Genomic DNA, 57,671 nt, shown 5'->3' with positions numbered 1-57,671 from the left:
AAGTGAAATTTGTCTTTTTGTAGGATTCACTTCTGTTACGAATGCGGAAACCGAATCACCAATTTTGAAATGTTGTGCTGCAGGTGTACGATTTTGTAATCCTGTTTCTCTGTTGGGAACCAGTCCGGAAAAATGTTCATTCAATTTTACGAATACTCCGAAAGGTTTTACACTTTCCACAGTTCCTGTGACTAAGTCCCCTTCTTTGAATGGAACATTTTGTGCCCAAGGATCTTTTAGAAAATCCTTAACCGTAAAGCTGTGCTTTTCTTCTTCCCAATCTAATTTTAGGACCTTGGCTCTAAGCACTTGTCCTGGATGGAATTCTTTAGAGAGATCCGCTCCCTTTTTGAAAGTCGCCTCGGAAGCTGGAACTAGTGCGGTCAGTCCATCCGCTTCTACGATCAATCCGAAATTATGAACGGATTTGACCTTGCAGGTGACGAACATTCCAGGCTTCAATTCCCCTTTCAGAACTGAAATTTTAGCCTCTCTTTCTTTGTCTGCGATCTTCTTTTGGGAAACGATGATCTTTCCCTTATTTCCCACTTCTGAGATCAAAAAACGAACCCTTTTGCCTACTCCATTATTCTGTTTTTTCAGTTCTGGGTCCAATTGAGAGAATGGACAGAAACCCGTGAGTTCGCCTAACTTGACTTCTACGCCCGCTTCATTCTCTCCGATGATATGACCTAATACAGGAATTTCGGCATTATGAGCCACGGATACCATATCTTTGGAAATAGTGTCTCCGTTCAGACAAGTGGTGAAGTATTGATCTCCAGAAGATTCCTGTAAAAAATATGCCTCGATGGTCTCTCCCTGTTTTGGAGCTTCCGTAAATTCATCGGCAGCGATAATACCGGAGAGCCCTGCTCCCTGGATCTTTATAAAAACATAATCCGATTTGGAACTGGTGACTAACGCAGAAACTTTTGCTCCAGGCTCTAAGGCCGCTTTTTTTCTGAAACTTTCGTCCAGTAATTTTTGAAACAGTTCTTTTTGATTTTCGTTCATCGTCTCTGCCCCTTGGTTTTCTTTTTTTCGGGAGAAGAGATCTCGGTTTTCACTCTCTCCGTCACGACCGTTCTTAATGTATTTAGTTTATCCCAATTTTGGAGAGGGTCTTCTCTAAAAATCAAAAGATGAGCCGGTTTTCCTACTCGGATCTTCCCCTCATGAGCCGCCCCCAAATATTGGCAGGTGGTTTCCGTTGCCGCTCTTAAGGCTTCTTTGGGTCCCAAAAGTTCGGATAAAATTCTCAGTTCCTTCCAGCCGGAAATTCCAGGGAACTGTAATTGGTGACCCGCACCCGAACCGAGTAAGATCCTTAGGGACAGATTTTTGCGGGCCCTCAAGAAAGCAAGATAGGATTCGTATTCTTTCTCCGCTTCTTCTCTGTCGGATTCGGATAGTCCGGACATAGTAGAGAGCGCTTCTTTAGACAGCGCTCTTTCCTTAAATATTGGACTCCATTGGATCCATTTTTCCCATTCTTCTGCAAAGGAAGAAGTTCCTATTCCTTTTCTAGTAAAATAGATCCCGAAAAGTGGAGCCCAAGTTTGTTTCACCAAATTATGAGCCACGGGACGAATAGAAGAAGTTTCCGGAATAGGATGATAGAGTACCTTCGTTTCGGAAGACAAAGCCTCCCAGTTTGCAAATTCTTCTCCGAAAGTGGAGACTGATAATTCTAATCCGTTTTTCTCGGACTCACTTCTCATTCGATAGAGAAGTTTTCCATCTATTTCGAAAGTTTCCCCTTCGTTATGCCTTAAGAATAAATGAATCTTTCCTTTTTTTCCGGAGAGAGAAGACATCGCCTCTTCAGGTGATTTTAGAATTTTGTATCCTGAAACTTTAGATGTAGTAAGTTCTTTGGACTCGGCAAGTAGAACAGGAGGAAGAACTGAGATACGAGGATACTGAAAATTTTTCTTTCGGATCTCGGAGAGTTCCAGAGCCCAAGGAGGATCTGCGATACTTTGTATATGAGTGAATCCATGTAGCAGAAATTGTTTCAGATCGGATTCCAATTCGGAACGATCCTTCCACCCACCTAGAGAATTTGCCCCTAAGGTTACATGTGAATCACAGAATCCTGGCAAAATGAACAGAGGTTCCTTGGAAGAAGGTGAAGAAGATATTTTTTCCACCAAACCGTCTTTTACCTGGATCTGGACCGGGCCGGAATATTCCAAAGTTTCCGGTTGAACCAGGTAAACTCCGCTCCATGACCAGGAATCGGCGTGAATGTTCCCGGAAAAAAGAAGGCTCCCTAAAATGTAAGGGAAGAATTTTGGCAAAATTCGGGCCGAATTAGAACGGACCTTTTTTAAAGCTATTAGAATGAGTCTCTTGACAAACAAATCGAGTTCCGAAAAGTTCAAGGTTAATGGGTCAGGAAATCCGGGATATATCAGACAATATCCGGCTTACGGTGGAGGACGGAAGAATCCTCTCTCTAAAGACCCATCGAATCACCAGATCGGTCGAGGAACATATCCAACAGGCGATCGAGCTCATCTTGGATAAAGTCACTTATCCCACCCTTGTTCCAACGATTTACACTATCGTAAAAGAATTATCGATCAATGCCTGCAAGGCAAATCAAAAAAGGATCTTCTTCGAGGAAAAAGGCTACGATATAGAAAATCCGATCCAATACAAAAGAGGAGTCTCCGAATATAGGGAATTATTCTCCGAAAGTATGGCGGAAGAATACGGAAACAAATCCAAAAAGAAGGGATATTTCTGTCTGATCACCTTCGACTATTCCATGGACGGAATTCGGGTCGAAGTTACAAACAATACACCGGTCACAATAGAAGAAGAAAAATCTCTCCGCGAAAAATTAGAAAAAGGAATGCAGTACGGAGACATCGCTCAATTCTATTTGGATAACGCTGACAATACGGAAGGAGCCGGATTGGGACTCGCACTTATTTTAATCATGCTGAAAGGAGAAGGAATCGATCCTTCCTATTTCAGGATTATCATCCGCAAAGACGTAACTATTGCCAGATTAGAAGTTCCTCTTTCGTCTAATTTTAAATCCGTCAGAGACCAGGATTTTTCCCGCGCTTGATGTTACCAATCTCAGCCTGTATCATCACATTAAACGAAGAAGATAATATCGAAAGATGTCTATCTTCTCTTGATTTCGTAAACGAGATCATAGTATTGGATTCAGGTTCCAAGGACAGAACGGAAACTATCGCAAAACAAAAGGGAGCCAAAGTGGTTCTCCGAAAATTCGACGATTATGTTTCCCAGAAAAACCATGTAATTTCTTTAGCAGTGAGCCCTTGGATATTAACCTTGGATGCAGACGAAGAACTTTCTCCAGGCCTAAAGGAAGAAATTAAAAACTTATTCAAGAATGGAGAACCGGAAGAAGACGGTTTCCTGATCCCAAGACTTACTATGTATATGGGAAAATGGATCCGACACGGGGGCTGGTATCCGAATTATAGAGCCAGACTATTCTTAAGATCCAAAGGAAAATTCGTAGGCGGAAAGGTCCACGAAGCAGTGGAATTATCAGGAAAGAGGAAGAAATTAAAACATCCAGTATTCCATTATTCCTACGAAAACCTATTCGATCATGTAACATTTATCAATCGATATTCCGAACTTGCCGCAGCTGAAAAATTCGGAAAAGGAAAGAGATCAGGTTTGGTCTTAGCTCTTTTAGAAGCAGGATACAAATCCTTTTGGATGTATTTTGTAAGACTAGGATTTTTGGACGGCAGAAGAGGACTGATCCTTGCCATTATGGGATTCTATTATAATTTTCTAAAATACACCAAAGTGTTTGAAATGTCTTTGGCGGAAAAACAAAAGACTGATAACTGAAATCGGGAATTTACACTCTATAAGTGATGATTCCGTCTTAAAACGCGACAGCGATCGTAGCGGAAATCCCGCGAAGCGGATTGGAGCGTAGAGCGCGGTCCGTAGGAGTCGCCCGTAAATTAATCTCTGCGTTCTTTATTGTGATTGATACGGTTCATGATATAGAGCATGGAGTATCCGCCCAAAAGTACCGCGATCAAATTTACATTTGCAACCTGGTAAATTCCGATCTTTGGTGAGATCAACCAGTACACCACTTCTCGGATCAGGTCTTGGAAAATAGAAAGAATGATCAGAGATCCCAGAATAGCGACTAAAAACGCCACCCAGTAACCACCTAAAAGATCCTTTCTTTTATAATAATAAAAATACCAGGCTAAACCGCCACTAATAGACAGAACAAACAGTATATCCGTGAATGTCGTCCACCAACCCGAAGAAGAAGCTAAAACTAAAAAGGGTTGAGTGCCGAGTAAAGGGAGAAAATCGTTGAGCGAGGCCAGGATTCCCATCTGCATTACAGGTTTTCCGGGTTTTCGCATAAAGTCGAGAATTTTAGTAAAAAAGAAGCAGAACCCATTGAAAATCTTTCGAGACAGCTCAAAATACTTCGGAATCGTTGGCCAGCCTTTATCTCATACCTTGTCGCCCCTATTACATAGCTCTTGGTATGAGGACCTAAGTCTGGACTGCGGATATTTGGTTTTTCCTGTGGAAACTTTGGAAAAAAAGGAACTTCTTTCTTTGTCCAAGTTCGGGATCAAAGGTTTGTCAGTCACCATCCCTCATAAAGAAAATGCGTTCCTTCTCGCAGACAAAACAGACGAAACCTCCCAAGCAGTGAGAGCAAGTAACACTTTAGTTTTTGAGAACGGATCGATTAGCGCGCATAATACGGACGGAATCGGTGCTGTCCGCTCTATCCAAGAATCTTTTCCGGAAAGTTTAAAAGGAAAAGTTCTATTGATCGGAAGCGGCGGAAGTGCTCGAGGAATTTCTTTCACATTATTGAAAGAAGCTGGAGTACAAGATCTTACCATCGCCGCAAGAAATCCCAAAACTTCGGAAGAATTAATCGGATTACTTTCCAATGTTTCTTCTGCGAAGATCCGATCCGTCGACCTAAACGAAGTACAAAAGAGTTTTTCAGAATATTCGCTCATCATTCATACGACCCCTCTCGGAATGAAAGGGAAAGATCCGGGACCTGCAATCCCAGAGTCCTATTTTGTCGAAGGACAGGTAGTATTCGATATAGTTTACAATCCATTGGAAACTCCTTTGGTTTTAGGAGCTAAGAAGAAGGGTGCGAATATTGTGCCGGGAACAGAGATGTTACTCTACCAAGCAGTCGAACAATTCAGATTATTTACAGGCGTAAACTTAAGCCCCGACCTGATAGAAAAAGGAAGATCTCGGCTATTAAAAGCGCTTGGATACGTCTGAGAAAATATTAGAAAATTATAAATGTCTATTCCAGATTTTTTAGAATTCGGATCCAAATTAACCAATTTAGAAAAGACCAGGAATTTTAACGTATTTGGAAATTATTCTCTTGATCCGTTCCGTAATCTGATCGATTCCCATGGATGGAGAGATCGAAAAAAAGAAAGGTTTAGGATCTCAGTAGTCGGGACAAATGGAAAAGGTTCCGTTTCCCATTTTTTAGCGGGAAGTTTTTCGAATCTAGGATACAAGACAGGTCTTTATACTTCTCCTCATCTACTCGATCCGAAAGAAAGGATCAGACTCGGCCCGAATTTCGATCCGGTAAAAGAAGAAGATCTAAAAGAGATCTCTAATATACTATTTGCGGAAAGTAACTCGGAAGAGCTTTCCTTTCTCTCCTGGTTTGAATGGTTTACCCTAGGATCTTTCGTTTTATTCGAAAAGAAGGATATTGCAGTCCAAGTATACGAGGCAGGATTAGGAGGAAGACTGGACGCGACCAAATTGGCAGAAGCGGACATAGTAGTTCTCTGCGCGATTGGAGAAGATCATAAGGCTGTCTTAGGAAATACAAAAGAAGCCATTTTGAAAGAAAAATTGGGAATCGTATCCGAAAGAACTAAAATTGTATTCGCATTAGAACCGGAGGCTTCTCTCTTAAAGATACTAAAAAAATTTTGTTCCGAAAAAGAACTAGAACTACATCTTTTTCCCTCTCTTCTCGAAGGAAAATCCTATCTAGATCATAATCAAGAATATGTGAAGTTTATCGTACGGAACTTACAGGAATATATTTCTAAAAAACTGCCTTCTTTGGAAAAAGTTGAACAAACAAACTCTAAACCTCTTGCCCTTCCACCTGGCAGATTAGAGACCGTATCCGATTCTCCTTTGATCGTATTCGATCCGGCTCATAATCCGGATGCAATTCGAGTTACACTTGCATCTTTACCTTCTGCATTTCCAGGCAAAAGATTCTCCATCATAGCAGGATTTTTACCCGACAAAGAGGGAGAATCCATGGCGGAAAAACTTTTGGAATATACAAAAACTCAAAAATCGAATTTGTATTTTTTAGATTCTAAAGAATTTAAACTTCCGGAAGGATACGGATCTTATTCTATCCCTCCGGAAAAACTTTCAGAAATTCTAAAAACATCAGATGCTACGGAAGGGTTCCTGGTCTTAGGAAGTTTTAGATTATATTCTTATATCAAAACAGATATTTAAATATTTTGGCCAATACGCCAGAGAACTCCGGAAGGATCGATCAGAACAAAATCGATCATCCTCCAAGGTCTTTCTTCAGGTTCGGTCAATTTTACCTGAAACTTTTCTTCTATATTTTTGCTTTTCAGGTTTTTATACCAAGCACGCACATCTTCCACCAAAAGATGCATCATTAAGTTTTCGGCCAACTCTTGGTTATAAAAATCCTGGAGAAGAAAACTCGAATTGTCTACACAGAAGTAAGCAACCCCATCCGAGTCGGATCTTTTAGTAAATCCGATCTCTTCATAAAACTGTTTGGAAATTTCAAAATTTTTTGCGGGTAGAAATGTTTTAATTTCCACCACCTTTAGAGAAGTTTGATTCATACGTTACCTGCCTTTCCCCAAAACAGGAAGTCGATTTTATAAAGTCCCCAGTTCCCAGCTCAGATTTTCTCTGGCCCGTTTTTCTTTTTTTTCTCTATATTCTTTAGTTTTAAAGATAAAATCCATCGACAAAAAATGTTCCAACACTTTTTTCCTACCCGGTTTATATAGTTCATCCGGATATATATTATATTCTTCTCTAATCTGCTCAGAATATTCCTGATAATATTTCTGCTCGGCACCCAAGATAGAAAGATCACAATCTGTAAAAAGATCTGCCGTATCATCTTGAATGGACTCGTGAGTTTTGGTCGCTAAGATCAAATTTTTACATAAACTGATTCTATCTTTCGAATATCCGAAAAGTTCGAGTCTTGTTTGGGAAATATCCGCGCTTTGTTCTTCGTTATCCTTCTCTTTCACGTCGTAAATTAAATCGTGATAAAAGAGAGCGAGCAAGACGGTATCCCAATCCGAAATGCGATTTTGAAATTCCTTCAATCGATTCAGAAAATAATACAAATGAGTTAAGGTATGATATTTTCTGTGAGGCTCGGAATATCTGCTGCGAATTTCTTCCCAAGATTTCCGGACAAGTTCTTCCGAAACTCCGGCGCTTTTTAAAATAAGGAAGAATTCATTTTGTAGAATTTCGGATTCGTTCATAAACTTCTGCCAATATCAAAATTTCATATTAAATTTTGCATAAGACTCGGTTTCATACTGCCCTTCCAAACCTCTAACAAAAGTAGGCATAGTTTTGACCGGAGCCACTCCTACTTCCAAGGTTTCAGAATCCAATCCTAGAGCGTAGAATGTAGCTGATAATATCAGCATCGTCCCGATCCCATATAACATGAGTCCACCTTGGATCCCTTGGTGTTTTCCGAATCTTCCGGAAATAGATCTGAAATAGTCGGATTTACTCTTAGCGTCGTTATAGATACTTTCCTGATAAAGATAAGAAAGCGCAAATGTCTGAAAATTAGGAGAAGATTGCTGCAATGCCTCCAGAGCCGTAAAATTTGTGATTTGAACCATCGGCCTTGCGTTTTCCAAAGCCTGATCTGCCCTTAGATTGAAATAATAATAACCTGCATAGAAGAACAAACTTCCGTAAAGGGAATAAATCGCGAAATCGTCATAGGTATGATCTAAGAATAAATATTTTTTATTCTTATAATATGAAACGGACTCTCCTTCTTTCAGCTTAGCTTTAACTTCGGATACTTCTCCTTTTTTAATCTCCACTCCTTTGAATTGGTCTACATGATCGCCTAAAACGAATCTTAATCTATTCCATCCTATTTTAACGGGAACTTTTACGAGCGGAGTAATTCCTAAATATTCGGAGCCTAAATAGACCTTGGCCCCTTGAGGGTCGGAATCTACGGAGAGAAAACCTTCTTTTTTATCTTTTTCTAATATAATATCAAGGTCCTTAGGAGATTCTCTCAGATCCACTTGGCCTATCCAGTCGGAATATCCGTTTTTAGTGATACGAATATCGTGAATCCCAGAAAGAATATCATTTCTTTTTAAAGGAGTTTTACCTATATAATTCCCGTCCAAAAACACCAAAGAATCGTATTGATTTCCGGTTTTGACGAAAAGTGCTTTTGTATGTTTCCCCAAAAGTATTTTCCGGATCTCCTCTATAACGGGGGTTAATTCCTGATAAGAACGCCTAACGCTTGTTTTATGAAAGAATTCTTTTTTAGATCCATCTTTAGAAGACCTCATTCGGATACTAATTCGGATTTCTTCTCCCTTCTTCTCAAATTCTCCGTAGGTGGAATAAAAACAGTCGTATTTTCTGGAGATTGGAATAATGAATCCTTCGTCGGGAGCAGTCTCTGTTTCGTAAGGTTGGACCTTTAAAGCCAAATATCTAGGGTCTTTGGATACGTTTAAGGAAAGTTCTCCCTTCTTTAGTTTTTCAAGTCCTGCATAATCCCATTCTCCCTCTCTTAAATTCGGTTTAACCTCCGACGGATTTGGACCAAAAGAATGTTGGATAGACTTAGGGATTAAAGATTCATCGTAGATCTGAACTAAAGATTTTAAACCAGAATATAAAACGGAAGCATAACCTGAAGAATAGAAATCCAAAGAGGAATCGCCGGATAAATTCCTAAGAGGGAAAATACATAGTTTTCTTTCCTTCTCAAATTGGATTTTCTCGGGAGAAGAATATTCAGGAAAACGATAATATTCGTCTATAGCATATGTTGGAGTTCCGACGAACAAAGGAGCCAAACAAATTAGCAAAACAAAGGCGGATACCTTTCGGAAGAATAATAAGTTCAAGAACGTTTTCCTCCCACTGTCATTACTAAACCTAAAATTCCCAAGGTGGGGAAAATTAAAGACCAAGGAGCACTCTGTGCGTAATCTTTGGAAAACGCAATTTGTTCTCCCAAACCTGGGCCAAATACTTCTCCTCCGGCAGAAATTCCTAAAAATCCGAATATTGCAAGTGTCATCACCACAGCGGGAAGACCTGTAAACAAAAGTACTCTCAATATTTGAAATGCCTGAGGAAGAAGATGCGCCCTAAAAATATAGGACCTACTCGCTCCAAAACAAGAAGCAGATAACGCATATCCGCTTGTACTAACCTCGTCTATTTTAGCTCGAACAGTTTCGTAGGCCTGAGCCCAATCACCAAGAATGATTGCCAAAAACAAAGGAACAGGTCCCGCTCCGAATACCTGGACCACTAATAATGCTAAAAGTAGAGAAGGAAGAGAAATAAATACGGAAGACAAAGGGGAGAAAACATTCTTTTTGAAGAATGGGCTAGTATAAGAGACTAAACCGACCAAGGAAGCCACAATCAAAGTAAGGACTCTTGCAGGAAAAGCGAATAAGAAGGTCGCCAAACTTCCGTATGCAAACATAGAAAAGACGTCTCTTCCTAATCTATCTTTACCGAACGGAAAATCCAAAGAAGGAGAAAGAAAAGATTCCTTCAAATTCAAGTCCGTAGGAGCAGATTTGAATAATATCCCGAATATTACTAAAATTAAATATAGAGAAATTGTGCTATAACGAAGCAGGTTTATTGTTTTCAAGCAGCACCCGCCTCCCAACCCAATAACCTGTCCCGAACTTTTTCCGAGAACCTAGTCAGAATATAAAACACCATTCCACTATAAAACAAAAGTGCAGAAAGTAACGCAGAATCCATGGTTCTTATCGCGTGATACATAGACTTTCCTATTCCGGGAAAGAAGAAGATCTCCTCCACAACAATAGCACCGGAAAGTAAAGAACTCAGATCTAATAAGATTAATATAAGAAGAACAGGAGAAACTTTCAGAAGAATGTGCCGGAACAATATTCGATTTTCCGAATATCCTCTCGCCTTTAAAACATTTGTGTAAGCCGATTGTTTTTCCGTTCCGGCAAGTTGGTGGGCGAAAATAAAAAGTCTGGCAAATATTCTGGAACCAAGCGCAATTCCAGGCAAAATCACATAAGAAGTATTCCCTGGCTCATAGCCTCCTGGAGGAAGCCAACCAAGTATCAGAAAAAAAAAGACTAACAGAAAAACGGAAACTACGAATACAGGAGTGGATAAGATCAATTGACTGATAAATCCGAAAACTTCTCCTATAAATCTCAAACGAGGAAGAAAAGATACCAAGGCTAAAAAAACGGAAAAGAATGTGCCTGTTATAACCGCAAACCCGGCCAAATGCAGAGTTGGCCAAAATCTGGAAAGAATATGGGAAAGAACAGGATCCCCGGATTCAGTTTCTCCAAGATCAAAACTGATCATACCTTTCCAGAATTTCAGATATTCTTTCGCAAAACCAGTATTAGTCGATTTTTCTTGGGAATCCTGGACCTGGATTCCGGAATCCGCTTCTAAAAATTCCTTATTCAAAGATCTGAGCTGGGAGAAAAATACTGCAATTGCGGAAAGGAAAACCGCAAAAATCAAAAAGCGTTTCGCTTCTTCTAACAAACTCTCACCCTCTCAAGCGGAGAAAGCTTTCCGGATCTCTTCGAAATTTTTGGAAAGGATCAGTTTTTCGCGATCCTCTTTTACATTGAGGGTTTTTGCGATCTGAGCCAGGGTCTTAATATGTTCTTGGAATTTGGATTTGGGAACGATTAGAAGAATAAAAATATGAACGGGGAGATGGTCGATTGCATCAAAATCGATGCCCTTTCGAGAAAGGCCCATCACACATTTGAGCTCATCCACCAGATTGACCGAACAATGCGGGATTGCTACCCCGCTTCCGATGCCTGTGGACATGGATTTTTCTCTCGCCATAAGAGATTCGTACACAAGTTCCCTATCGTCCCTAGCAATAAGCGTCGAGTCGACGGCCTTTTGGAGAAGTTGGTTAATCACTTCTTCCTTAGAGGAACCTTCTATTTCAAAAATTACAGTCTCTGGCTTAAGTAAAGCGAGGAGCTGGTTCATGCTTCTCTGTCCTATCTCCTAGGAAAATACGAATCAGGAGGGATTCAATGAAAAAAAACGATGAGACCCACAGGAATGTAGGAACGAAGACCGGGGGAAGGAAAAAAATTGCCAACCCAAGAGGCGCCAAACTCAAAAAAGAAAGAGGCAAAAGTGAGCCCGTATTTCTTCCAGGTAAATTTAGAAGCAAAATGAAGGAGAAAGTTCCCAACCAAACAGGACCAGAAACAGTTTCCCAACCTGGAATTTTGGCTAGATGGATCCAAACGGAGAGAAGGAGAGAAAATCCCAAAGGTAATAAAAGAGCCACACTACTCCTTAACAATAAAGGTACTACTAAAAGTATCCCGAATCCACCGCAAGCTTCCAATGCAGAATATCTAAAATCAGGTAAGGTAATATCTGCGAAAAAACCTGGAGTATATATATCAGGATAAGAAGATCCTCTGAACACAAAAGAAGGTTCTGATGCCCAGCTATCTATTCCAGGTAAAAAGTAGAATATTAGAAAAAGTAAAAATTGCAGTAGGGCCAAAGGGAATCGTATCTTTAATCTCTGTTCCAAAACCCACCAAAGGCCAAGTCCTAAGCCTATAGCAAGAACTGCATGCAAAGCATATCTAGAATCTCTAGGCAGAAGAAGAGCAAAACTCAAAGCATGATTTACCCAATACAATGGGTAGGACTTCCCTCCCGTAAGAAGAAAGTAAGCAACCGCTCCGAATAAAAGTCCGAAGCCTACGGGAACCAGCGGATAATAGGATCCACCGGAGCCTAAAACCAAAAGACCGACCGCCAAACATGTAAAAAGAATATCAGGCAAAAGAAGGTCCTTTCTTCTGAAAAAACCGTTTTGGGTGGAGAGAACATAACTAAAAGCCATGATTCGCCTCCTTCCAAGTTCGAATTCTAGTCCTTAAAGAAATGGTAGAAGGACAAAGAAACGTGCAGATCCCGCATTCCATACAAAGAGAAGAATTAAAATTACCAAAACTGGAAACCAAGGCCATTGGATTTGCCTGCGTAGGACAATTATAAGAACATTCTCCGCATTCCACACATGGGAATTCTCGTCTCTGAGAATCATGTCTGGTCAATAATACTAAGGAATAATTTTGTCTAATATCCCAATAGAAACCCTTTTTGATATCTCGGACCGGGTTTTTTTCATAAAAAGAGTTTAGAGTAAAATTGGAATACTTAGAACCATATTCTTCGAATAAAAATTTCAAACTCTGTCCATTGCGAATACGGACGGTAGAATCCGCTTTTCTAAGCCCACCATTCTTTCCTAAAAAATAGAGAGCAATCTCTCTTTCTATAAAAGGAAAATCAGCAAATAAAGCTCTATAAAGATTATATAATGTTTCAGGACCTAAATATAAGATTTCCTTAATTTTAGAAAAAGGCAATTTTTCGGTCTGAGAAACGAAATATTCCGGAATTCCCCAAGGATACGCATAATTTTTAACGGGAGATTTCAGACCGGAAATATAGTCCCTGATCTGAGCTTCCGGAAAAAGAGATTTTAAAACTTCCAAGAAGCGAGTATGACATTCTAAATTTTTTCTTAACTCGGGAAGATAATCCACATCTTGGGTTCTAGTAAATGGAGCTAAGATAATAAGTGAAGTTTTTTGTCTGGATTTGAAATAAGATAAAAGAGAATGTTCCGGAAAATCCAGACTGACCAAACCCAGCCTGTCCATCGGTTCAAGCGCTTCTTCTTTTTTGAGAACTTTCGGGATCCAAGGTTTGGAACCTATAAAGTTTCCGTCTTGAACAATACGGATCTTGGAACCTTCTTCACTATGTTCTAATGAAGCGATCCCGTTTACAGGAGATAAAACTAAACCTGAGGATTGTTTGTAGAGAGGATCTCCTACACTTACCCGGACTGGAAAATCCTTAAGTAATAAGGCGTCTCTATCCGGGAAGAGGGTGTAGGGTTCGTCCAGGACCGTTTTGCGATTTCCCGTTTCTTTTACGGTCCTGGGTTGGAGGAGGAACGGTTTGGAGAACAATGCCCTTTTAGTTAGGCGACTTCACCATATAGATTTCGTCTTTAATGGGAAGTTCTTTCTTTAAATTTTTGATATAAGGAAGGATTTCTCCCATCGGCTCGTAGAATTCGCAATCAGTCTGCATACGGCGAGCCACTGTGAAGTATTTGTATAACTTCTCTTCGCCGGAACGTTTGGACCATTTTTTCTTGGTACATTTGACCCGGAGGATGTATTTGTCCGCCTCGGATTCATACTGTCTGACGGTTACACAATGCAGGCAGTTGGCGCAATAGACTTTCTCACTCATCGGTTATCCTGTTTCCTGGGGTATTTGACAGATTTAGGCGAGGGCACAGGGAGTCAACCCGTTTCCTCGCCTTTTGTTTGTTGGAAGGCTGTCAGGCTTCCTGAGGGATCTCTTCCTGAGTCGAATTTCTTGCTTCTTTGTATTTCCAGGTAAATTCTTGGAAAGATTTAAAGGCAACGAAGAAGAAACCGATCCCGTAGATCAATAGGAAGCCCACGATATAAGGACGTCCCACTAAGAAAGATAGCACAACGGAAAACACACAATAACAACCCAACAGGAACTCGAGAACTACATGGAAGTCCAAAGGAACGGTATATTTCAGCCTTTCTTTCAGGGAGTCAGAGTTCTTTTCGATCCTCAATTTAGGAGTTCTTTTGAAGGAAGATTGGATCCCTAAAACAGCCTCGAGCCAAGCTCTGGTGTTTACGATCGCAATTCCGGTTCCAATCATGATCAGAATTGGAAGATACACTAATCTTTTTTTCCAATCTTTGTATAATGTCTTTTGTGAATACGCGTAGAAGAATAAAGGTCCTACGGATCCAATAGAAAGTACTGCTGCGGTTCCTGATAATACTTCCAAAGGAAGATCGTAGAAACTGAAACCTGACCAGTATTCCATTAATAATAATGGAGCACTAAATAGAATGTTCACTATCATTAGTGGGTGAACAGAATAATTGATCAAGTGGGTCACAGCCTCAGCCTTGGTTTTCCAAGGTAGATCCGCTTTCCAGATACGAGGCAGAAGTTTTACTGCAGTCTGGATAGAACCCTTGCACCAGCGGAATTGCTGAGATTTGTATGCAGACATCATCGCAGGAATTTCTGCAGGACAAACCACATCTTTAAAATAACGGAACTTCCAGCCTCTTAATTCTGCACGGTAAGAAAGATCGAAGTCTTCGGTAAGAGTATCATGCTCCCAACCGCCAGCATCCTCGATAGTTTTCTTTCTCCAAGTACCTGCAGTACCGTTGAAGTTCATCCAAAGTTTGGAACCGTTTCTTGCTACCTGCTCGATCATAAAGTGACCGTCGATACCGAAACTTTGAGCTTTGGTTAGAATATTATAATCTGCGTTAATATGTCCCCAACGTGCTTGCACCATTCCGATCTGAGGATCGTCGAAGTAAGCCATGGTTTTGAGAAGGAAGTCTGGATCCGGCATGAAGTCCGCATCAAAAATAGCGATGTAGTCCCCTTTCGAAACTCTCATCCCTTCGTCCAAGGCTCCAGCTTTGTGACCTACACGATTGGTTCTGTGAAGGTGATGGATATCAAAACCTTGAGCCTTGTATTTTGCCACTAAGGAAGCGGCTTTTTGGATGGTCTCATCAGTTGAATCATCCAGAACTTGGATCTCTAATTTATCTTTAGGGTATTTTAATGCAACTGTGGAGTCGATCAGACGATCTACTACGTAAAACTCGTTAAAAATAGGAAGTTGGACGGTGACTATCGGAAGGCTCGGATCGTCCAAAGAAAGGTTTCTGCTCGGGTCTGTATCACAATTGGCGTTGTACTTTTTGTACAAATACACCATGATATACGTGTGAATTCCGAAGAAAAATAATCCTAGAATATCGAGGGCGTAAATTCCCAAAAACAGAACAGTGACTACAGTGAGCATTTGGGACAAAAATTTTGGAAATACCCAAAAAGTCAATGGATTTTGCAGCGCAACATTCGAAGTCACATTTTTCGCTCCGAAATTAAATTGCCCTCTTCTCGAAAAAATGGGCCGAAACCCTAAGGTCGGAACTTTGAAATCCGATATTCTAAATCGGATGGACCTTTAGCCTCCCTGGTTAAAGCCAATCCACTGCGAATTTTCACTTTCTTGTAGAGGGGATGGACGAAACCGTCCCTTATTTTTTTACCTTCTCTTTTTCTAGGGAAATCCATAACCAGCTTCGGAAATCTTGTGATGTAGGAATTCCAACATGAAATAAAGATCGCCCCCACCCTGCGTTGGGATTGGGGGGAGTGGCTTGTGGGAAGTCGCCATCTCCCTACCACAGAATCCATCTTCCGTCAACGAAACTCTCTCTTTCAAATTTTGTAGGAATTCCAACATAATGTAAAAATTTCTCTCCGTTGTAGCCTAGTGTTCTCTATGCGAAACTTTCGAGTTTTTACGTTTCACGTAGAAGCTGCGAGAAGAAGAAGATTTTTGATCCTCGAACCCGCCAGGGATCGACGCGGGCGTCGCGAAGCGACCGAAGCGGAGAGCCCGGTCGCCGAAGGCGAGGCGGCCAAACTTCCCCTACTCTTCACGAAAAGACTTGTCTCTAGGACATAATACGCCTACTTTGCTCCCATGCGTTCGGCTATCTTAGGTTTAATTGCCGCATTTGCTTCCGTACTATTAGCCATCTTATTGGAAGAAGCGCATTTTCTTTCCTTCCTCAAACTATCCGCACTTGTGTTGATCGTAGGCGGAACTGCAGGCGCAACATTCGCAAGTTACACTCCGGAAGAATTCGCAAACTTAATCATTCATCTGAGAGAATCCCTTTTCCCTAAAAGAGAATTTTCTCTTTCCGACGTATTCTTGGACTTTGCGGAGAAGGCCAGGAAAAACGGATTATTATCCCTAGAGGACCAACTCACAGGAGTGCCCGACGCATTCTTAAGAAAAGGGATCCAGCTCATCGTCGACGGAACAGATCCAAGAGCAGTGGAAGAAATTTTATTCGAAGCAGCAGAAGGTCTGGAAAACAAAGAAACCCGCTCCGCAAAAATTTTGGAAACCGCAGGTGGATTTTCTCCTACCATTGGGATCATCGGAACAGTGATGGGACTCGTGAGCGTGTTAGAAAATTTAGGAGCCGGAACAAGAGCTCTCGGCGAAGGGATCGCCACTGCGTTTATCGCAACTTTCTACGGGATCGCATTTGCAAACTTAGCCTACTTTCCATTAGCCAATCGTCTCAGGACTTGGGCGTTTTCCAGAGATAGAAGAAGGCAAGCAATCATCCGAGGAATCATTTCTCTACAGACAGGAGACAATAGAAGGATCCTTGTAGAAAGAATGGCTCCATTCTTGTAAGGAATTTTTAAGTTAGAAAAATTTCAGATTTTGTAGGAATTCCTACTGAATGGAAAAGTGCGGCCCCCACCCGAGTTGGGTGGTGGAGGAGGGCCCGTGGGAGAACCCTCGCTCCCTATATCATAAAATTCTAATTTTTTCAATCCTATTTTCACGCGGTAAATTTGTAGGAGGTCCTACATTTTTTTCGCAAATTTCAGATCGTATGAATCCATTCGTCCTTCTCTAAATTTTTCTTCCAATCAAAACGATCCTTCATGGTCAGAAGTTATGCTTCCTTTCTTTCTCCCATTCTGGAAAGAATTTCCCGGATCTTATCTTCTGCACCCTCCGGAGTTAGAACCAAAAGAACGTCCCCATCTTCCATCTTAGTTTTACCAGTCGGGACTAAATGAGAATCTCCCCTGTAGATCAAGGTAATCAAAGAATTTTCTGGAAAATCCAATTCGTATACGAACTTACCTACGGACGCAGAACCATAAGGAACAATATATTCCAAAAGTTGAGTATCACTTTTGTCCTTGTTCTCGAATTCAAATGGATAAGAAGCTCTTTGTTCCAAAGCCGCCTCAAGTCCTAAAATTCGAACTGCATAAGGAATCGTAGATCCTTGTAATAACAAAGAAGTTAATACGGTAAAGAAGACTATATGAAAGATCATCTCCGACTCTGGAAGTTGTTTTGCAAAAGGGAATGTAGCTAGAATAATCGGAGCTGCACCTCTTAATCCAACCCAAGAAACTAAAAGTTTCTCTCTCCAATCCACGTTAAATCCGGTCAAAGCCAAAAACACAGCGGCAGGTCTTGCGATCACTGTTAGAAAAACTGAAAACGCGATTCCGAGTGCAGCGACTGAAGGAATTTTAGAAGGGAATACCAGAAGTCCTAGGGTAAGGAACATTACGATCTGCATCAACCATGCAATTCCATCCATAAAACGAACATTACTTCGTTTATGAACGAAGGATCTGTTTCCGATGATAATTCCTGCAATATATACCGCCAAGAATGGGTTGCCACCTATCAAATCCGTTGCCGCATACACAAACAAAACCGAAGCAGAAAGTAATACCGGATATAAACCTTCGTAATCCAATTTGATTCGGTTCATTCCTCGATAGATCCAGTAACCTAAGAGTAGACCTAAAATAATTCCTAAACTGAATTGCTGGAAGATGGTCCATGCCAAGCTGTCCCAGGAAGGAGAAGTAGTTCCTACAAAACCTAAAACAGATGTAGTTAATAAAACCGCGAGAGGATCGTTACTACCAGACTCAAGTTCCAAAAGTGAAGTGAGTCCTTTTCTCATACCAATATTGCTGGTTCGAAGAACATTAAAGACTGCCGCAGCATCTGTGGAAGATACGATCGCACCCAAAAGAAATCCGATAATCGGATCGAAGCCCATTACAAAAATTGCGAATAAGGCAACGAATAAACAAGTGAGAAGTACTCCCAAGGTTCCGAGAGAAATACCTTTTCCGAGAACAGGTTTTACCTTGGTCCAATCGGTTTCTAAACCACCTGAGAACAAGATAAATGCTAACGCAATCGAGCCGACCTTGCGAGTAAGATCCGCATCGTTGAACCAGATCTTTAGAATGCCGTCGGATCCTGCCAACATTCCGATCGTTAAGAATATGAGTAGAGAAGGAATTCCAAATTTTGTGGAAACGCGCAATAAGCCTATGCTCAATATGATGAGACTCGATAGAGCTAAAATTTGAAACTCGAAGTTAAGAGCGTTCAATTCCACTACGATAGATTCTAATCCTTTAAAAATTATGCGATTTCTTTTTTTATAGTCCGCTCTAAAACTTGGGTATTGATAGAGAACAAATTCCCGGGCTTCAATCGCGTAGACCGTTAGGGACAGGCTATTATATGAAAAAAAACTATTTTCAAAACAAAAGCAAAACCTTTGGACCCATTAGACTACATCTGAGTTCAATTCGTACAATAAATCTTCCAACTCTCTGCGGTCGGTAACTTCGACCAATCTATCTTCTCCGAATTCATCTGCCTCTATCTTCACAGCAAAATATCCGAAACTTTCTTCTCCCTTTAAAAATCCTACGTCTAGATTAATAAGATCTGTTTCTTCTTCAGAAGATGGTATGAGTAAAAAATATTGATGTTCGTCCAGTTCTACTACTTCTCCAACGATAAAAGAATATGGATTTCCATCCTCATCCAACAAGTGCAGAAGTTCGTCACCTAGCTCCTCATGCTCCGTCGATTCGGTTTCCTGATCGTAAGATTCCAACATAGAGATTGTTTCCTTACTGTAAAGATCGGCCTAAAAAAGGATCCGGCTTTGCCGTAAAAGGTGGACAAACCCGAAAATCCATCGTTTATAGGAGGAAATTCCGCCATTCTTGGCGGAAATTCCAAATCTCCACTTGCAAAAATCTTAAAGATGCCGCATTTGGTGATACTCCGGCACCGATCTGATATGCATTCGAGTCGCGTAATTTTCCCGATTTTTATTCTCTGCCTTCTACTCTCCTGGAATTGCGGAAGGACAGATTATGATTTGGGAGAAATTCGAGAAGGCAAGTTGGAGGCAAAAACTTGGGATCCAAACAAAACGATCCTTTCTCTTAGAGGAGAATGGGAATTGGTTCCCGAAAAATTTTTGGTTTCAGAGCCGGAACCTCAACAAACCCAAGAAACGGTTTACGCGGCGATTCCTCAAATCTGGAACGAACTTACTAAAGACGGAAAACTTTTATTTCCAAACGGAAAAGGTTACGGAACCTACTCTCTACATCTGCAACTTCCTGAAAATTGTCCCGAGTTAATGTTAAAAGTTCCGGACCTAGGAACATCTTACTCAATTTACGCAGATGGAAAACTTTTGGAAACAGTGGGCAAGGTAGGAAAAACTCCCGAGACGTCGATCCCATTCCTGCAAACTTCTATCGTACTTCTTCCGCAAAATCTGAAAAGATTGGATTTTGAGATCTCTAACTTCGCTCATATCAACGGAGGCCTCTGGTTTACTCCCGAGATCGGAATACCTTCTCTTATATTAAAAAAATTGCATTATAGCCAAGCAATGGATGTGGCAAGTTCCGCAGCGGTTTTGGTCCTTGCAATCTATCAGATCCTGGCCTTCCTTAGAACAAGAGAAGAAAAAAGTCAGTTATATTTTGCATTATTTTCTTTAGCTTCCGTATTTCGGTTTTTCCTGACCGGAAATAGATTATTCAATTATATATTCCCCGAAGTTCCTTGGGAAATCAGTTATAGGTTAGAATATCTGAGCACCTATATTCTTTGCTCCGGATTTTTGTCCTATTCTGCCACTGCATTTAAACAGGATTTCCATCCCAAAACGGAAAAGATCTCCCTGATCATAATGTTATTCTTCGCGATTCCCACTTTAGTTTTGCCAGCAGAATATTATGCCAGATTACTTTTCCCGTTCCAATTCACCATTATCATAGGTGGAGCTTATACACTTTTGGGATGTGCACGGGCTGTGATCCACGCAAGACCGGGATCTAGATTTTTCTTAGTGGGAATCTCTTTTATAATCATCGCAGGTGCGAACGATATTCTAGCTTCTCATTATATATTAAATAATCATTATATATTGGCTCCCGCGATCTTTTTGTTCATATTCTTCCATAGTTTAGGATTTTCTTTTTCCTTCTCCCGGGTTTTAAGAACTTCTATGGAAGCGGAGAAGGGACTAAAAATTGCAAACCAGAACCTGAACGAATTAAAAACGGAACTGGAAAATAAAGTAGAGTCCAGAACCATCCAACTCACAGCCGCAAAAGAAAAAGCGGAATGGGAGGCTAAGTACAGATACGACTTTCTAGCAGTCATGAGCCATGAGATCCGCACTCCTTTGAACGGACTTTTAGGAACTTCTAATCTTCTTTCCGAAACTATTTTGACCCAAGAACAGAAAGAATATGCGGACATTATTCAGGCGTCCGGAGAGAACCTTCTTCATTTGGTGAATCAATTATTAGATCTTTCTAAAATAGAAAACCATCGTTTCGTATTAGAGATTCTACCGTTCGACCCATTTGCCGTTTTACAAAGAGCAGCAAGAGTTGTAAAGGCTAGAGCAGAAGAAAAGAGAATTTTAGTGGATATCTCTTATCCGGAACATCACCCTGGAATCTTCTTAGGTGATGAAGGAAGGATCCAACAAGTACTCCTGAATCTTCTGAGTAACGCGATCAAATTCACCGGGTCCGGCGGAAAGGTATGTCTTGGAGTTCGTTTTTATGGAGAAGACCTTTTTTCCCGTGTATTAGAATTCTGGGTAGAAGATGACGGAGTCGGGATCGCGGAAGAACAAGCCGCAGTATTATTCGAACCATTCGTCCAAGCCGACTCTTCCGTTGCTAGGAAATTTGGCGGAAGCGGATTAGGTCTAACCATTTCCAAAAAGTTGGTGGAACTTATGGGGGGAAGTATTCGGATCACAAGTTCTCCAGGCAAAGGATCTAAATTTTCTTTTTTACTTCCCTTCCCCCAAGAAGAACCGGAAAAACAAGATCTGGAAGAAGAGGCAGCTCCGCCTATCGTTCTACCTCCGCTTAAAATTTTACTCGTGGAAGACCAAGAATTTTCAAGAAGAGTGGCATTCGATATTCTCACTAAATTAGGAATGAAGGTGCATTCTTTAGGAATGGGAAAAGATGCGATTGCTCAATTGGATAGAGAGACCTATGAGATCATACTTTTAGATATCGATCTTCCGGATATTAGCGGGGTAGAAGTTTCTAAATGGATCAAAGAAACTTTCGCTCATCCTCCGTATTTAGTGGCTTGGACGGCTCACGCTCTGCCGGGTTCTGAAGAATTTTTCGAAAGTTCTGGATTCGATTCTTATTTAAAAAAACCTACTCTTAAGAGGGATTGGATCCTATTTCTGGAAAGATATGTCCAGAGTAGACCCAAACCTGCAGGTTAACCCATTAAAAATGCATAATATATTCTTTTCTGTATGTATCTTATTTATTCTAATCGGATCTTTCAATTGTAATTCCGGAGGGAAACAGGACTGTAGTAGGTCCACCCCGAGTGACAAAAAAACTGCGGAGATCTTAGAGGCCGCATGTTTAGCAAATCAAAATAATCAAAATGTATGCGATCTATATCTTTTAGAGGCAGTTTACCATTTTCATTGTTGGTAAGAAGAATCAAAACTCTTCGAAAGGAAGTTTATTCTTCTTAGAATTATTGCAGTCCTTACATGCAGGAACCAAATTTGCTTTAATTGACTTTCCACCTTTTGCCAAAGGGATCAGATGATCCATCGTGAGTTCGTCAGGCGGAAATTTTTTACCGCAGTAGTGGCAGATCCCGTCCGCTTTTTTCTTTCTCCACCAAGGAGTTTTTCGTAACTCTTTTGCGATCTGTCTTTGTTTTTTGATTTCGGATTCGCTTACCCAAAGAAGAGGTTCTTCCGAATATTCTCCTGGGCCGTTCATACTGAAGTATATTGGATCCAATCGGAACCCGGACCGGACCAGGCCAAACGTAAGAAAGAAGATTTAGATTCGCAAGTAACTCCTTCTTTGATTCCGGAAGCAGTGACTAAAACAGTATCCCCCGTTTTAAGATCCAAATCCTCCAATTTACATTCTCCGTTAAGAACCATCAAAACATGGAACACGGGCTCCGAAGAAAAAGAAGGCAGAACAAATTTCTTGTTAGAATCAATTTCCAGAATTTCCATCCGAAACTTATCGTTTGCAGTTAGAACGGAACGATTCAATTCGAAAGAATCAATTTGTTTAGGGCTCAATCTATCCTTAGGATCTGCAGAAGAAAAATCCAAAACATCCAATGCCTTCTTGAGATGTAACTCTCTAGGTCTTCCGTAATCGTATACTCTATAAGTTGAATCGGATGATTGTTGGACTTCCATCAGGAGGATACCGCCTCCGATTGCGTGTATCCTCCCCGGGTTCAGCAGAAAAGAATCTAGTTCTTTTACTTCTACTTCGTTTAGAATTTCTTCGACTCGGTTTGTTTGTACGTATTCTGAAAATTCTTCTTTATTAGTTTGTTTGGAAAATCCGCAAACTAGTTTGGAACCCTTGTCTGCTTGTAAAACTGTCCAGGCTTCTTTTTTGCCTGCACTTTCAGGATCGAACTTCTCCGCGTATGCGTCGTCAGGATGCACTTGTACGGATAATTTTTCCTTAGCATCAATCAATTTGATCAATAAAGGGAAACTCTGTCCTTTAAAAGGTTTTCCAAGTACCGACTCATAATCTCCGGTATATACTTCCCTAAAAGTTTTTCCGGAACATTCTCCATTCGTAATTTTGGAAAGATCGGAACCGTAATCCGAAATTTCCCAGGACTCTCCAATATCTCCCGAAGGGATATTTCGTCCCAATACGGTTTCTAATTTTCTGCCGCCCCAGACTTTTTCCTTATAGATGGGCTCGAATTTTAAAACCTTCTGCATATATACCTATTTTTTTTGACCCTGGAAGAGTTCAATTTTAACTTTTAAGATCCTCTTTTTGAAATGAGTAAATGCGTCAGGGCGAAAGCCGGATAAATCCAAAGTATAGATCCTACCAGGGACTAAACTTCCCGGTTCGGGACTCCATTTTAGGTATCTGTAACTTTTATAACTCCCCTTTCCACCACAGGAAGAACAGTTTAGATCGGAACCTCTGCATTCCGGACAGATAGATCTGACTACCAAAGGAATGGCTGCGAATATTCTACCCAATAACTCTTCGGGTTTGAGACAGATCCGAATATCATGATAGATACCTGTATATTTTTTGCGGTCCCTACTTCTCATTCCGGCACGAAGAAGACCCCTTCTCGCAAATTCAACCGCCTGGGTAGCGAATACGATCCTGGAAGGTGGGATCAGGTGAATTCCATTTTTTGCATGTTCTTGTTTCTTTCTGATCTTAAATTCTTGATCAAAACGAGAACGTTCTTCCGGTTTGGAAAGCACCTGATAAGATTCCACAACTTTTAAGAACACGGGTTTAGAACCGGTAAGCAGATTATCAGGATGAAATATTTTGGCGAGTTCTCTATATCTATGTTTGATGGACTCGGGGCTGGCACCGTAGTTCAGGCCAAGGACCTTATAATGATCTGTCCAGGCCGAACTCATGGTAAAATTTTAGACTCTAAAATCGATTTAACGATTCGAATTATATTCTTGGAAGGAACCGCCGCTATCCAAACCATCCAACATGGTATCCACATCTTTTCCGTCTGCTCGGATCGTTCCTTCCACATACTTGTCTATAGCTTGAATCACTTCTGCAAGATTGTCGCGATAAGAACGGACAAATTTGACCCTTTGATTCGGGCTCCTAATATTTCCAAGACTATATACTTCTTCTTTGGTTCCCGCATCCGTTTTTCTTTTTACTACTAAAACAATATTAGAAATATCGGAGGCCACGACCTTCTCGTTTTTTAATTCCCCGATCTCGTCGTTAATCGGTCTGAGCTTGGTAACCAGAGATTTTCTAGTGATAAAGCGGACTCCGTCCAATTTTAGGGAACCTTCTCCCCCTGAAACTTTTAGATAAAACTTTTTATCTACTAAAAACCTGTCACGAACCGGGAAATTAAAATTTTCCATCGCAGGAACAAATTGGAAATACTCATTATCAATAATTTTTTTCCTTCTATTTAAGAAAGGGAGCATATCCTCGATTCTTTTATGAAAGTCTTTGATATCTTTTGTAAGTCCTTCTATGTCTCGGACCTGCATAGGTTCGTAAGGAAGGATTTTGATCTGACCGTCCTTCTCGAAGTCCTGAGAAAATATTTCCCAACTGAATATGGAGATCAAAAGAAGTAAGATGAACGGTTGCTTCATTCGTAAAGTCCGGACGATTTCCTATATTTAGTGTCGTCCATTCCGTCAAAAAGCCCGGAATTTTCCTAAAAATTCGTTGAATTCCGGCCGGATTCTACGAAAAGGGAAGGGACGGATATGGAAATCAGCATTAGAAAATCCAGCGAAACAAATATAATCAGCCTCTCCGGGAGTCTGGACATCTATACGTCCATAGATCTCAAAAACTTTTTCGAACAGAATATTGATCGAACTAACAATAACGTTGTGATCAACCTCGAAAAGTTAAACTACATCGACTCCTCTGGGATCGGAATGCTGATTAAACAATTGAATTATGTCCAAGAATTGAGCGGAAAATTTTTCATCGCAAACATGAAACCTGCGATCGAAAAAGTGTTCAAAGTGGCAGGACTGACTTCTTACTTCCAAACTCTTTCAGAGTCCGAATTCACCAGCCAGTTTCCTTGACCTTTCAAGGATATTCCGGGGCAGTGTAGGACAAAAACACGTCCCAAACTCCCCAAAACCTACCCTTTTCTCCTGCAAGCGGCGTAAGATTCAAATTCAGCCTACCTTCTCTTAACTCGGATGGGTCCACTGTTATATACACTGGAGGAGTTCCTGCATAGATAGATTTGGAGTATAAATTTGCATCCGGAAAGCGGACTGTTCTTTTCAAGATTCCGTTTGCAGAAATTCTGAGCTCTCTATCCGGTAAAATCGCCGCATTTTCAGTCTTAGAAAAGTAGGTTAGATCGAAATAAACATAGATAATGTCTTTTCTATTCGAATCTGCAATGAGTAGTATATCCAACCCTGTTTCTGGGACCATTCTACATTGGTTGTCAAATAGTCGGCCGGTTCCGGCACCAGGGGCAGGATCTTTTCTGTCCGGAGCTAATTTCAGACCATTATGATAGGCCCAAATCGAAAGTTCGGGGAAGGTTTTATAATCTTCAGAAATATAGTTTTCTCCCCCCATCGGTTTGGAGAAATTCTCAAAATTTTTCGTTTTCCGATTTTCCTGACTGATCGGACCCTGTCCGGCAGCGGCAAGAATTAAGAATAAGAGTATTGCAATTCGGCGCCAGTCCATCTTTTTAGAATATCGACCGTCCTTTGGAGAGAAACTTGAAAATTCTTAGAAGTCTGGAGAACTTAAAAAGCAACCTAAAGACTTCCACAGTCGTAACTTTGGGGAATTTTGACGGGATCCATCTGGGCCACCAGGCTCTTTTAGAAAGAACCAAGGAAATTTCCCTGGAAAAAGGCCTTCCTTCTTGTGTCGTCACATATCATCCCAACCCTGCTTTAGTTTTAGGAAAAGACAAGGACCTGGGAGGGATCACCACCCAAGCAGATAAGGAAAATTTAATAGAATCTTATGGGATTGACTGGCTAGTCGTTGTCCCATTCACTTTGGAATTCGCCCAAATAGAGGCGGAGACATTCCTAAAAGAGATCTTAATCAACCAACTGGAAGCAAAATCCATTCTGATCGGATTCAATCATTGTTTCGGAAAAGGAAGAAGAGGAGATTACGAACTTCTCAAAAAGTATTCTTCCGAGTATGGATATGATCTGGAAAAATTGGATCCTGTGTATCTTGGCACCACAAAACTTTCTAGCTCCCATATTCGCTCCTTATTGAGAGAAGGTAAGGTAGAAGAAGCTGAAGAATGTCTCGGCCGAGAATTCTCGGTCACTGGAACTGTTGTACAAGGCCATCAAAGAGGAAGAACCATAGGATTTCCTACAGCTAATGTGCAACCTTTACCGGAGCTCATTCTTCCGGGAGTCGGTGTTTACGCAGGAAGAACGGAGATCGAAGGGAAAACCTATCCTTCTATGATCAATATTGGAAATAATCCTACATTTGGTGACCAAGCAGTCACATTAGAAAGTCATATATTCGATTTTTCGGATGATATCTACGGAAAGAAGGTAAACGTAATCTTTACTAAAAAGATCAGAGAAGAGATCAAATTCCCGGGCGTGGATGCTCTGATTTCCCAATTAAAGAAAGACGAGACTCTTTCCCGAAAGATCCTGCAAGAAAGATAGTCGGCCCGCCTGAAGCTCGCGTAGCGGACAATAGTCTGCGTCGCTCCTGAAACCGGCAGAGCCCGATTATGAGATTTTCTTAAAGTTTAAATCCGCCGAAAAGTGGAATTCCCTTCCTTCCTAAAAGGATCCCTTCCAGATCCTTTGGGGGCGTATAACGCAGAATATTCACAAACAGATGCATAGGAATATGATCCGCCCAGTTTGGTACGGATTGAAAGAATGGATCCCAATGTAGAGAATCTGATTCCTCTTCTTCTGCCCAAACGATCTCTCTTCCGGAAAACTCCTCGAACCAAGACTTTAATGACTTAAGTAAATTCGATTTATTTAAAATACTAATCCCTTTTGGGAAATCCATTAGGTATTTAGGGGGATATTTTGTCTGGCAGGACTCGTTGGAACAGATGATATGTCTGACTTCTTCCAAAAAACCTGCCCAATCTCTGAGCCTTCCTCTAGATTTATACCAAGGAGTTTTGCTAATTATACCACATTCAGGGCAAATACATACAGGAGTAAGAGTTACTCCTTTTAGGGAAAGTATGGGTGCCTCTTTAGGAAGATAAGATGCTGATTCTTGGATCAAATAATCGGAGCTAGGTTCCATCGTTCCTACCGGATCCAGTCCACTCATTTGATTTTCCTCTTGGCCGCGACGGAGCGTTAGTCGCGTCAATCCTATACACAATGTCGTCTAACGCAATTCATTTTCTTAATAAACAAATCCTAATTTTCCAGGATTTTAAACTCTCTAAAAACTATGGTTTTCCGGCCTAAAAAAGGTCCGTCGACAAGTCATTCGGGATTGATTCCGAATTAGGACCCGGTTAGGATGCCTCGAAGCGTCGGGCCTATGAATTATTACCTTTTTCTGCCAATAAGCGCTCTAATCATAAATACTCTTCTTATTTCATATGTTTTTGCGAGAAGGTTCCGAAGCGCAGTTATCAGGGACTTCTTACGCTTCGTTCTATTTCTAAATCTTTGGCTAATTTCTTATATTTTATATTGGAGTATGCTTCCTCCGGAATGGATGACTCCAATTTTTAAACTTTCCTGTTTCACCTGGATCCCTGTCGGGCTTTTATTCTTAGAAACTGTATATAGATTTTTAAACATTCGTTCGACAATCCTGCTTTCTTTCTTTCGCTTCTCAGTGGTGCTCACCATTTTTCTGACCGCTTCCACGGATTGGATCATCAAGGGTTCTATCCTATACGATTGGGGCTACGAATTAGAACCCGGGATTTTATTCGTTCCATTTAGCTCCGTCGCAGTCAGTGGCCCTGCAATCTGGGGGCTCTATCTTCTTTTAAAAGAAAGATTTAGGACAAAACAAAAAAAGATCAGACAACAACTAAATTACTGGATCTTGGGCACAACGATTGCACTCGGGATCAGCGCTTATACAGAGCTATTCAACTTAGATGAACAAGGCAGATTTTTATTCGTTCCTTTGAGTCCAGCGGCGATCAGTATACAGGCATTCTTTATTTTTGTGGCGATCACACGTTACGGCTTTTTAAATATCAGTTTAGAAAGGATTGCAGTAGAATTATTCCGGGACATTCACGATGGGATCATTCTAACAAAAGAAAATCACGAATTCTTTTTTGCAAACCAAGCCGCAATCGCAATCTTAGATGGTTCTCCTTCTAAAGAAGGATTATTCAGACCAGAATGGCATTTTGCGAATTATAGAGAGGAACAGGATCATATCCCTAGAGATTACCAATTAATAGGCAACTCAACCTTACAATTTATAGAACTTACGGTCTCGGAAATCAGGATCACTGAAAATGAATCCGGAACATTATACCTTCTAAGAGACATCACGGAGAAGAAGGCAGCTCAAGAAAAGATCCACCAGCTATATTCACAAATTGTAAATGACTTAGAGATTGCTCGAGTCACTCAAGCTTCTATCATTACCCAAAAATTTCCGGACAAAGGTTCTTATAGAATTCATTCCTTTTTTCAGCCCATAGACAAGGTGGGCGGCGATATGTTGAGAGTCATAGAACATCCTGGGGACAGAGTCGACATACTATTTGCAGATGTTTCCGGTCATGGAATTGCCTCCGCAATGGTGGGAGGAATGCTTTCTATCGCCTTCCAGATCGTGTCAGACAAAGGACTGTCTCCCAAAGAAAGTTTATCCGAGATCCACGAAATGCTTTCCAAAGTTGTATTGCATCATCATATCTCTGCAGTGTATGTAAGTTTTTATCCAAATGAAAAAAGAGTTCGATTCTCTTATGCAGGACATCATCCCATGCTTATTTTTAGAGGAGGGAAAATTTACCCTCTGGAAGGAGAAGGTAGGATCTTACTGGCAGTAAAAGAATTACATTTGAACGATTATCATTTTGATCTACAATCTTCTGACAGATTACTTTTATATTCTGATGGTTTATATGAGGTCAAAAACGGCCTCGGGGAAATTTTCGGTTATGATGAATTTTTAGACTGGATCCAAGGAATGGCGGATAGAGACACTCGCTCCCTATTGGAAGCAGCTCATAGAAAGGCATTAGAATTCGGAAACGGAAAACATAACGACGATTTGGCAATGTTGGCTTTGGAGATTGGACCGTGAATCCATATCTAATTCTTCCATTATTTGCATTATTTATCAATCTATGGTTATTCACCTATGTTTTGGCACTAAAAGGAAAACATAGAGTAGTTCATTTATATCTTTTATACTCCGGAGCCCTAAGCCTCTGGATCATTTCCATCATTCTGTATTGGTCCTTCTTGCCATTCCATTGGATGACCTGGGTATTTAAGATCAGCTCTATTTCCTGGTTATTAGTCGGACCTTTATTCTTAGAGTTTGTGTTCGCATTCTTATCAAAAAATCCGAATATAGTTTTATATCTTTTGCGGGGATTGGCTCTCGCGATCTTTCCGATCACATTAACCACTGATTGGATCATCGCAGGCGTAGAGAGAAAATACTGGGGCGACATGCTCATCCAAGGTCCACTTTACGTATATGGGATCAATTTACTCACGGTTTCTCCTCCAGTATATGCGATATTTCTTTTGATTTTCGAATCTAGAAAAGAAGAGATCGGATTCAGAAAACAATGTTATCTTTTGGCATTCGGGACATTTCTCTCCTCGGTGCTCGGGTTTTTAACCACAGTACTCCCTAGGATCTTATCAAAAGGAGACCTGCATTATCCTCCATTGAGCGGAAGTGTGAGCGTGATCCAATCTGCCTGTGTATTTATAGCGATCGCAAAATACGGATTCTTAGAGATCCGATTGGAAAAAATCGCACTCCAATTATACGCAAAACTGAGAGAAGGAGTGATCCTGTTATCCGCCTCCGATGATTTGCTGTATTGGAACGAAAGTGCAAAAGAAATGTTAGGTTTTCCTAAAATAACCTCCACTCCTGAAAAGTTGGATCTAGGAAAATTTTTAGAAGGATTTACAAGAAGACCCTTCTCTAGAATGGACTTCAAAAGAAAATTTTCAGAGACCAAAAAGGTTTCTTCGGAAGAAGACATGCTCCCCTACTCCGATTCGGTATATTTAGAAGTTTCCAAATCGGAAATCCCGATCTCCGGAAGAGATCTAGGTAGAGTGTATGTTCTCCGAGACATCACTGAAAAAAAAGAAGCCTCCGAAAGAATCAATATGCTCTATTCTAGAGTGATCCGAGATCTAGACATAGCAAGAGAAGTGCAGAATACCATCACTACCAGGGATTTTCCTTCTTCCGACAAATTTAAGATATTCTCCTATTTCCGTCCTTATGACCGAGTTGGAGGAGATGTTCTAAATTGTTCCGAAAGTGCAGACGGAAGCCTGGAGATATTATTTGCAGATGTTTCTGGACATGGGATATCCTCCGCGATGGTGGCTGCTATGGCATCCATCTCCTTCAATGTATTTTCCAGAAAAGGAAACAAGCCCAAAGAAGGTTTATTATTCACAAACGATCTACTTTCTTCTGTGGTAACCCAACATTTTATTTCTGCGGTTTTCCTCAGATATAATCCAAACACAAGAATATTAGAATATAGTTATGCGGGCCATCATGCGGGACTTCTACTTAGAGATGGGGAAACTTTGGATCTACAGGGAAAAGGGGGAGTTTTACTTGCAGTTGGAACTCCTATCTTGGAGGATTTCCAAATACAACTCCGTCCCGGGGATAGAGTGTTATTGTATTCTGACGGTTTATTCGAAGTTCGAGGATCTAAAGGAATTCCGATGGGCAATTCTACACTTGTGGAGGCTGTAAAAAAACTTTCTTATCAGGATTCCGACAGTCTGATCCGCTCCTTAGTATCCTATTCGGAATCCTTCGGAGACGGAATTATGACGGACGATCTAACCTTATTCTGTTTAGAAATTACGGGTTAATATAACCCGCGCGTTAGTTCTAAAAACGTAGTGATTAAACTGCGAGCGAATCTGCCTGCTCTTTTACTTTTTCTAGGAAAGGAAGAAATTCATCCAAAACGGCAGGGATTTCATACTCGATAATATCTCCTGCACGAATGATATCTTTTTCCTCTAAAGCCAACGCAACAGAAGCAAGTGTATCGTTTAAGTCGTTTGTTTTTTCTTCAAAACTTCTTTCAGCGATCTGGATCTTAGAGAAGTCCATTCCAGGAAGTTTTTGTCTAAGAGTAATAAACGAAGTCAGAAGAACATTAATCTGTGAAACAGACTGAGTAAGAAGATGTGTTGCCACCTCGTCTTTTCCCGCCTGATAACTTTCATTAACTTTCACAAAACTTTCTTTCAAAGCGGGAACAGCCTTGATGAAAGTATCTAAAATTTCTCTTAAAGTAGGAAGGTCCAGGTCCAAAACGGAGGCCCTAGCAACCAAATCCATCACGAATAATTTCAGGTCTCGTAGATATTCCAAAAATTCTTCGATGGCAGTTGTTCCATCCAGCTTGGAAGAATTGCGGCTCAATTCTTCTAGGATTTCACTCACTGTGGAACCGGTACCCATCGGTTTGATCTGGTCGTATTTCAGTTTTAAAAGTTTACCTGCGGATTCCAAAAGACTACGGATCCATTCTATCCCGTCCCCTAGTTCCTTGGATTCTTTTTCAGTAAGAGAATCCCTTCCAAGCAAGGTGGTTCCCACTTTATCCACATAAGAATCCAGTTCATGGAGGGAACTAATCAGAATATCCAATTCCTCTCCAACAAAAAACTCCATCTTGGATGCTTTTGAAATAGAAGAATCACGCATCGTGTTTTGAGTAAATTCCTCACCGTCTACGATACAGGATAATAAAAATTTACCGTTCGTTTCCACCCAACGACGTACAGCATCGAAAACCTCTCCAAGGTTTTTTTCATTTTCGATGATACTTTCCAATTTTTGTTCGTTTACGAATATTTCCACGGTGATTCCTCCGTTTATATTATAATTCCTTTATTTGTCATCCCCGCCCTGTCCCCTACTTAGATTATTATTCAGATAGGAACCGACGGCCTTATTTCTACCCACACCTTGTTCCATATATAGGAACTTCTCTTTGAGTTTTTTTTCATAACTCATGAGGTGAGATTCGAAATTTTTAATCTTCTTATTATTATCGGAGACTTGTTCTTCCAATAACTTAATCTTGCTTGTTACTAGTCCACCCGCGAACTGAGTATAAGGTTTCAAATGTTCAACCAGGTTTACGCCTACTCCGGTATCCATTCTGGCGTCAGAATTCGTATCCTGGGCGAATAAATGACGAACTGCATCTGGATTTTCCGCAAGTTTCGCAGCCAATTTTGCTTCATCCAAAGCCAGAAGACCTTCTTGGATATCGGCCCATTTACTTCCGACTTCTCCTGTCGAAATTCCGACATCTGAAAGTGTTCTGATCTCTGAATTCGGATAAGCAGGAAAAGAAGAAGTTGTCACTGTTTTCATACCAGCAACTAAACGAATGACAGAGTTTTCTCCGGCAAGGATGCCTGTTTTAGTTTTTCCTTCCCAGAAAGATCTTGCAATATCCGGATCTTCCAGTTTGGAATCGCTGATCCCGCCTTCTCTATTGACTGCAGTGGCGTCTTTAGAGTATTTTAGAACATTATTATATGCTTCTATAAATTCTTTGATCATTCGGATCCCTTTTGCGGAATCCACTTTGATATCTACGACGGCAGGTCCACCCTCGCTCTTTTTGTTCAGGTTCAGAAGTACCCCGTCTAAAACGTCTGTAAGGCCTTCGTTTTTTGGTCGAGTGATCTCTATTCCATCCACGGTAAACGAAGCATCTTTGGCTTCTACAATGGTCTTTGCGGGTTTTGCGCCATTAAACTCCGCAGGAAGAACAAATCTAAAATTGGAGAATTCCTTCTCCTTCCCCGTTTGATTAATTACGATTACCTTATGGATCTTTTTAGCGTCCATATTGGATTTGAAAGTAACTCGGACTTTTCCTTCTTTATGGTAAGCCTGTTCTAAAAATACTTTGTCTTGCTCGTCCTGATCATAGATCACGCCTAAGGAAATTGTTTCCCCTTCTTCCAAAGGTTCGGAAAGAGTAGCTTCAATTCTTGCTCCCTTCTTTCCTTCTTTGGCGTCCATATGGAATTGGAAAGCTTGTTTAGAACCTAATTTGATCTTAGAAGGTTCTTTTTTCTCCGGATCTGCAGCGATAAATGTAGGTTTTGCAGTTGCTGCCATACCGTATTTATCAGGCTGAAAAGGATTCGTTTGACTTGCTTCCCAAGGAAGATAAAAAGACTGAGGCGGATCCTGAGGCAGCATTCCTCCCACAAGAGAAGCCGCCTTAAGTACTCCGTTCGGATCATCAAACTTCAATTGATTGTCTTTACCGGACTGAGAGGCGGCCAATGTAAGAACCGTCTTATCCTGGTCCACTTTTACAAGCGTAGGTTGCACGATCCCTGCAGCGGCAGTGCGAATGGTAAGATATAGATCTCGAATCGTCCCGCCTTGGAACTCAATCTCCTTCTCTATCTCTCCGGAAAGAATTTTGAAAGTTCCAGCGGGTATCTTTCTCTCTGAATCGATAGGATCACCTGAGATCTGATGAAATGTAGCAAGTTCTTTCACTTCTATCTTACGTTTTCCGCTGCTTGCAGAACGTGCAGCATCTCCGGTGATCACACCTTCCGGATCGGAAACGATCGACTTAGTCGCAAAAGGCGCCGTGAAAGAAATAATTTCTCTAGTTTTGTTTTGGAGGTCTGTAGTAAGAGTTTTAAGATCGGACCATGCCTTGACCTGAGCCTGATTAAAACCGTTTTGTTTTTCCAAACGGCGAATCGGCTTTGCTTCCAGCTCTACCAGTTTTTTTACGATTTGGTTCGTATCCTGGCCGGAACTCAGTCCCGGAATAGAGAATGCGGGCATAGTCCCCTCCTTCTAATTCCATCGACCGATTTCCTAAAAGTATAAGGCCAAAAATGGTTTTTTTGGGTAGCTAAACTGCCTGTCTAGCCGAAATTTTAACCCTAAGCTTCGCTCTTAAACCTTCCATATAACCCAAACTATCCAGATTATACTCTTCCACATGAGAAAGTCTTTCCGCCCTAAGCTCTTCCGGAATACGAAGAGTAGAACGATAAAATAATAAACCGGAAAGAAGTCTGGCACTTGCCCATACGATCTCATCTGCAGTCTCTTCTCTTTCCTCGGAAGTTGAAAGTTCTTTATACAACACAACCGCTTCTTGGAAACCGTCCCAAACATCGGAAAGAACTTTGGTCTCTTCGGTTGGAAAATGGGACCATTCATTATCTATATATTCTCTTAAGAAACCGTGACCGGTCATCCCGGTAACTACCCCACCGATACTCGCATTAACTTGGATTTGAGAAGTACCGTCATAGATAGTTGTGATCCTTGAGTCTCTATAAATTCTGGAAACATCATAATCTTCCGTAAAGCCTGCTCCTCCATGAAGTTGAACTGCATCACCTGCGATCTTTACACAAGACTCTGAACAGTAAAACTTGGAGATAGGCGTAAGTATTCCGGCTAATTTTTCCCAATATTTTAAGACCACATCCGATTTCAGATCCCTTTCCGTGGCGCCTTTTTCTTTCAGGTGATCTCCTCTAAAATAATACAGATCCATGGCTCTCGCGCCTTCCAACATCAAACAACGCATTGCCATGGTTTCTCTTTCCATTCTACGAAGAATTTTGCGAACTGCAGGAATGGTTCCGATCGGTTTTCCGAATTGGATCCTTTCAGAAGTATATTTTTTAGTTTCGGCTAAGGCTGCTTGTGCAATCCCAACTCCTTGTTGGGAAATTCCCATACGAGCGCCATTCAACATTCCCATTGTATGTTTGATAAGTCCGTGGCCTTCTTCTCCGATCAATATCCCAGGAGTGTTTTCTAAAACTATCTCGCAAGTAGGAGAACAATGTAGTCCCATCTTCTTCTCGATTCCTGCAACTTGTACGTCTTTGGATTGGACCAAGAAGAAGGACAGACCTCTTGCTCCACTTCCGGGATTTCCTGTTCGAGCGAGTAACAAAAGAATCGCAGGAATTTCTCCAGTGCCACAACCTTGTGTGATAAATCTTTTGGTTCCGTTTAATAGATAAATATTTCCTTCTTTATGAATTGCCTTAGTACGAAGTCCTGGCAGATCGGAACCATGATCTGGCTCTGTAAGCCCCATGGCACATGCGAATTCTCCCGCTGCCAAACGAGGTAACCATTCTTCTTTTAATTCCTCGCTTCCGTTCTTCTCTACTATTTCGGCTAAGTTCACACAACCTATGGAGATACAAACGGATGCATCTACCCTATATAAGATTTCGCTAAAGAATGCACGGACAGTCCAAGGAATTCCCAAACCGCCGTATTTTCTGGAAAAACCTGTGGGTTGTAATCCCGCATCTCTAGCTTTTCGAACGATCTCCAATAGTTTTTCCGGGAATGCCACTTTTCCATTCTCGAATTTAACACCGACCTTATCCAATTCGGCCACATAGGGAGCGATTTCTTTGCCCGCAAATTCTCCGACCGAGTCCAGTAACGTTTTATAATATTCTAATGCTTCGTCATAAGAAGAAGGTGCAGTAGCAAATCTTTCGTCTCCGGCCTTATATTTTGCGGCGTCGACAAATCCTCCTTCGTAGGAATCCACGATTTCCTTCCAATTGATTATATGATCGAAATGTAACCTCAAGTCGGATACATCGTTAAAGTAGTTATTTTGAAGCATGATCAGAAGATTCCTTTAAGAGATAATAAAGTATCTTCTCCGAAAGAGAAAGGTCAATTCGTTTTCAAGATATAGATATCCGAACGAACCGGTGTTAGTTTGAAGGGCAAAATATCAGGGATAAAAATGTTTCCCGAGATGATTTTCGTAACGTTCGCTCTAATTCAAATTACAACAAACTCGAACTGCTTCCATTAGTTTATTCACATCCCAAGGTTTGGGAATCACAGTATATGTCCCTGCTTCTTTTTTGACCCTATCCACTGCGGCAGCGTCCACATGCCCAGTAATCAAAATAGATCGAATTTGAGGATACTTCTGATGGACCAAAATTAAAAACTCGTCTCCCTTAATCCCTGGCATCAACCAATCGGAAAGAATCAGGATCACATTCACACCGGCGCTTACCAGATCATCTATAACTTCCATAGCTTCTTCTGCGTTTAAAGCTGTTTCATATTGGAATAAATTTCCGAGTTGTTTTTTTAATTCCTTTTGCAAGGTAATTAAGATGATCGCCTCGTCATCCACGCATAGGATCGCATTCTGTGATGTTTCAGTTCCCAATAGATTCCTCTTTTTTGCGATTCGCAGGTTTCAGCCAAACTTCGAACCTAGTGTGTCCAGGCTCGCTTTCAAACTCTATTTTCCCGCCCATCTTCTCTACGATCTTTTTGCAGATATCCAAACCAAGGCCGATACCTTCTCCCGGATTTTTAGTAGTGAAGAATGGATCGAAAATTTTGTCCTGGATTTCTTTCGGAATCCCGGAGCCGGAATCAGCAAACGAGACTATAATCCAAGATTCTCTTTTCTCGATCGAAATTTCGATTTTACCTTTATAGTTCATGGCCTGCAATCCATTATTTAATAGATTGATCCATACTTGATTCAGCTTATCCGGATCTCCCAAACAAAGTTCGTCTGTCCGATAATGTTTAATTACTTCGACGCCATACTTGATCTTATTATGATATAGGGCAATAATGGTTTCAAGTTCCACTTCGATATCTACCGGGACAAGCTCCTCATCTCCGTTATGCGTTCCTGGGTTTAGATAATTTTTGAGGGCATCCACTACGTAAGACGCCTTTCCGGTGGCAATTGAAATCACATTACTGAATCTCACAACGGATGCGATAGACGAAACTGCCTCTAGGATTTTCAAGGAATTTTCGGTCTTCAGAAGATCTGGTAGTTTTTCTCCTAATCTATGAACCCCCAATTCCAGGATCATGTTTACCGCATTCTCCGGGTCCGGAACGGAGGCCTCTTTGAATACTCGAACGAGCTCTCTTCTCAAGGAACGATTCGGTAAGATCTCCGCTTGGGAAATTTCCTTCAAACTTTCATCTAGCAAAAATTTGAAATGTTCCACTTCAGTTTTGTTTAAAGTAAGAAGAAGGTCGGGTATATCTCTGATCTCTTCGTATAAAATATCCAAAATTGCTCGATTCGAAGAAACGATCGCACCCAAAGGTGTATTCAATTCGTGGGTCATACCCGCAGCAAGTTGTCCCAGGGCAGCCAATTTTTCGGAAAGAAGAAGTTGGCTTTGTGTTTCTTTCAATTCCTCGGATATCTTTTTTTGATAATCCAAAGATTCTTTTAGATTTTCATTCGTTCTTTTTAATTCTTGTGTTCTCTGATCAATCTTACGTTCCAGGTTAGCATTCAGATCCAAGATAGTTTCTTCTGCTTCTTTACTCTTAGTGATATCATTGGAGATACCGAAAATCTGAGTTGGAATTCCTTCCGAATCTCTCTTATAGATCAATTCTCTAGAAACGAACCAACGCCATTTTTGGTCCTTATGATGCATCCTATATTGGTGTTCTATTACATCCCTATCTAAAGCATTTAAATATTTCGGAATAATATTAGTTAAGTATACCTGGAAATCGTCGGGATGCATAAGCGATTTAAGAAGAGAATTTCCCATTTCCTGGATCTCTTCCACGGAATATCCTAATAATCTTTCCACACCGATATTACTATATACGTTCTTCTTGTCTTTTATATCGTAGATATATAATATATCCGGACTGATATCCAAAATAGATTCTATAAATCTATTCCTTTCCAAAAACTTCTCTTCGAAATTTTTTCGTTCGGTAATATCAACCATCACTCCACGAAGCCATTTTTCTTTGTTTCCTTCGGCGATTACCTTCACCATGTCTCGGAGCCAAACAACTGTTCCGTCTTTTTTCAAGAATCTATATTCGAAATCGTGAGCTTCTAACCTGCCCGTACATGCAACGCAATAATTTACCGCGTAGTTCCTATCTTCCGGATGTATATGGTCTGCCCAGAAACCTGGAGTTTTCCATTCTTCCACGGCATACCCTAGTAGATCCACAGCCTGCTTGCTCACAAATGTGAAATTAAACGTGATCGCATCCGCTTCCCAAACAACACCAGGCGTTGTATCAACAAGATCTTTGTATTGTTCCTCGCTGGATTTTGTCCTGCGGAATGCTTCCTGAAGTTGTTCGGCCATATGGTTGAAAGAAAACGCAAGTGTCCCTATCTCTTCCAATTTACTGAAAGGTACCCTTTGGGAGAAGTCCCCGGCAGCCAATGCCCTGCTCGCTTGAGAAATATTACGGATTGGTGATGTAACAATTCCGGCCAAAAATGCTGCGATCAAAAGAGAAAGTGTCAAGGCAACTGCAAATACTTTTGCAGACTCACTATTTCCGATCTGCACACCTTCTAAATAATAAGAAGAGGGCATTGCCGTAATTACGACCCAATCATATTTTCCTGCATTATCCCTATACGGAGTCACTTGAGTAAGCCAGGTTTCTCTGGAAACGGGTTTTGCAGTTACAATATCGAATCTAAATTGAAATGCAAGTTTGACAGAATATAGATCTCCATAATCTTTCAGTACGGAAAGAATAGAGTTTTGTATTACAGGATCTTCACTCTCCGAAGCTACTCCTAAATTATTAAATCGAAGGTCAGAAGAAGCGATGATTTTAGTTTCTCTATCGACGATAAATGCTCTTCCATGTTTAGCTATATTCGTATTTTTTAATAAAAGAGAAATTTCTTCCGGTTTTTTCTGAGCGGAATGTGCTAAATAATCATCCAATCGAAGATTAATATTCTCGGAGATCTCCTGGTGTAATCTAGAAGCAAGTTTTCCGGATGCGGCTTCGGAACTTCTCAAAGTTAGATAAGCTGTGGCAGCCACCATGATCAGAACCAAAAGAATGAACGGGGTGACTAAAAACATTCGGATAGGAAGTCCTTGAACTAAAGGAGTTCCGTCTTTTCCTAATTTTTCCTCCTGCCAGTACCATTCTTTATAACTTAAGACCAGTTCTCTGGTATGACCCGGAATTTCCGTCCAAAACAATCCATATTTTCTAGCAAGGGGTAATGCGACCAACATCGCAAAAGGAGCCACGACCCAAGTAACTCCAGTAGTAAAGAACAACGCGGGGGTGATATTTCGGTAGGAGATCTCACGGGTGAATTGTTCCGAGCAGATATATCCCCAAAGCTGAGGCTCTATGCTCATAAATATAATTACAAAAATCGAATATAATCCCCATGTTTTCAATTTTTTGAAATCAGGATCTCTTCCGATCAACTGATAAGCCACCCAAAAGCAGGAAGGGTTGATAAAATATCCTAAAAGCCAATCGAATAGAAAATTAGGGGGAACTCCTTCTATCAGATCCGAAAGTCCGTAAGCAAAAGGTACCGCGAGAAGTGCAGGATAACCGAACAAAAGAATACAAAGAAATACCGTTAGATCCTTTAGGGATTCGAATGTTTGGGCGCCAGGAACTAAAACGATAAAAGAACCAATGTAACCGGTGATAAATATAAAAACGAAAGTGAATGGAATGCTTAAAAAAGCCTGGGTATCCCAACTTTGTTTTTGGCGACCGAAGCCGAATTTGCCGCCGGGATTAAAAGTAAAACCTCCGTAGGCGCAGATCATTAAAAAGATCCCGACTATATAGCCGAACCTTCCCCAAATGTCTAAAAAGGACAAGGGGAGAGAGGCGAATAATTCTTCAAACCAGTAAACGATCGAATTCACGGAAGGTTTTCCTACAAAATCCTCCTCCTAATGGAGGAATTTTGGAGTGCCGGAAAATTTCACATCTTACCTAAAGAAAGTCAATCCGGTTTAAAAAAAATTGGGCAATTTACAGGCTTATCAAGAATGCAAAAATCCTGCTTAAGGGATAAAATTAAGTTCTCTTAAGAATGTGCATGATTATGAAGATGATTCTCGCAATATTCCTTATCTTCACAATTTATACAATAACGAAATTCCAATTGAGGGTCCGTAGCCTCAGTTGCTCCACAAACATAACATTTATGAATTGTCAATACTTCGGATTGTTTGGCCTTCCAAGTAGAAGTTTTGTGCTCCCGGATCTTCGAGCCTAAGATATCCCTGCCAAAAAATAAAACTAAGCTGGAAAATCCGAAAAATAATCCTGCCCAAGGTAGGCTTGAATTGAACATCCTCACCTCGTCCCCTCTTTCCCAGAAAAGATAAACAAATAAAGCGATCCCTATCCATTTCATCCGGATTGGAATGATAAAAAATTCCAAATTGGGCATCCTGATTGCAAGAGCCAATAAAAGACAATCATAGATCATCTTAGTTTCCACAAACAATGGATAATATAAGGAAAGAACACCACCAATCGTAATAAGGAACATTAAGGAAAAGAAAAATAGGTTAAATCGGAGAGAACCCATGTCCTCTTCTAAAATTTTCCCCACTGAAAAAACAAGATAAGTATAGAAAATCAAAAAAATCCAAGGCATATAAGTTCCAGCTTGGATCTCGGTGGGAGAAAGTAGATGAAAAACAAATAGCCCTGCGTTCCACCATCTTCCCCCGTCAAGCATGTCCGGGGTCAACACACCGATCTTAGGATCAATTAATAAGGAGAATAAACTCACAAAAAACGTAATTGCGGCGAAATATCCGGCAGCGTTCTGGAATGATATAATATCTATAAATTGGTTTCTTAATCTTCTCAATGGAATTCCTTGGCAGGAGAATATTCAAAAAGTATAAAATTATTTGACGTTGATAAATTCTAAAAATCCGCCAAACACGTATCCGTCTTTTTTCTTCCACTTTACTTTAACCCAACGACCATGTTTACCGTCCTGGATTTCCACTTCTCCAGTCTCGCCAAAGGTTTCGACAACGTCTCCGTCAGGCACCAGATCTATCTTTTTGGCTTCTATATTAGGAGCGATCCTCAAACGAAGACCTCCTCCTGCATGGACCTTCATAACTTTTTCAATCTTACGAGGTTCTACTTTTTCTGCAGAAGCGCAGTTCCAAACCAAAAGGGAGATAAAAGTTAAAAAAATTGTAAGGATCTGTTTCATTCTTTTTCCTGAATATATTATCTTGATTTCGGGTAGAAAGGATTCCAAGGAATATCTGTCACCCCGTAATCCAATCCACTTTGTAATAATGCTGTAGAGATTTGGCTGCGATGATGTGTCTGATGATTGAAAAAATGAGTGATCAGAAGCCAGATCGGCAATGTGATCTCCTTTTTGTACATGTAACTGTAAAATTTCAGATCTTGTGTTAGCCACTCTGAGGTAATGGTTTTTACCCATTCCGAAATCGTCGAATCTAATTCGGTTCTGAGTTTTTTGAGTTCGGTCAGATTCGAAAATTGCATCTCTTGAAAATCCAGTTTTTGGATGGGCCTAGAATGGAATCTATCCAACCAAGAGAGGTCCATCATAACTATATGATTCCAGGTTTTTGCCATAGAACCGAAGAATAACTTTTTGTCTTCTTCCAGCTCGCCAGGTTTTAACTTTTCAGAAACGATTAATAAGGATTCGTTTTGCCAACGATTGTATTCTGCCAAAGCGACACAGTATTCCGGATCTATCATGCTGAAATTTTGAGCAATGATCCAAATCGGTCAATACATATTAAAATTTGAAGACATTCAATACTGCTTTGAAAGAAAAAGGAAACCCTTCTTAGGGATTTCCGGTCCAATTTTAAATGTTTGCCCGAGCTTTCATTGGATTAATCGTATTCTGTTTTTCGTTCGCTATTTCTGCTAACGGAACAGTTTTATCTTTTGCCGGAACAAAACATTCAAAACAAAATTTCCAATTTGAACTTTCTCATTCGGCTCTTTCCGTCTTAGTCGCTTTGGAAAAAGAATCCGAAAGAGTAGAAACCGAAGCAGTTTCGACCTACTGGAAAAGTTTAGGCCTATTCTCTTTTTCTGAATCCGTACTTTCTACTTTTGATTCCGAGGCTCCCTTACATATTTCCGCCTTCGATTCGAATCTGTATACGATCCGACTCATCATTTAGAAAATTCTCCACATATATCTAATTTTTATAATATAGGAGAATTTTATGCGCAACGTATTCGCATACATAGCCGCGGCATCCGTGGTTTCGGTTTCTGCACCAGTAGCTGTAGAATCTTCAGAGTTGAAATTATTCCAAAGACTTGCGGTATTTCACGATCAATTACTGTCTAGCGACGATAAAAGAACCAATCCTAAAGGACTCTCTGGAATGATCCTAAGAGCAAAAGAAGGTTCAGTAGAAAGAAGGGTAAAATATGCTAAGTCATTGACCTTCGCCGAGTTATTGGAAAAGGCAGGTTCGAGAGAAGAGCAGGAATTTTTATATTCGGAGTTATGTTCTTCTTTAAAAGAAATAGCCCCTAAGTTCCAGTTCTATTCTTTCCTCTGCCCTAAAACCGGAAAAGTTTGGATCTCCAAAACAAAGGAAGTCCAAAATCCTTATCTGGTTGATGAAAGAGAAACAGGAAAACTGATCGGTTAATAGAATGAGAAAGAAGCGGGTTATCTAGGGATCTTCCGCTTCTTTCTGACTTTATCTAAATTCTTATCGATGGTTAGAAGCCCCGCCTTCTTCCTTTCGGCCAACTCTATATAGGCGGAATCGTAAGCAGAAAGACCTTCCTTTTTTCCGATACCTATCAAAACATTTTGGTAACCTACACCTTTTGCAAAATCAGTTTCGATAGGCAAACGAGATATTAGAAATAAACAAGTTTGAAACTCGTCCTCCTTAATCCTTCCCCTTCTAAAAGAAACAAGAAGTATATTCGTAATTTCGGACCACCAGAGAGAAGGTACCATAAAAAGAGAACTCGGGTTTTCTTTTTGGAATTCAACCATAGAGTTCGCAATCTTATCCGAATCCTCATCCGGAAGTAAGATTGCTGCAACTGCGCTCGCGTCTAATACGAGACGACCTGTCAAACTTCTCTACCTTCTTCCTTATATTCTAAAATAGGAACGGGGCCTTTAATCTTATTTCTGAGATCTTTTGCTCTGCTTAAGGTCTCTAAAAATTCCACGTAACTTGTATGTTTTAAAACGGGTAATAATCGGGCCACAGGCTCCCCCCTCAATGTAATTAAATATGTTTCGCCGGCTTGTACTCCTCTTAATAAAGAAGAGAACTTTGTTTTTGCTTCAAATGCGTTGATGGATAATTCTTTTGAGTCCGCGGCTGCCATTCAACCAGTCTAACAAACTAGTTGAACATTGTCAATTCTCGGCCTCGGAAAACTCATTCCGCGTTAATAAATCGCCTGAATTGACGTTCTGAAAAGCAGGCTTGACTATAGGCCCGTCGATTTTAAACCAGAAGAAAGTAGGATAAAATCTGTGGCCCAAAAGATAAAATCGCCCGAAACCCAAACCTTAGGAAGTGGGGGAAATGGAAACAAGGGACCGATCCATATCGGTAATTCCGATATCTTTTTTGATCGGGAACTTTCCTGGGTAGATTTTAACAAACGGGTTTTGGAAGAAGCGAACGATCCTGAAAATCCTCTTCTGGAACGTTTGAAATTTTTATGCATCACCGAGTCGAACTTGGACGAGTTCTATATGGTCCGCGTCGCAGGTTTGAGAAATATATTAGCGGAAGGTAACGACGAAAAAAGTCTGAACGGCCAAAGAGCTTCAGAGATCTTAACGGATTTATCGGATAAGGTAAGAAGTTTTGTAAATGTCCAATACGAAACCCTGAACCAAACTCTGGAACAGATGAAAGAGAATGGCATCCATCTCATCTTAAATCCGGATGAATTAAATAAAAATGAAATAGAAGATATCAAACATTATTATAAAGAAGATGTTTCTCCTATCCTAACTCCCCTTTCCATAGATCCTTCTCACCCATTTCCTCATATACTTAATAAATCCTTAAATTTAGCAATCGTCCTCGCCACGGACGATGAAAAAACAGGGGTCAAAAAAGATTTGTTCGCGGTAGTACAAGTACCTTCCGTATTACCTAGATTCTTACAACTTAAGGGAGAAGGAAAAACCAGAAGATTTTTTCCTCTGGAAGAGATCATCAAATTACATGTGGATGACCTATTCTACGGAATGACTGTAAAAGAAGTCTATCCTTTCCGGATCCTAAGAGACGCAGACATCTCCATAGACGAAGAAGCTTCCGTAAAAGACCTACTTATAACGATGAAAAAAGAGATCCGAAACCGTATCTGGGGAGATGCGGTGAGGATGGACATCTACGAGGGAACTTCTTCTTTCGTAAGGAACACTCTAAAAGATCTCATGGAGCTACAGGACCATGAAATTTTCGACGTATCTTCTATATTAAATATTAGTGATACGATGTATTTTTACGGATTGGAGCATACTTCCAAGTTTAAGTATCCATTCTTCCAACAAAAGACCACTTTAAAGTTCGAGTCTCCAGAGAAAATTTTCGAAGCAATCAAAAAGAAAGACAGATTATTACACCACCCGTATCAATCTTTCGGCGCAATCGAGGATCTACTCAGAATTTCCAGCGAGGACCCGAAAGTTTTAGGAATCAAGATGACCTTGTATCGTACAAGCGGGGATTCTCCTATTATTCAATACTTAGGACAGGCTGCCGAGAATGGGAAACAGGTTACGGTACTTGTGGAGTTAAAGGCAAGATTTGACGAAGAGCGAAACATAAAATGGGCCCAAAAATTGGAAGAGAGAGGGGTTCACGTAGTATATGGAGTAGTAGGACTCAAGATCCACAGTAAGATGCTTCTAATCGTAAGAAGAGAAGAAGAACACTTAGTGCGTTATGTACATCTTGGAACTGGAAATTATAACTCCACAACCAGCAAATATTATACGGATCTAAGCTTCTTTACGGTTAACAAAGAAATCACAGAAGACGTTTCCACAATCTTTAACACGATCACCAGTTATGCAAAGATGCCTTTCTTGAATAAGCTGGCGGCTTCTCCACATAACTTAAAAACCGTATTTTTGGCACTGATAGAAAAAGAGACCGAGAATGCAAAGGCAGGAAAACCGGCACGTATCATTTTCAAAATGAACAGTTTGGTAGATCCTCATATCATATTAGCAATGTATAATGCAAGTCGCGCTGGAGTGATCATAGAGTTGATCATCCGCGGGATCTGCTGTTTAAAACCTGGACTCCCGGGAATTTCAGAAAACATCACAGTAATCTCTATCGTAGGTAGATTTTTAGAACATACACGTATCTATTATTTCCTTTCGGGCGGAGAAGAAAGTATCTTCCTAGCTTCTGCAGATTGTATGCCTAGAAACTTTGAAAGAAGGATCGAGGTCTTATTTCCTATACTGGATGTAAAGAATAAAGATAGGATCAAAAAGATCTTAGACGTTCAGATTAGGGACAACGTAAAAGCCAGATTACTTTCTTCGGAAGGGGTCTATCGCAAAAGAGAAAGAGTAGAAGGCGAAAAGCCTGTGGATAGCCAAATTGAAAGAATGAATTTCGCGGAATAAATATGAGTATCAGCCAAGAAAATAAAAACAAACTCAAATCTCTATTGGGAGAAGAAAGGGTTTTTTTCAAAGATGAAACCCAAATGGATCAGGCCACGTTCCTTTCTTTCGGAACAGACAGAACTAAAGTATATGTTCCCGATTATGAAATTCTAACATTCCCTAAAAACACCCAAGAGGTGTCTGAAGTCGTAAAATTTGCATTCGAGAATGATATCAAGATCGTTCCTTCCGGAGGAAGAACAGGTTACGCAGGTGGAGCAGTAGCTAAATCAGGAGAGATAGTGATCTCTCTCTCCAAGATGGATCAGGTTTTGGATTTCGATCCATTCTTCGGTTCCTTGACCGTTCAAGCAGGAATGATCACCAAAAATCTGCATAAAGAAGCAGAAGAAAGAGGTTTTTATTTCCCTGTGGATTTTGCCGCCACCGGTTCTTCTCATATAGGCGGAAATATTGCGACTAACGCAGGTGGAGTAAGAGTAGTTCATTATGGACTGATCCGCCAATGGGTATTAGGGTTAAAGGTAGTCACAGGAACAGGAGAGATCCTGGAATTTAACGGAGAAATCCTGAAAAATAATACTGGTTACGATCTTAAACATCTGTTCATAGGCTCCGAAGGCACATTAGGGATCATCACCGAATGTACTTTAAAACTCACCAAAAAACCTGCGGACAATCGTATTCTATTCACGGCGGTTCCAGATTTCTCTTCTATATTAGAATTATTTAAAGAAACTCATAATATGCCCCTGCCTATCCTGGCGTTCGAGTTTTTGACTAAATATTGTTTGGACAAAGTGATGGATCATTTACATGTTCCGGATCCTTTTTCGGAAGTCAGTCCATACTATGTTTTAATGGAATTCGAGATCACTGAAGAATCGGATGATGAAAAATTATTCTCCTTCCTAGAAACCATATTGGAGAAGGGTTATGTGTCCGACGGAAGCCTTGCTCAGAATTCCAGACAAGCCGAGACCTTCTGGAAATATAGAGAAGGTATCAGCGAATCTATTTCCATCGATTATACGGTTCATAAAAACGATATCTCTCTACCGCTTCGGAATATGAATCCGTTTTTGGAAGATATGCAGGCTTTACTTTCTTCTAAATACCCTGGCTTTGAGATCGCGCTCTTCGGTCATATTGGCGACGGAAATCTTCACTTAAACATTGTAAAACCTAAGGATCTTTCCGATGCAGAGTTCTTTTCTCAATGTAAAAAAGTGGATCCTTCCATGTTCGAACTATTACAAAAACATCATGGATCCATTAGCGCGGAACATGGGATCGGTCTTTTGAAAAAAGACTTTTTACATTTCTCTCGTTCTTCAGCCGAAATAGAAGTGATGAGAATGATCAAAAAAGCTCTGGACCCTAAAAATCTATTAAATCCGGGGAAAATTCTCCCATAAGATCATGAAAAAGAAACTGTCCGGTTTTTTTAGGTTTCTGACCGTAATTACCTGGATCGTATTTGCGGGCTTAAGTTATATAAGATCCGAACCCGAAGTTTGGATCCCGACTTATCTAACTGTGAGTCTTTTGTATTCCACGGAATGGTATTCTTTCTTTCATGATCCAGGCAGAAGGATTTTAATCGCAGGTTTAGGGAAATCTATCGGAATAGGATATTTTGTTTGGGGATTTTATAATTTTTTAGATAATCCTAAACCTGATCTTGATTCCGAAGTTTTCAAAGACAGCATCGGACTTACATTATCATCTATCTGGCTTTTTTTATTACCTTTTTTCCAAGGGAGAAATCGAACATGAAAATCGCAATTTCCTCCTTTATTGCCACTATAATATTAAAAATCATTTATATCACTGTTCGTTGGACTAAAATCAATATCTCTCCAATAACTGAAAAGTTACTTCTGCAGAAAAGAGGATTTGTTCTCGCACTTTGGCATAATCAAATTCCATTCGTGATCGATTTCACATACAAATTTTATGTAAAACGTTATGGTTTGGAAGTGATTCCTATGGCGTCTCAATCCAAAGACGGGGAATTGGTCACAAGGGTGATCGCTCATTTTGGAATGAAGCCCAAAAGAGGTTCGAGTAAAAGAGGAGGAGCTGCAGCATTAAAGGCATTAGTCCAAGATGCGAGAAAAGGAAGTATCAGCCTCATCACTCCTGACGGCCCTACCGGACCGGTTTATACTCTCAAACCAGGTATCATTCAATTGGCATCCATGACAGGATTTCCAATAGTATCCTACTTCGCTAAATACGATCATTCTAGGATTGTACAAAGCTGGGACAGGACACCTGTTCCAAAACTATTCTCAAAAGCAGAGTTCTATATATCGGAGCCGTTTTACATTCCGAAATTAAATGGGCAAGATGAACTGGAATATTGGAGAACAAAATTCGAAACATTCATGCTCGAGCAAATAGGAATTTCCGAACAAGAAGCAGAAGGTTTAAGGGAAGAAGTACGACTATCAGTGGAAGCAAAAAGAAAGCCGAAGAAAAATTAGAAATTCTTAATCAAGCCACTTTTAGTCTGTAAAAACTCCAGTGAACTATAAAGATCCTGGACATTAATAGATACAAAGCCTTTCCGTTTTGTTTGGACTCAACTGCAGATTCAAAAGCAGAGATCAATTCTCTCAAAATTTCTCGTTCTCCCAAATCTAAGACCAGATCCAGATCGATAGAGGATAAATTTTCGTCCTCTGGAAATTTGAGATCATTGGATTCTAGAAGTATTTCTAAGAGTTTTTCTGCTTCTATGAGGATGGACTCTACGGTTTTATCCGGCTCTTCAGGTCCGTTTAATAAAGAATATATTCCATCGGACAATTCCAAGATCAAACCACCGATTGCGGAATCTTCTCCATTCTCGAATGTATGATTGACTTGATCTAATTTATCTCTCAATAAGGATCTTACTTGAGAGAAGGAGTTTGCGGCGTATTGCATCTCTCCCTCATCCATGGATTCCTCGAAACCTTGTAACCAATCAGGTCCAGTAGGTTCGAAGCCGTCCCAATCCGCCCATAACGACTCGCAAGCCAAAAAGACTTGATCCGTAGTACTTCCAACATGTTTATAAGTGGATACTACTATAGCGAGACGAGCCAGAGCTTCGGACCATTCCGTTTCTCGGATCTCCATCATGTCGTATACCATACACTAGTAACAATTCGATGAAAGCAAGTTTCCTTATTATTTTAAATTAACTAATTTTTTATTCCAGGCTCCTATAAAACTAATCTTTCTGCGTCGCAAAAACTAATGCGTATTGTCACAGTAAAATTAGACACTTTGGATTAGTGAAATTTTAAAACCTAGAATACTTACGAACCAGATCCACTCTAGAATTCACACGTAATTTTTTGAAAATACTTTTGATCTGTATCCGAACAGTACCTTCTTTGGTTCCAAAGTTACGCGCTATGTCCTTGGTTCTATAACCATTAACAATATGATTCAATATTTCTTTTTCTCTAGGAGTTAAAGAATGGGTTTCTTTGGTCGAAGGTTTTCTAAAAAAAGAGATCACCTTGGCGGCAGCACCGGGAGAAAGTATTCCGCCTTCTTTCATTACCATTCTCGCCACTTCTTTTATGTCTTTTAGATCTTTTTTCAAAACAAATCCTACTGCACCGGCTTTCATAGCTTGCATCAAAGCATCATCGGTGTCTAACGTAGATAACATAATATACTTAGGATCGTTATCCAGATCGGATCTTTCTTTTATATAATCGATCCCGGACTTGCCAGGAAGGACGACGTCCATAAATACAAGATCAAATTTATTTTGATGATTTTGTGATAAATCTTCGGTAGAAGAGAATACTTCCACCTTGTCCACTTCTTCCATCACAGATAGAGTGTTTGCACAGTTTTGAGCAAACTCGGAATTGTCTTCAACGATAGCGATCTTTACCTTTTCCATTTTTTATCCGCCAACTGGCTCCTTGTATTATGGTTTTTTGATTCTAATTTCTATATTCGTTTTTCAAAAAACTCGGACGAAGGTAGGAAGATTTTTTTTAATTTTATAAAATGTGATTCGAATCAAGAGCTGATCATTCTATTTCGAAAGAAAATTATCGGAAATTTTTCATGATTTTTTTCCAATTCGAGTGTCTGTCCTTTCCATTTTAAAGATAGAATTTACGAAGAGAGAAATAAGTAAAAAGAGTATTATACTTTAATAATAAATAATTTATTTCCAATCAAATATTTATGTTTGATAGCTGCTCTTCTCTCCCCCATTTTAGGGGGACCCGTTAAATTAAAGCCAAGCGTTGATCTTTTCTGCGACTTCTTTCGGTCTTTCCATGTGAATAGCGTGTTTAGCATTTTGGATCCAAACCAGCTTGCTCTTCTTTAAATAAGAATGTAATTTTTTAACCATAGGAGGATCGGTTATCGGATCTTCCATACCGGAAATGATCAGGGTCTTTTGCGAAACTGCAGAGAGTTTTTTACCTAAGAAAATTTCCTTCTCTCTATCCAGAGTATTCTCAGTTAAGTACTGATGAGCTAAATTATTCCACTGACTGAGCAGAGCTTTTTTAGCGATACCGCCCAATTCCGGAACATTCTCCTGATACAATGCGGTAAGAAGTCTTTCAATTTCTTCGGTTTTGGAAGGAAAAAGTAATTTCCTCATTTCGTCTCTTTGCGGATGCGGAATTCCGCCCGGAGCGAGCAGCACAAGTCTCTGAATCCTTTTTTCTTTTTCAGAATCGCGGATTGCGATCATCATTGCTATTAGAGATCCCATGGAATGCCCTGCGAGAACCACATCGTTTAACGCGAGTTTGCGGATCGAATTGTAAAGAAGGTCCGCAAATATGTCGACCTGGTATAAATATTTCAATTTAGGAAGAGGACTTAACCCAAAACCAGGAATATCCGGGACCAAAAGATTGAAGTCATTTCGTAAAAATGGAGCCAGTCGCCTAAAACCTGTGGCAGAATCCAGAAGTCCGTGGACGAAAAAGAAAGTTTTGTCGGATCCTTTGACAGAAGGCCTCTTCAAGAAGAAAATTTTATGTCCGCCAAGGTCAAGATGAAGACGCTGAAAGCCCAGCTCCTTCTCCATAAACCGAATTTTTTGCCTGGTATAATTTCGTAAAAAAAGTTCGTATACAAAATCCATAGATTGGGTCAATGATTCCCTCTCTAGTCGAATCTAGCAAGGAATCCAAATCAATTTTACGATGCGGAATTCCGATATTATATACAATTCATGAAGAATCGGGAATTAGTTCTACTATTAGAAAAGGCCTTCTTTCCCGCCCAGGAAGGAATTCTAATCTTAGAACCTGGGAGTTATAGTATACTCGGTTCAAATCCAAAGGCATGTTCTATCTTGGGTTATAATCCTGAGGAACTCAAAACACTTGGTCTTAGCAATTTACTGGCTCGTCCGGACAGCATCGGAAATTACGGGAATGGGGCGGAAGAATTAGGCATCTCTCTTCTTTGGAATTTACGAAAAAAGAATGGAACACTTCTACTCGCTGACTTCACGATTAACGCATTCTCCCAAACTCCGAATTCACCTTTAATTTTTCATATCTACCAAAGATCTGAGATCAGAGAAATTGAACTTAGATTATATTATTTACAGAGTATCTTAAGAACTCTCAGACTTTTAAAACTAAATTTAAGATCTCTTCGTTTGAGTTCGGAAAGTACACTCTTCCAAAAGATCTGTGATACTCTAAAAGAAAATCCTCATTATAGTTTGGTCTGGGGTTTTTATAGAAGAGAAGATGGAACGGATCAAATCCTGATCCAATCAGACTTGGATTCTAAATGGAGAAAAAATTTAGAAACCGCTTGGGAAGAAAAAAAAACCCAATCTCCTTTCGAAACTCTTCTAGAAGGAAAGGAACAATTTCATATATACGAATTCGGTTCTAATGTGTATCCGGAATGGGAAGAAGCATTAGTTGCAAAAGATTTCAGAAGGTCTTTAAGTCTAATCATTCGAGAAGAAGGTAAAATAATAGGCGGGATCCAGATCATCTCTCGGGAGAATATGGCATTCGATTCCGGAGAGAATTATCTCTACTTCGAGATAGTGGAGGATCTACTTTCCTCTCTTCAATATCTGAGGATCGAAAAACAAAGAAGAGAGACCGCAAAAATCCTTCAATTCCAAGGTGCACTTTTAAATTCATTAGAAGTTCCTCTTTTATCCACCGATGACGAAGGATTTATCACTTACGTTAATAATAATATCAGTGCTCTATTAGGAATTTCTAAAGAAGAGATCGTAGGAGTTCAAGTCAGAGAACTTCTAAAATTAGAACCTGAAGCTATGGATATGATCCTTTTGGGATCCAGGGCGGAAACAAGGATCACAATCCGTGGCAGACATGAGGTTCCGTTTTTATTAGCTTCTTCTTCCCTGAAAGATGATTATGGGAATAGGATTGGGACAATCCTACTTCTTCTAGATATTTCCGAACAAAAGAAGAATGAAGAGCTAATCCGTGCTTCCGAAATGAAACTCAGGAATTTATTCGCCTCCATGAATAATGGGATCGTAATATTGGATCCTCAGGGAAAAGTCCTAGAAGTAGCGCCGATTCTTAAATTTTTCTTATTCCAATTTTTGAATGTGGATGTGGACGACGAGTTCCCTTCCCTTTTCCCGGAAGATGCCCAAAAAGGGATCTTTGTCAAATTAGAAGAATGTATTCGCACGCAAAGAGCGGCATATTTCGACTTCTCTATGGTATTATTGGGAGAAGAAGAAAATTATTTTTCTATAAAGTTCCTTCCGCTCAAAAAATACCAAGATCTTCCTGTAGCTGCAATGTTGATCTTCTCCGACGTGACCCAGACCAAGATCTTAGACAGACAGTTGTATGAAACGGCAAAATTCGCATCAATCGGGGAGATCGCAGCGGGTATCGCTCACGAGGTGAATAATCCTCTTCAATCTAGTCTATTATATCTAGAAGATCTTTTGGAACATGAGGATCCGGATCCTATCGAAAGAAAAAAAGTGTATAAGAGGGTAGAAGGTGCGGCCTTACGTATCAGAGATCTGATCAAAGGCCTCTTAGATCTGGGAAGAAGAGCCCCGAGAAAAAAAGAATTAGTTTCTCCTTATTTTATTCTTTTAAGAGCTTGTGAACTCATCGAGGTGAGTTGTAAAAAGAATGGAATCGAATTGAAACGGGTTACTAACCCGGAACTTCCACAGATCCATGTCGCTTGGCAGGAAATCGAACAAGTACTGATCAATTGTCTAGTGAACGCAGTTAACGCGATTTCAGAAATGGAACATAAACCGGTAATTCCGCTGATACAAGTTTCCGCACGAAAAGAATTATATTTGAACGGAGAGATGGTGAGTTTTACCATTCAAGATAACGGTCCCGGAATGAACGCTGAAGTCGCAGAAAAGGCTTTTTTGCCTCTGTACACGACTCGGCGAACTAAACAGGGAACGGGACTCGGATTGACAATCTCTCAACGGATCATCACCGATCACGGCGGGACCATTCACTTAGAATCCAATCCGGGACAAGGTACTAAGGTCACTGTCCGAGTGCCTGTAGGAAAGGTATGATGAACTTATTCTTTAAAAATATATGACAAGGGAAAAAAATCCCAACGTCCTGATCATTGACGACGAAGCGGAAATCAGAACCGCTTTAGAACGTGTAATCTCAAGAGAAGGTTATCACGTATTTCTTGCAGAAGATTTTGAATCCGCAATGAAGATCGTAAGAGATTATGCGGTAGATATCGTAATTTCGGATATTCTCATGGGCGGCAAAGACGGAATAGAAGTCGCTAGAGAAATCAAAAAATATAATTCTAATATCCCTGTGATTCTGATCACAGGCAATCCCCAACTTCATACCGCGGAAGAAGCTCTTAGAAACAGAGTGTTCGACTATATTTCTAAACCAGTCAGTAGACAAAACATCTTGGCTGCACTAGAAAATGCTCGTAAAGAAAAAGAAGACAGAGATAGAAAATCCAAAAAGATCATAAGAGCAGTTAGGGAAAAATCCCATCTGGCACAACAATCCAAAGATTTGGATTATCGTAATAGTTTAATTTTAGAAACTACCGGAGACTGTGTGATCACTCTGGACGAGGATCTTCTTATCCGAGCGGCAAACGAAGCTACGATCAGAAATTTCGGATACGAAGAGAATGAAATTGTAGGACAAAAGATCACTCTTCTTATTTCCGATGAAAATACGGAAGCCTATCTGGAAAGGATCGCTCATCTGATGAGCCGTAAATCCGATCATAATATCGCCAGATTACATAACGCGGAGCTGGTGAGTAGAGACGGCGGAAAATTCAATTTTGATATCTCAGTATGTAGATATGAATTGAACGGAAAAACATATTATACCGGGATCGCAAGAGATATCACGCAAAAGAATATCATCTCCGAAAAACTGATCGATGCAGAAAGAAGAGCGTTCCTAACCACAATTGCATCCAGCATTGGTCATGAGATCAATAACGCACTTACGGCTATCCAAGGTTTTATAGAAGTAGCAAGACTTCCCGATGCGGATGAGCCTATTAAAGATAAGGCAATTTTGGTTACTTGGAACCAGATCACAAAATTAAAAAACCTGACTTTCAACCTGCTTCAGTTAGGAAAACCCGGAGATTCAGGCAGAGACAAAGAAACCTTAGATCTAAACGAAGTAGTAGAATCCGTCATAGAAGTTTTTAGAAAGACCACTCGTTTAAAATATTGCGAGATTGTATTTAATAGGAGTCCGGACAAAACATCTGTGTATTCTAATGCGGATCAATTGAGCCTATTATTTTCTAATATCTTTTTAAATTCCGCGGATGCGACAGATAACAAAGGAAGGATAGAAATCTCCGTGGGAGAAAAAAGTCATCATCCTATGGTAAAGATCCGAGATAATGGGGTCGGGATGAGCAAAGATATTTTAAACAAGATCTTCCAACCTTACTTCACTACAAAAAAAACCGGCCAAGGTACTGGTCTAGGAATGTTTGTGGCAAAGGAGATCGCTGACGTATTCGGGATCAGAATAGAAATCGATTCAGAGCCGGAAAAAGGCACCGAATTCCGCTTGGTCTTTCCGGACAAATTGTAGAACTAGCCATACGCGGCTATGAACGAAGTTTTAAGTGAGATAGATTTTCGCTTCCTCTCAATCGATGGAAAGTTTCCAGAAAAAATAGACTTACTCAATCCAGAAGCTTCCGCACGTAGATATTATCGTGCAAAGTATCCTGACGGAACAACAAAGATCCTGTGTAAGGACCAAGTCTTTCAACATGACTTTCAAGAGGTGGGCCATTTTTTAGAACACCATAACTTCAAAGTCCCTAAAATATACAAGACTGATGTGTTCAATAAACTAATGCTCCTTTCCGACGAAGGAGATTCCGATCTAAGTTCCGTCCAAGATGATGCGGAATATAGAAATCTTTTAGTAAAATCTTTGGAATTGCTTGTCTCTCTCCAAAAAACCAGACCTGAACCTCCCGTCTCCACTCGTGAATTTGATTACGAAAAATTGAATTTCGAAAATAAGTTTACGTTTTCTTCATATACAAATTTCGCTGAGATGTTTAATCTTAAGACCAAACTCAGACCGGAAGTGGTTTTTTTTCTGGAAGAATCTTCGGGGTTTTTAGCAGAATATAAAGACAAAGTATTCTGTCATCGGGACTTTCATGCTCGGAACATTATGCTCTCCCCTTCCGGGGAATTGACATTGATTGATTTCCAGGATGCAAGAATGGGAACTCCATTTTACGATCTTTCCAGTCTATTGTACGATGCTTATAGACCGATCCCATTCGCTATGAGGCAGGGACTTTTTCTACTCTTTCTAAAACTCAGCAATAATAGATTTTCCAAACCTAAAGAATGTTATTATTTGCAATGTTTGCAAAGATCCTACAAAGCACTCGGATCTTATTTTATGTTGGTAGCGGAGAAAAAACAGGACAAGTACAGACAAAGTGTTCTTAACTGTTTAGACAACCTATTAGAAATAGTGCAAGTGGGACTTTTTCCTGATCAACTGTTTTTATTCTTTCATCTATTAAAAAAAGAATTAGCCGGCAATAATCTATTCTTGGAAAAACTTTAGAATGAAGGCATTTTTTCCATGTGCGGGTTTCGGAACGAGAATGGGAGAATGGACCAAAGATTCTCCCAAACCTATTTTAAAAATAAATAATATACCTCTCATATACTATTCCTTATTTCATGCCAAGTCCTGGGGGATAAACGACGGAATCCTTAACCTACACTATCTCGGCGAAAAAATACAAGAAGAGTTAAGAGGTTTTAATGATTTCCAACTGCATTTCTCTTCAGAAACGCCTGAAATTTTGGGGACCGGAGGGGGAATCCGAACAGGAATCGAAAGATTTTGGGATTTGCAGGATCATTTTTTAGTCTTAAATCCCGATTTTATTCTCTTTCCGGAATCTGGATTTAATCCTTGGCCGGATCCGGAAGAACAAAAAAAATTCGATTGTATATTATATTTAGCTAAAATTCCCGAAAATGCAAACTATACAGGATTAAGCCTAAAGGACAATTTGGTCCAATTCGAAGCGGGAGGTTATTTTTATTTGGGGCTTTCCTGGATGAAAGCGGAATGCCTCTCCGATCTGGAACCGGACAGACCTTATGACCTCGCAAATACGTTCCGTAAACTTTCCGCTCAAAACAAACTAGGTGGAAAAATTTTCCCAGGAACATTTTTGGATTTGGGCGAAAAGCAGTTTTACGAGAAGTATAAGGATACTGATTTTTCGGATCGGCTTATGGAAGATTGGATAGAATTTAGAAATAGAATTCTTTCTTAAACTTTTTCTAAACCCCAGGTCAATACTTCTATTTTTTTAGAAAAATGATATATTGGCTTTATATCGGGAAGTCGTATCCCATCCAGATCAGCCATTGTATTCCGTATAATATTTGCATCCGCTTTTTGTAAAGGCCAAGGCTCATGCAAAATTTCGCATCTATATAAAGAATTTTTATTATTAGCATACAAACAATATCTTTCAGTTAACCAATAATCCAGACTTCCCTTCTTAGCCTGAAAGACATCCGAAGTCGGTCCATATTCTGCCTGAAAACAAAATCTACCATTAGAAGAAGTCCTTTGGGACTGATACGAAATCCTATTTTCCTTTTCGGTAACTTCGAAATTCGCCAAATAATAAGGAAGATGATAGAAGGTCCTTGCAACTTTTACTGCTAACCAACTCTCTGCATCCAAACTGAAAAAATATACTCCGGGTTTTCCATCTAAAGTAACGTATACTCTAACATTGATTTCTGGAAAACGGGAAGCGATTGGCATGACAGGCAATCCTCTCATTCGGATCCCACTCATATGAAATGGAACTACTCCAATCCAAGTTTGCTTTTCGAAAGTATCGATTTCCAAACGTTTAGGAATAAAAGGACGGATCATAGAAATTGGCAAAGGCCAATGAATGAATAATAGATCATGCCAGATCTGTTTCATTCTCCAGTTTTTCTTCGGAACTGGCCAAGGTCTATGTTCAGAGCTAATTATCATTTCTTAAATTCTATAGAACTCATGAATTCAGCCTATTCATTATTTTCGCACGGAGAGCACAAAGCACACAGAGTTTTTGGTACGTTATTAATCCTCTGTGATCTCAGTGCCCTCTGTGCGAACTTAACCTTTGCGTCTTCGCGGCGACAATAGGAGTGAGCCGCTTTGGGTACTCGTTCAGTATGATCGAAAGCATTTTTTAAAAACGGCCCCCACCCTGCATTGGGATTGGGGGGAGTGGCTTGTGGGAGAGCTCATTCCCCGTATCACAAAATCCTTTCTCCGTCAACGAAATCCTTCTTCCTAAATCCATGTAGGAATTCCTACAATTATCCCGCCCTCCAGCGCCTTGACCTTATCTCAGAAAGAACTTAAGAACAAACGAAAAACATAGAACTACTAATAGCGACAGGGATCGGAGCGGAAATCCGGCGATGCACCATAATAAATTTTTTAATTTAAAACTTTTTTGCTTATAATGG

55 protein-coding genes (1 of these 55 running past the window's edge) are annotated in these 57,671 nt (G+C 40.2%); 20 read left to right on the top strand and 35 right to left on the bottom strand.

All coding sequences use genetic code 11. The annotated features are described in order from the left end of the window. Together CH365_RS16055 and CH365_RS16050 are read right to left on the bottom strand one after the other, a co-directional pair. Positions 1 to 1,017, bottom strand: partial view of a S1 RNA-binding domain-containing protein gene (locus tag CH365_RS16055; protein ID WP_100769579.1) — the 5' portion only. Its footprint begins 132 nt before the window's first position; 1,017 of the gene's 1,149 nt are visible here — the first part of the coding sequence; the start codon lies at positions 1,015 to 1,017; its stop codon lies beyond the left edge, outside the window. Further along, entirely contained in the window at positions 1,014 to 2,369 is a 1,356-nt protein-coding gene (locus tag CH365_RS16050; protein ID WP_100769578.1) for an amidohydrolase family protein, read from the bottom strand. The genes CH365_RS16055 and CH365_RS16050 overlap by 4 nt, the downstream gene beginning before the upstream one ends. A 26-nt stretch (positions 2,370 to 2,395) precedes the next feature. Between CH365_RS16050 and CH365_RS16045 the strand changes: the two genes are divergently transcribed. Both CH365_RS16045 and CH365_RS16040 read left to right on the top strand, forming a co-directional pair. Further along, a complete protein-coding gene (locus tag CH365_RS16045; protein ID WP_100769577.1) occupies positions 2,396 to 3,088 on the top strand; it encodes an ATP-binding protein in 693 nt (230 codons plus the stop codon). Further along, positions 3,085 to 3,858, top strand: coding sequence for a glycosyltransferase family 2 protein (locus CH365_RS16040; RefSeq protein WP_165782621.1), 774 nt, complete (start codon positions 3,085 to 3,087; stop codon positions 3,856 to 3,858). The genes CH365_RS16045 and CH365_RS16040 overlap by 4 nt, the downstream gene beginning before the upstream one ends. 119 nt (positions 3,859 to 3,977) lie before the next feature. On the opposite strand, the gene CH365_RS16035 is transcribed toward CH365_RS16040, so the two are convergent. Further along, positions 3,978 to 4,370, bottom strand: a complete 393-nt coding sequence (locus CH365_RS16035) for a hypothetical protein (RefSeq protein ID WP_036090145.1) — start codon at positions 4,368 to 4,370, stop codon at positions 3,978 to 3,980. Positions 4,371 to 4,437: 67 nt separating this feature from the next. On the opposite strand from CH365_RS16035, the gene aroE reads away from it, so the two are divergent. Together aroE and CH365_RS16025 are read left to right on the top strand one after the other, a co-directional pair. Then, positions 4,438 to 5,304: a shikimate dehydrogenase gene (aroE, locus tag CH365_RS16030; RefSeq protein ID WP_100769575.1), complete on the top strand. Its 867-nt coding sequence runs from the start codon at positions 4,438 to 4,440 to the stop codon at positions 5,302 to 5,304. A gap of 21 nt (positions 5,305 to 5,325) precedes the next feature. Next, on the top strand, positions 5,326 to 6,537 hold the full coding sequence (locus CH365_RS16025) for a glutamate ligase domain-containing protein (RefSeq protein WP_100769574.1): 1,212 nt from the start codon (positions 5,326 to 5,328) through the stop codon (positions 6,535 to 6,537). Here the strand turns inward: CH365_RS16025 and CH365_RS16020 are convergent. The 10 genes from CH365_RS16020 to CH365_RS15975 all read right to left on the bottom strand — a co-directional run bounded on the left by CH365_RS16020 (position 6,534) and on the right by CH365_RS15975 (position 15,298). Continuing rightward, on the bottom strand, positions 6,534 to 6,905 hold the full coding sequence (locus CH365_RS16020; protein ID WP_100769573.1) for a VOC family protein: 372 nt from the start codon (positions 6,903 to 6,905) through the stop codon (positions 6,534 to 6,536). The two genes, CH365_RS16025 and CH365_RS16020, sit on opposite strands and share 4 nt — an antisense overlap. A 36-nt stretch (positions 6,906 to 6,941) precedes the next feature. Then, on the bottom strand, positions 6,942 to 7,571 hold the full coding sequence (locus CH365_RS16015; RefSeq protein ID WP_100769572.1) for an HD domain-containing protein: 630 nt from the start codon (positions 7,569 to 7,571) through the stop codon (positions 6,942 to 6,944). 15 nt (positions 7,572 to 7,586) lie between these two features. After that, on the bottom strand, positions 7,587 to 9,215 hold the full coding sequence (locus CH365_RS16010; RefSeq protein WP_100769571.1) for a PEGA domain-containing protein: 1,629 nt from the start codon (positions 9,213 to 9,215) through the stop codon (positions 7,587 to 7,589). Beyond that, complete coding sequence (locus CH365_RS16005) at positions 9,212 to 9,982, bottom strand: ABC transporter permease (RefSeq protein ID WP_100769570.1); 771 nt, start codon at positions 9,980 to 9,982, stop codon at positions 9,212 to 9,214. The genes CH365_RS16010 and CH365_RS16005 overlap by 4 nt, the downstream gene beginning before the upstream one ends. Continuing rightward, on the bottom strand, positions 9,979 to 10,881 hold the full coding sequence (locus CH365_RS16000; protein ID WP_100769569.1) for an ABC transporter permease subunit: 903 nt from the start codon (positions 10,879 to 10,881) through the stop codon (positions 9,979 to 9,981). Before CH365_RS16000 ends, CH365_RS16005 begins: the two co-directional genes overlap by 4 nt. Positions 10,882 to 10,893: 12 nt before the next feature. Beyond that, positions 10,894 to 11,349, bottom strand: a complete 456-nt coding sequence (locus CH365_RS15995; protein WP_100769568.1) for a PTS sugar transporter subunit IIA — start codon at positions 11,347 to 11,349, stop codon at positions 10,894 to 10,896. Next, positions 11,324 to 12,232: a hypothetical protein gene (locus CH365_RS15990; RefSeq protein WP_100769567.1), complete on the bottom strand. Its 909-nt coding sequence runs from the start codon at positions 12,230 to 12,232 to the stop codon at positions 11,324 to 11,326. Before CH365_RS15990 ends, CH365_RS15995 begins: the two co-directional genes overlap by 26 nt. Beyond that, a complete protein-coding gene (locus CH365_RS15985) occupies positions 12,222 to 13,373 on the bottom strand; it encodes a 4Fe-4S dicluster domain-containing protein (RefSeq protein ID WP_100769566.1) in 1,152 nt (383 codons plus the stop codon). The genes CH365_RS15990 and CH365_RS15985 overlap by 11 nt, the downstream gene beginning before the upstream one ends. A gap of 7 nt (positions 13,374 to 13,380) precedes the next feature. Beyond that, entirely contained in the window at positions 13,381 to 13,662 is a 282-nt protein-coding gene (locus CH365_RS15980) for a hypothetical protein (protein WP_010414765.1), read from the bottom strand. A 91-nt stretch (positions 13,663 to 13,753) separates the two neighbouring features. Continuing rightward, positions 13,754 to 15,298 (bottom strand): cellulose synthase family protein, encoded by a 1,545-nt coding sequence (locus CH365_RS15975; protein WP_100769711.1) that lies wholly within the window; start codon positions 15,296 to 15,298, stop codon positions 13,754 to 13,756. A gap of 690 nt (positions 15,299 to 15,988) precedes the next feature. On the opposite strand from CH365_RS15975, the gene CH365_RS15965 reads away from it, so the two are divergent. Then, complete coding sequence (locus CH365_RS15965; protein WP_100769564.1) at positions 15,989 to 16,720, top strand: motility protein A; 732 nt, start codon at positions 15,989 to 15,991, stop codon at positions 16,718 to 16,720. Positions 16,721 to 16,988: 268 nt separating this feature from the next. Here CH365_RS15965 and CH365_RS15960 read toward each other — a convergent pair whose 3' ends face one another. Beyond that, positions 16,989 to 18,476, bottom strand: coding sequence for a potassium/proton antiporter (locus CH365_RS15960; RefSeq protein ID WP_425268564.1), 1,488 nt, complete (start codon positions 18,474 to 18,476; stop codon positions 16,989 to 16,991). A gap of 174 nt (positions 18,477 to 18,650) precedes the next feature. Beyond that, the gene (locus CH365_RS15955) at positions 18,651 to 18,989 is read right to left on the bottom strand and encodes a DUF1292 domain-containing protein (RefSeq protein WP_100769562.1); all 339 of its coding nucleotides are present in this window, start codon (positions 18,987 to 18,989) and stop codon (positions 18,651 to 18,653) included. A 186-nt stretch (positions 18,990 to 19,175) separates the two neighbouring features. Here CH365_RS15955 and CH365_RS15945 point away from each other — a divergent pair, with 186 nt between their 5' ends. Then, positions 19,176 to 21,662, top strand: a complete 2,487-nt coding sequence (locus CH365_RS15945; RefSeq protein WP_100769560.1) for an ATP-binding protein — start codon at positions 19,176 to 19,178, stop codon at positions 21,660 to 21,662. Between the two features lie 229 nt (positions 21,663 to 21,891). Here CH365_RS15945 and CH365_RS15935 read toward each other — a convergent pair whose 3' ends face one another. From CH365_RS15935 to CH365_RS15920, 4 genes are read right to left on the bottom strand one after another with little or no spacing between them, the layout of a single operon-like run. After that, entirely contained in the window at positions 21,892 to 22,182 is a 291-nt protein-coding gene (locus CH365_RS15935) for an HNH endonuclease (protein WP_100721849.1), read from the bottom strand. Continuing rightward, positions 22,179 to 23,171: a type I phosphomannose isomerase catalytic subunit gene (locus tag CH365_RS15930; protein WP_100769558.1), complete on the bottom strand. Its 993-nt coding sequence runs from the start codon at positions 23,169 to 23,171 to the stop codon at positions 22,179 to 22,181. Before CH365_RS15930 ends, CH365_RS15935 begins: the two co-directional genes overlap by 4 nt. A 6-nt stretch (positions 23,172 to 23,177) precedes the next feature. Further along, a complete protein-coding gene (locus CH365_RS15925) occupies positions 23,178 to 23,846 on the bottom strand; it encodes a J domain-containing protein (RefSeq protein ID WP_100769557.1) in 669 nt (222 codons plus the stop codon). A 27-nt stretch (positions 23,847 to 23,873) separates the two neighbouring features. Further along, positions 23,874 to 24,566: an LIC_12936 family protein gene (locus CH365_RS15920; protein WP_100769556.1), complete on the bottom strand. Its 693-nt coding sequence runs from the start codon at positions 24,564 to 24,566 to the stop codon at positions 23,874 to 23,876. A gap of 117 nt (positions 24,567 to 24,683) precedes the next feature. Here CH365_RS15920 and CH365_RS15915 point away from each other — a divergent pair, with 117 nt between their 5' ends. Beyond that, positions 24,684 to 25,016 (top strand): STAS domain-containing protein, encoded by a 333-nt coding sequence (locus CH365_RS15915; RefSeq protein WP_100769555.1) that lies wholly within the window; start codon positions 24,684 to 24,686, stop codon positions 25,014 to 25,016. 4 nt (positions 25,017 to 25,020) lie between these two features. Here the strand turns inward: CH365_RS15915 and CH365_RS15910 are convergent, their stop codons facing one another. Beyond that, on the bottom strand, positions 25,021 to 25,644 hold the full coding sequence (locus CH365_RS15910; protein WP_100769554.1) for an LIC10729 family protein: 624 nt from the start codon (positions 25,642 to 25,644) through the stop codon (positions 25,021 to 25,023). Positions 25,645 to 25,679: 35 nt separating this feature from the next. Here CH365_RS15910 and CH365_RS15905 point away from each other — a divergent pair, with 35 nt between their 5' ends. Further along, a complete protein-coding gene (locus tag CH365_RS15905) occupies positions 25,680 to 26,612 on the top strand; it encodes a bifunctional riboflavin kinase/FAD synthetase (protein ID WP_100769553.1) in 933 nt (310 codons plus the stop codon). Positions 26,613 to 26,691: 79 nt separating this feature from the next. Here CH365_RS15905 and CH365_RS15900 read toward each other — a convergent pair whose 3' ends face one another. After that, a complete protein-coding gene (locus CH365_RS15900) occupies positions 26,692 to 27,249 on the bottom strand; it encodes a hypothetical protein (protein ID WP_100769552.1) in 558 nt (185 codons plus the stop codon). A gap of 219 nt (positions 27,250 to 27,468) precedes the next feature. On the opposite strand from CH365_RS15900, the gene CH365_RS15895 reads away from it, so the two are divergent. After that, a complete protein-coding gene (locus CH365_RS15895; RefSeq protein ID WP_100769710.1) occupies positions 27,469 to 29,214 on the top strand; it encodes a SpoIIE family protein phosphatase in 1,746 nt (581 codons plus the stop codon). Continuing rightward, positions 29,211 to 31,001, top strand: a complete 1,791-nt coding sequence (locus CH365_RS15890) for a SpoIIE family protein phosphatase (protein WP_100769551.1) — start codon at positions 29,211 to 29,213, stop codon at positions 30,999 to 31,001. Before CH365_RS15895 ends, CH365_RS15890 begins: the two co-directional genes overlap by 4 nt. 34 nt (positions 31,002 to 31,035) lie before the next feature. On the opposite strand, the gene CH365_RS15885 is transcribed toward CH365_RS15890, so the two are convergent. The 8 genes from CH365_RS15885 to CH365_RS15850 form a co-directional block, all read right to left on the bottom strand. Continuing rightward, positions 31,036 to 32,004, bottom strand: a complete 969-nt coding sequence (locus CH365_RS15885; RefSeq protein ID WP_100769550.1) for a hypothetical protein — start codon at positions 32,002 to 32,004, stop codon at positions 31,036 to 31,038. A 30-nt stretch (positions 32,005 to 32,034) separates the two neighbouring features. Next, on the bottom strand, positions 32,035 to 33,978 hold the full coding sequence (gene fliD / locus CH365_RS15880; RefSeq protein WP_100769549.1) for a flagellar filament capping protein FliD: 1,944 nt from the start codon (positions 33,976 to 33,978) through the stop codon (positions 32,035 to 32,037). A gap of 70 nt (positions 33,979 to 34,048) precedes the next feature. Then, positions 34,049 to 35,809 (bottom strand): acyl-CoA dehydrogenase family protein, encoded by a 1,761-nt coding sequence (locus CH365_RS15875; protein WP_100769548.1) that lies wholly within the window; start codon positions 35,807 to 35,809, stop codon positions 34,049 to 34,051. Positions 35,810 to 35,968: 159 nt separating this feature from the next. Next, positions 35,969 to 36,376, bottom strand: a complete 408-nt coding sequence (locus CH365_RS15870) for a response regulator (RefSeq protein WP_100769547.1) — start codon at positions 36,374 to 36,376, stop codon at positions 35,969 to 35,971. Continuing rightward, entirely contained in the window at positions 36,366 to 39,875 is a 3,510-nt protein-coding gene (locus CH365_RS15865) for a PAS domain-containing protein (RefSeq protein WP_100769546.1), read from the bottom strand. The genes CH365_RS15870 and CH365_RS15865 overlap by 11 nt, the downstream gene beginning before the upstream one ends. A 164-nt stretch (positions 39,876 to 40,039) precedes the next feature. Beyond that, positions 40,040 to 40,837: a hypothetical protein gene (locus CH365_RS15860; RefSeq protein ID WP_100769545.1), complete on the bottom strand. Its 798-nt coding sequence runs from the start codon at positions 40,835 to 40,837 to the stop codon at positions 40,040 to 40,042. A gap of 39 nt (positions 40,838 to 40,876) precedes the next feature. Further along, a complete protein-coding gene (locus tag CH365_RS15855; protein WP_100769544.1) occupies positions 40,877 to 41,197 on the bottom strand; it encodes an SH3 domain-containing protein in 321 nt (106 codons plus the stop codon). A 17-nt stretch (positions 41,198 to 41,214) separates the two neighbouring features. Then, positions 41,215 to 41,724: a DinB family protein gene (locus tag CH365_RS15850; protein ID WP_100769543.1), complete on the bottom strand. Its 510-nt coding sequence runs from the start codon at positions 41,722 to 41,724 to the stop codon at positions 41,215 to 41,217. 116 nt (positions 41,725 to 41,840) lie between these two features. Between CH365_RS15850 and CH365_RS15845 the strand changes: the two genes are divergently transcribed. Both CH365_RS15845 and CH365_RS15840 read left to right on the top strand, forming a co-directional pair. Beyond that, a complete protein-coding gene (locus tag CH365_RS15845) occupies positions 41,841 to 42,161 on the top strand; it encodes a hypothetical protein (RefSeq protein ID WP_100769542.1) in 321 nt (106 codons plus the stop codon). Between the two features lie 45 nt (positions 42,162 to 42,206). Then, positions 42,207 to 42,644 (top strand): LIC13259/LIC11441 family protein, encoded by a 438-nt coding sequence (locus CH365_RS15840; RefSeq protein WP_100769541.1) that lies wholly within the window; start codon positions 42,207 to 42,209, stop codon positions 42,642 to 42,644. Positions 42,645 to 42,664: 20 nt separating this feature from the next. Here CH365_RS15840 and CH365_RS15835 read toward each other — a convergent pair whose 3' ends face one another. Continuing rightward, the gene (locus CH365_RS15835) at positions 42,665 to 43,087 is read right to left on the bottom strand and encodes a type II toxin-antitoxin system VapC family toxin (RefSeq protein ID WP_100769540.1); all 423 of its coding nucleotides are present in this window, start codon (positions 43,085 to 43,087) and stop codon (positions 42,665 to 42,667) included. Continuing rightward, positions 43,084 to 43,347 (bottom strand): type II toxin-antitoxin system Phd/YefM family antitoxin, encoded by a 264-nt coding sequence (locus CH365_RS15830; RefSeq protein WP_100769539.1) that lies wholly within the window; start codon positions 43,345 to 43,347, stop codon positions 43,084 to 43,086. Before CH365_RS15830 ends, CH365_RS15835 begins: the two co-directional genes overlap by 4 nt. A gap of 163 nt (positions 43,348 to 43,510) precedes the next feature. Between CH365_RS15830 and ppk1 the strand changes: the two genes are divergently transcribed. Genes ppk1 through CH365_RS15810 form a run of 4 tightly spaced genes read left to right on the top strand, consistent with a single transcriptional unit; the run spans position 43,511 to position 48,123 of the window. Beyond that, positions 43,511 to 45,628 (top strand): polyphosphate kinase 1, encoded by a 2,118-nt coding sequence (gene ppk1, locus CH365_RS15825; protein ID WP_244283258.1) that lies wholly within the window; start codon positions 43,511 to 43,513, stop codon positions 45,626 to 45,628. A 2-nt stretch (positions 45,629 to 45,630) separates the two neighbouring features. After that, complete coding sequence (locus tag CH365_RS15820) at positions 45,631 to 47,049, top strand: FAD-binding oxidoreductase (protein ID WP_100769537.1); 1,419 nt, start codon at positions 45,631 to 45,633, stop codon at positions 47,047 to 47,049. A gap of 4 nt (positions 47,050 to 47,053) precedes the next feature. Beyond that, positions 47,054 to 47,410 carry a hypothetical protein gene (locus CH365_RS15815; protein ID WP_100769536.1) on the top strand — a complete coding sequence of 119 codons (357 nt, stop codon included), beginning with the start codon at positions 47,054 to 47,056 and terminating at the stop codon, positions 47,408 to 47,410. Then, positions 47,407 to 48,123 carry a lysophospholipid acyltransferase family protein gene (locus CH365_RS15810; protein ID WP_100769535.1) on the top strand — a complete coding sequence of 239 codons (717 nt, stop codon included), beginning with the start codon at positions 47,407 to 47,409 and terminating at the stop codon, positions 48,121 to 48,123. Before CH365_RS15815 ends, CH365_RS15810 begins: the two co-directional genes overlap by 4 nt. A 10-nt stretch (positions 48,124 to 48,133) precedes the next feature. Here CH365_RS15810 and CH365_RS15805 read toward each other — a convergent pair whose 3' ends face one another. The 3 genes from CH365_RS15805 to CH365_RS15795 form a co-directional block, all read right to left on the bottom strand. Then, positions 48,134 to 48,766, bottom strand: coding sequence for a hypothetical protein (locus CH365_RS15805; RefSeq protein ID WP_100769709.1), 633 nt, complete (start codon positions 48,764 to 48,766; stop codon positions 48,134 to 48,136). 163 nt (positions 48,767 to 48,929) lie between these two features. Then, positions 48,930 to 49,547 carry a response regulator gene (locus CH365_RS15800; protein ID WP_100769534.1) on the bottom strand — a complete coding sequence of 206 codons (618 nt, stop codon included), beginning with the start codon at positions 49,545 to 49,547 and terminating at the stop codon, positions 48,930 to 48,932. Positions 49,548 to 49,889: 342 nt separating this feature from the next. Then, positions 49,890 to 50,762 (bottom strand): alpha/beta fold hydrolase, encoded by an 873-nt coding sequence (locus CH365_RS15795; protein WP_100769533.1) that lies wholly within the window; start codon positions 50,760 to 50,762, stop codon positions 49,890 to 49,892. A gap of 90 nt (positions 50,763 to 50,852) precedes the next feature. Between CH365_RS15795 and CH365_RS15790 the strand changes: the two genes are divergently transcribed. Genes CH365_RS15790 through CH365_RS15775 form a run of 4 tightly spaced genes read left to right on the top strand, consistent with a single transcriptional unit; the run spans position 50,853 to position 56,464 of the window. Continuing rightward, entirely contained in the window at positions 50,853 to 53,195 is a 2,343-nt protein-coding gene (locus CH365_RS15790; RefSeq protein ID WP_100769532.1) for an ATP-binding protein, read from the top strand. Between the two features lie 22 nt (positions 53,196 to 53,217). Further along, positions 53,218 to 54,729, top strand: coding sequence for a hybrid sensor histidine kinase/response regulator (locus tag CH365_RS15785; RefSeq protein ID WP_100769531.1), 1,512 nt, complete (start codon positions 53,218 to 53,220; stop codon positions 54,727 to 54,729). 18 nt (positions 54,730 to 54,747) lie between these two features. Continuing rightward, positions 54,748 to 55,737, top strand: coding sequence for a phosphotransferase (locus CH365_RS15780; RefSeq protein ID WP_100769530.1), 990 nt, complete (start codon positions 54,748 to 54,750; stop codon positions 55,735 to 55,737). A gap of 1 nt (position 55,738) precedes the next feature. Further along, positions 55,739 to 56,464, top strand: a complete 726-nt coding sequence (locus CH365_RS15775; protein ID WP_100769529.1) for an NTP transferase domain-containing protein — start codon at positions 55,739 to 55,741, stop codon at positions 56,462 to 56,464. Here CH365_RS15775 and CH365_RS15770 read toward each other — a convergent pair. Then, positions 56,461 to 57,135, bottom strand: coding sequence for a YqjF family protein (locus CH365_RS15770; RefSeq protein WP_244283234.1), 675 nt, complete (start codon positions 57,133 to 57,135; stop codon positions 56,461 to 56,463). The two genes, CH365_RS15775 and CH365_RS15770, sit on opposite strands and share 4 nt — an antisense overlap. Positions 57,136 to 57,671: the final 536 nt, after the last annotated feature.

This window comes from Leptospira neocaledonica, from assembly GCF_002812205.1.
GTDB lineage: Bacteria > Spirochaetota > Leptospiria > Leptospirales > Leptospiraceae > Leptospira_B > Leptospira_B neocaledonica.
This window is presented reverse-complemented; position numbering and strand designations above follow the sequence as displayed.

Coding starts and splice junctions, on each gene's coding strand:
- CH365_RS16045 (WP_100769577.1), top strand. CDS start 2,396: ATGGGTCAGGAAATCCGGGATATATCAGACAATATCCGGCTTACGGTG.
- CH365_RS16035 (WP_036090145.1), bottom strand. CDS start 4,370: ATGGGAATCCTGGCCTCGCTCAACGATTTTCTCCCTTTACTCGGCACT.
- CH365_RS16025 (WP_100769574.1), top strand. CDS start 5,326: ATGTCTATTCCAGATTTTTTAGAATTCGGATCCAAATTAACCAATTTA.
- CH365_RS16020 (WP_100769573.1), bottom strand. CDS start 6,905: ATGAATCAAACTTCTCTAAAGGTGGTGGAAATTAAAACATTTCTACCC.
- CH365_RS16015 (WP_100769572.1), bottom strand. CDS start 7,571: ATGAACGAATCCGAAATTCTACAAAATGAATTCTTCCTTATTTTAAAA.
- CH365_RS15995 (WP_100769568.1), bottom strand. CDS start 11,349: ATGAACCAGCTCCTCGCTTTACTTAAGCCAGAGACTGTAATTTTTGAA.
- CH365_RS15990 (WP_100769567.1), bottom strand. CDS start 12,232: ATGGCTTTTAGTTATGTTCTCTCCACCCAAAACGGTTTTTTCAGAAGA.
- CH365_RS15980 (WP_010414765.1), bottom strand. CDS start 13,662: ATGAGTGAGAAAGTCTATTGCGCCAACTGCCTGCATTGTGTAACCGTC.
- CH365_RS15975 (WP_100769711.1), bottom strand. CDS start 15,298: ATGCTCACTGTAGTCACTGTTCTGTTTTTGGGAATTTACGCCCTCGAT.
- CH365_RS15965 (WP_100769564.1), top strand. CDS start 15,989: ATGCGTTCGGCTATCTTAGGTTTAATTGCCGCATTTGCTTCCGTACTA.
- CH365_RS15955 (WP_100769562.1), bottom strand. CDS start 18,989: ATGTTGGAATCTTACGATCAGGAAACCGAATCGACGGAGCATGAGGAG.
- CH365_RS15945 (WP_100769560.1), top strand. CDS start 19,176: ATGCATTCGAGTCGCGTAATTTTCCCGATTTTTATTCTCTGCCTTCTA.
- CH365_RS15935 (WP_100721849.1), bottom strand. CDS start 22,182: ATGAACGGCCCAGGAGAATATTCGGAAGAACCTCTTCTTTGGGTAAGC.
- CH365_RS15930 (WP_100769558.1), bottom strand. CDS start 23,171: ATGCAGAAGGTTTTAAAATTCGAGCCCATCTATAAGGAAAAAGTCTGG.
- CH365_RS15925 (WP_100769557.1), bottom strand. CDS start 23,846: ATGAGTTCGGCCTGGACAGATCATTATAAGGTCCTTGGCCTGAACTAC.
- CH365_RS15920 (WP_100769556.1), bottom strand. CDS start 24,566: ATGAAGCAACCGTTCATCTTACTTCTTTTGATCTCCATATTCAGTTGG.
- CH365_RS15915 (WP_100769555.1), top strand. CDS start 24,684: ATGGAAATCAGCATTAGAAAATCCAGCGAAACAAATATAATCAGCCTC.
- CH365_RS15910 (WP_100769554.1), bottom strand. CDS start 25,644: ATGGACTGGCGCCGAATTGCAATACTCTTATTCTTAATTCTTGCCGCT.
- CH365_RS15900 (WP_100769552.1), bottom strand. CDS start 27,249: ATGAGTGGACTGGATCCGGTAGGAACGATGGAACCTAGCTCCGATTAT.
- CH365_RS15895 (WP_100769710.1), top strand. CDS start 27,469: ATGAATTATTACCTTTTTCTGCCAATAAGCGCTCTAATCATAAATACT.
- fliD (WP_100769549.1), bottom strand. CDS start 33,978: ATGCCCGCATTCTCTATTCCGGGACTGAGTTCCGGCCAGGATACGAAC.
- CH365_RS15875 (WP_100769548.1), bottom strand. CDS start 35,809: ATGCTTCAAAATAACTACTTTAACGATGTATCCGACTTGAGGTTACAT.
- CH365_RS15855 (WP_100769544.1), bottom strand. CDS start 41,197: ATGAAACAGATCCTTACAATTTTTTTAACTTTTATCTCCCTTTTGGTT.
- CH365_RS15850 (WP_100769543.1), bottom strand. CDS start 41,724: ATGATAGATCCGGAATACTGTGTCGCTTTGGCAGAATACAATCGTTGG.
- CH365_RS15845 (WP_100769542.1), top strand. CDS start 41,841: ATGTTTGCCCGAGCTTTCATTGGATTAATCGTATTCTGTTTTTCGTTC.
- CH365_RS15840 (WP_100769541.1), top strand. CDS start 42,207: ATGCGCAACGTATTCGCATACATAGCCGCGGCATCCGTGGTTTCGGTT.
- CH365_RS15830 (WP_100769539.1), bottom strand. CDS start 43,347: ATGGCAGCCGCGGACTCAAAAGAATTATCCATCAACGCATTTGAAGCA.
- CH365_RS15820 (WP_100769537.1), top strand. CDS start 45,631: ATGAGTATCAGCCAAGAAAATAAAAACAAACTCAAATCTCTATTGGGA.
- CH365_RS15815 (WP_100769536.1), top strand. CDS start 47,054: ATGAAAAAGAAACTGTCCGGTTTTTTTAGGTTTCTGACCGTAATTACC.
- CH365_RS15810 (WP_100769535.1), top strand. CDS start 47,407: ATGAAAATCGCAATTTCCTCCTTTATTGCCACTATAATATTAAAAATC.
- CH365_RS15805 (WP_100769709.1), bottom strand. CDS start 48,766: ATGATGGAGATCCGAGAAACGGAATGGTCCGAAGCTCTGGCTCGTCTC.
- CH365_RS15800 (WP_100769534.1), bottom strand. CDS start 49,547: ATGGAAAAGGTAAAGATCGCTATCGTTGAAGACAATTCCGAGTTTGCT.
- CH365_RS15795 (WP_100769533.1), bottom strand. CDS start 50,762: ATGGATTTTGTATACGAACTTTTTTTACGAAATTATACCAGGCAAAAA.
- CH365_RS15790 (WP_100769532.1), top strand. CDS start 50,853: ATGAAGAATCGGGAATTAGTTCTACTATTAGAAAAGGCCTTCTTTCCC.
- CH365_RS15785 (WP_100769531.1), top strand. CDS start 53,218: ATGACAAGGGAAAAAAATCCCAACGTCCTGATCATTGACGACGAAGCG.
- CH365_RS15780 (WP_100769530.1), top strand. CDS start 54,748: ATGAACGAAGTTTTAAGTGAGATAGATTTTCGCTTCCTCTCAATCGAT.
- CH365_RS15775 (WP_100769529.1), top strand. CDS start 55,739: ATGAAGGCATTTTTTCCATGTGCGGGTTTCGGAACGAGAATGGGAGAA.
- CH365_RS15770 (WP_244283234.1), bottom strand. CDS start 57,135: ATGAAACAGATCTGGCATGATCTATTATTCATTCATTGGCCTTTGCCA.